Annotated in this window: 49 protein-coding genes and 2 pseudogenes; 27 read left to right on the forward strand and 24 right to left on the reverse strand. The window is 38.7% G+C overall.

Going from position 1 to position 57,671, the window contains the following annotated elements:
* The 6 genes from A9Y75_RS15360 to A9Y75_RS15385 all read right to left on the reverse strand — a co-directional run.
* On the reverse strand, window positions 1-681 hold a 681-nt coding region (locus A9Y75_RS15360; protein ID WP_143046437.1), incomplete at its 3' end, for an amidase.
* Between the two features lie 384 nt (window positions 682-1,065).
* Window positions 1,066-1,890 (reverse strand): type I methionyl aminopeptidase, encoded by an 825-nt coding sequence (map, locus tag A9Y75_RS15365; RefSeq protein ID WP_071190414.1) that lies wholly within the window; start codon window positions 1,888-1,890, stop codon window positions 1,066-1,068.
* Window positions 1,891-2,695: 805 nt separating this feature from the next.
* Window positions 2,696-3,175, reverse strand: coding sequence for a cupredoxin domain-containing protein (locus tag A9Y75_RS15370; protein WP_177176203.1), 480 nt, complete (start codon window positions 3,173-3,175; stop codon window positions 2,696-2,698).
* Window positions 3,176-3,327: 152 nt separating this feature from the next.
* A complete protein-coding gene (locus A9Y75_RS15375) occupies window positions 3,328-6,138 on the reverse strand; it encodes a pitrilysin family protein (RefSeq protein ID WP_071190415.1) in 2,811 nt (936 codons plus the stop codon).
* Between the two features lie 341 nt (window positions 6,139-6,479).
* Window positions 6,480-6,914 carry a VOC family protein gene (locus tag A9Y75_RS15380; protein WP_071190416.1) on the reverse strand — a complete coding sequence of 145 codons (435 nt, stop codon included), beginning with the start codon at window positions 6,912-6,914 and terminating at the stop codon, window positions 6,480-6,482.
* Between the two features lie 70 nt (window positions 6,915-6,984).
* Complete coding sequence (locus A9Y75_RS15385; RefSeq protein WP_071190417.1) at window positions 6,985-7,497, reverse strand: TIGR02652 family protein; 513 nt, start codon at window positions 7,495-7,497, stop codon at window positions 6,985-6,987.
* Window positions 7,498-7,840: 343 nt separating this feature from the next.
* On the opposite strand from A9Y75_RS15385, the gene A9Y75_RS15390 reads away from it, so the two are divergent.
* From A9Y75_RS15390 to A9Y75_RS15400, 3 genes are all read left to right on the forward strand, one after another.
* A complete protein-coding gene (locus A9Y75_RS15390; RefSeq protein WP_071190418.1) occupies window positions 7,841-8,362 on the forward strand; it encodes a gamma carbonic anhydrase family protein in 522 nt (173 codons plus the stop codon).
* A gap of 238 nt (window positions 8,363-8,600) precedes the next feature.
* Window positions 8,601-8,726 (forward strand): photosystem II protein Y, encoded by a 126-nt coding sequence (locus tag A9Y75_RS15395; RefSeq protein WP_016950225.1) that lies wholly within the window; start codon window positions 8,601-8,603, stop codon window positions 8,724-8,726.
* A gap of 229 nt (window positions 8,727-8,955) precedes the next feature.
* A complete protein-coding gene (locus A9Y75_RS15400) occupies window positions 8,956-10,254 on the forward strand; it encodes a folylpolyglutamate synthase/dihydrofolate synthase family protein (protein ID WP_071190419.1) in 1,299 nt (432 codons plus the stop codon).
* 367 nt (window positions 10,255-10,621) lie between these two features.
* On the opposite strand, the gene A9Y75_RS15405 is transcribed toward A9Y75_RS15400, so the two are convergent.
* Complete coding sequence (locus A9Y75_RS15405; protein ID WP_071190420.1) at window positions 10,622-11,920, reverse strand: sugar ABC transporter substrate-binding protein; 1,299 nt, start codon at window positions 11,918-11,920, stop codon at window positions 10,622-10,624.
* Between the two features lie 143 nt (window positions 11,921-12,063).
* Here A9Y75_RS15405 and A9Y75_RS15410 point away from each other — a divergent pair, with 143 nt between their 5' ends.
* From A9Y75_RS15410 to A9Y75_RS15435, 6 genes are all read left to right on the forward strand, one after another.
* Complete coding sequence (locus A9Y75_RS15410) at window positions 12,064-13,212, forward strand: type IV pilus biogenesis protein PilM (RefSeq protein WP_236721422.1); 1,149 nt, start codon at window positions 12,064-12,066, stop codon at window positions 13,210-13,212.
* Window positions 13,213-13,216: 4 nt separating this feature from the next.
* The gene (locus A9Y75_RS15415) at window positions 13,217-14,011 is read left to right on the forward strand and encodes a PilN domain-containing protein (protein WP_071190421.1); all 795 of its coding nucleotides are present in this window, start codon (window positions 13,217-13,219) and stop codon (window positions 14,009-14,011) included.
* Window positions 14,008-14,787, forward strand: coding sequence for a pilus assembly protein PilO (locus A9Y75_RS15420; RefSeq protein WP_071190422.1), 780 nt, complete (start codon window positions 14,008-14,010; stop codon window positions 14,785-14,787). The genes A9Y75_RS15415 and A9Y75_RS15420 overlap by 4 nt, the downstream gene beginning before the upstream one ends.
* 269 nt (window positions 14,788-15,056) lie before the next feature.
* A complete protein-coding gene (locus A9Y75_RS15425) occupies window positions 15,057-17,465 on the forward strand; it encodes a type IV pilus secretin family protein (protein WP_071190423.1) in 2,409 nt (802 codons plus the stop codon).
* A 95-nt stretch (window positions 17,466-17,560) separates the two neighbouring features.
* Window positions 17,561-17,914 (forward strand): BrnT family toxin, encoded by a 354-nt coding sequence (locus A9Y75_RS15430; protein WP_236721423.1) that lies wholly within the window; start codon window positions 17,561-17,563, stop codon window positions 17,912-17,914.
* Window positions 17,880-18,131: a CopG family antitoxin gene (locus A9Y75_RS15435; RefSeq protein ID WP_071190424.1), complete on the forward strand. Its 252-nt coding sequence runs from the start codon at window positions 17,880-17,882 to the stop codon at window positions 18,129-18,131. The genes A9Y75_RS15430 and A9Y75_RS15435 overlap by 35 nt, the downstream gene beginning before the upstream one ends.
* A 20-nt stretch (window positions 18,132-18,151) precedes the next feature.
* Here the strand turns inward: A9Y75_RS15435 and A9Y75_RS15440 are convergent, their stop codons facing one another.
* A complete protein-coding gene (locus tag A9Y75_RS15440) occupies window positions 18,152-18,484 on the reverse strand; it encodes a XisI protein (RefSeq protein WP_071190425.1) in 333 nt (110 codons plus the stop codon).
* The gene (locus A9Y75_RS15445) at window positions 18,475-18,882 is read right to left on the reverse strand and encodes a XisH family protein (RefSeq protein WP_071190426.1); all 408 of its coding nucleotides are present in this window, start codon (window positions 18,880-18,882) and stop codon (window positions 18,475-18,477) included. Before A9Y75_RS15445 ends, A9Y75_RS15440 begins: the two co-directional genes overlap by 10 nt.
* Window positions 18,883-19,253: 371 nt before the next feature.
* Between A9Y75_RS15445 and A9Y75_RS15450 the strand changes: the two genes are divergently transcribed.
* From A9Y75_RS15450 to A9Y75_RS15460, 3 genes are read left to right on the forward strand one after another with little or no spacing between them, the layout of a single operon-like run.
* Window positions 19,254-19,538 (forward strand): HU family DNA-binding protein, encoded by a 285-nt coding sequence (locus tag A9Y75_RS15450; protein WP_016950232.1) that lies wholly within the window; start codon window positions 19,254-19,256, stop codon window positions 19,536-19,538.
* A gap of 26 nt (window positions 19,539-19,564) precedes the next feature.
* The gene (locus A9Y75_RS15455) at window positions 19,565-20,812 is read left to right on the forward strand and encodes a threonine-phosphate decarboxylase (protein WP_071190427.1); all 1,248 of its coding nucleotides are present in this window, start codon (window positions 19,565-19,567) and stop codon (window positions 20,810-20,812) included.
* Between the two features lie 53 nt (window positions 20,813-20,865).
* Window positions 20,866-22,389, forward strand: a complete 1,524-nt coding sequence (locus tag A9Y75_RS15460) for an NAD(P)/FAD-dependent oxidoreductase (protein ID WP_071190428.1) — start codon at window positions 20,866-20,868, stop codon at window positions 22,387-22,389.
* 278 nt (window positions 22,390-22,667) lie between these two features.
* Here A9Y75_RS15460 and A9Y75_RS15465 read toward each other — a convergent pair whose 3' ends face one another.
* Together A9Y75_RS15465 and A9Y75_RS15470 are read right to left on the reverse strand one after the other, a co-directional pair.
* Window positions 22,668-24,398 carry a DUF3685 domain-containing protein gene (locus A9Y75_RS15465; RefSeq protein WP_071190429.1) on the reverse strand — a complete coding sequence of 577 codons (1,731 nt, stop codon included), beginning with the start codon at window positions 24,396-24,398 and terminating at the stop codon, window positions 22,668-22,670.
* Between the two features lie 120 nt (window positions 24,399-24,518).
* Window positions 24,519-24,977, reverse strand: a complete 459-nt coding sequence (locus A9Y75_RS15470) for a Fur family transcriptional regulator (protein ID WP_071190430.1) — start codon at window positions 24,975-24,977, stop codon at window positions 24,519-24,521.
* A 1,221-nt stretch (window positions 24,978-26,198) separates the two neighbouring features.
* On the opposite strand from A9Y75_RS15470, the gene A9Y75_RS15475 reads away from it, so the two are divergent.
* Window positions 26,199-26,606: a hypothetical protein gene (locus tag A9Y75_RS15475; protein ID WP_071190431.1), complete on the forward strand. Its 408-nt coding sequence runs from the start codon at window positions 26,199-26,201 to the stop codon at window positions 26,604-26,606.
* A gap of 42 nt (window positions 26,607-26,648) precedes the next feature.
* Here A9Y75_RS15475 and A9Y75_RS15480 read toward each other — a convergent pair whose 3' ends face one another.
* Window positions 26,649-27,617 carry a YegS/Rv2252/BmrU family lipid kinase gene (locus A9Y75_RS15480; protein ID WP_071190432.1) on the reverse strand — a complete coding sequence of 323 codons (969 nt, stop codon included), beginning with the start codon at window positions 27,615-27,617 and terminating at the stop codon, window positions 26,649-26,651.
* Between the two features lie 429 nt (window positions 27,618-28,046).
* Here A9Y75_RS15480 and A9Y75_RS15485 point away from each other — a divergent pair, with 429 nt between their 5' ends.
* Entirely contained in the window at window positions 28,047-28,790 is a 744-nt protein-coding gene (locus tag A9Y75_RS15485; protein WP_071190587.1) for a cyclase family protein, read from the forward strand.
* A 36-nt stretch (window positions 28,791-28,826) separates the two neighbouring features.
* Here A9Y75_RS15485 and A9Y75_RS15490 read toward each other — a convergent pair whose 3' ends face one another.
* From A9Y75_RS15490 to A9Y75_RS15500, 3 genes are all read right to left on the reverse strand, one after another.
* Entirely contained in the window at window positions 28,827-30,128 is a 1,302-nt protein-coding gene (locus A9Y75_RS15490; protein WP_071190433.1) for a hypothetical protein, read from the reverse strand.
* 322 nt (window positions 30,129-30,450) lie between these two features.
* Window positions 30,451-30,696 carry a hypothetical protein gene (locus A9Y75_RS15495; protein WP_071190434.1) on the reverse strand — a complete coding sequence of 82 codons (246 nt, stop codon included), beginning with the start codon at window positions 30,694-30,696 and terminating at the stop codon, window positions 30,451-30,453.
* A gap of 118 nt (window positions 30,697-30,814) precedes the next feature.
* Window positions 30,815-32,077, reverse strand: a complete 1,263-nt coding sequence (locus A9Y75_RS15500; RefSeq protein WP_071190435.1) for a proton extrusion protein PcxA — start codon at window positions 32,075-32,077, stop codon at window positions 30,815-30,817.
* Window positions 32,078-32,363: 286 nt separating this feature from the next.
* On the opposite strand from A9Y75_RS15500, the gene A9Y75_RS15505 reads away from it, so the two are divergent.
* Both A9Y75_RS15505 and A9Y75_RS15510 read left to right on the forward strand, forming a co-directional pair.
* The gene (locus A9Y75_RS15505; protein ID WP_071190436.1) at window positions 32,364-34,406 is read left to right on the forward strand and encodes a tetratricopeptide repeat protein; all 2,043 of its coding nucleotides are present in this window, start codon (window positions 32,364-32,366) and stop codon (window positions 34,404-34,406) included.
* A 365-nt stretch (window positions 34,407-34,771) separates the two neighbouring features.
* A pseudogene (locus A9Y75_RS15510) lies at window positions 34,772-35,209 on the forward strand (ferredoxin); the annotation flags it as partial.
* A 191-nt stretch (window positions 35,210-35,400) separates the two neighbouring features.
* On the opposite strand, the gene A9Y75_RS15515 reads toward A9Y75_RS15510, so the two are convergent.
* Complete coding sequence (locus A9Y75_RS15515; protein WP_071190437.1) at window positions 35,401-35,973, reverse strand: nucleotidyltransferase family protein; 573 nt, start codon at window positions 35,971-35,973, stop codon at window positions 35,401-35,403.
* Between the two features lie 167 nt (window positions 35,974-36,140).
* Here A9Y75_RS15515 and A9Y75_RS15520 point away from each other — a divergent pair, with 167 nt between their 5' ends.
* Entirely contained in the window at window positions 36,141-36,983 is an 843-nt protein-coding gene (locus tag A9Y75_RS15520; RefSeq protein WP_071190438.1) for a lysophospholipid acyltransferase family protein, read from the forward strand.
* A gap of 391 nt (window positions 36,984-37,374) precedes the next feature.
* On the opposite strand, the gene miaB is transcribed toward A9Y75_RS15520, so the two are convergent.
* Complete coding sequence (miaB, locus tag A9Y75_RS15525) at window positions 37,375-38,739, reverse strand: tRNA (N6-isopentenyl adenosine(37)-C2)-methylthiotransferase MiaB (protein ID WP_071190439.1); 1,365 nt, start codon at window positions 38,737-38,739, stop codon at window positions 37,375-37,377.
* 195 nt (window positions 38,740-38,934) lie between these two features.
* On the opposite strand from miaB, the gene A9Y75_RS15530 reads away from it, so the two are divergent.
* The 3 genes from A9Y75_RS15530 (at window position 38,935) to A9Y75_RS26610 (ending at window position 42,864) form a co-directional block, all read left to right on the forward strand.
* Complete coding sequence (locus A9Y75_RS15530) at window positions 38,935-39,537, forward strand: MBL fold metallo-hydrolase (RefSeq protein ID WP_071190440.1); 603 nt, start codon at window positions 38,935-38,937, stop codon at window positions 39,535-39,537.
* A gap of 67 nt (window positions 39,538-39,604) precedes the next feature.
* Window positions 39,605-42,559 (forward strand): hypothetical protein, encoded by a 2,955-nt coding sequence (locus A9Y75_RS15535; protein WP_177176204.1) that lies wholly within the window; start codon window positions 39,605-39,607, stop codon window positions 42,557-42,559.
* Window positions 42,560-42,702: 143 nt separating this feature from the next.
* Window positions 42,703-42,864 carry an element excision factor XisI family protein gene (locus A9Y75_RS26610; protein WP_083389627.1) on the forward strand — a complete coding sequence of 54 codons (162 nt, stop codon included), beginning with the start codon at window positions 42,703-42,705 and terminating at the stop codon, window positions 42,862-42,864.
* A 295-nt stretch (window positions 42,865-43,159) separates the two neighbouring features.
* Here A9Y75_RS26610 and A9Y75_RS15540 read toward each other — a convergent pair whose 3' ends face one another.
* Window positions 43,160-43,498 carry a hypothetical protein gene (locus tag A9Y75_RS15540; protein ID WP_071190442.1) on the reverse strand — a complete coding sequence of 113 codons (339 nt, stop codon included), beginning with the start codon at window positions 43,496-43,498 and terminating at the stop codon, window positions 43,160-43,162.
* Between the two features lie 182 nt (window positions 43,499-43,680).
* On the reverse strand, window positions 43,681-44,172 hold the full coding sequence (gene msrB, locus A9Y75_RS15545) for a peptide-methionine (R)-S-oxide reductase MsrB (protein WP_071190443.1): 492 nt from the start codon (window positions 44,170-44,172) through the stop codon (window positions 43,681-43,683).
* Between the two features lie 299 nt (window positions 44,173-44,471).
* On the opposite strand from msrB, the gene A9Y75_RS15550 reads away from it, so the two are divergent.
* Window positions 44,472-45,245 carry a class II glutamine amidotransferase gene (locus A9Y75_RS15550; protein ID WP_071190444.1) on the forward strand — a complete coding sequence of 258 codons (774 nt, stop codon included), beginning with the start codon at window positions 44,472-44,474 and terminating at the stop codon, window positions 45,243-45,245.
* Between the two features lie 126 nt (window positions 45,246-45,371).
* On the opposite strand, the gene A9Y75_RS15555 is transcribed toward A9Y75_RS15550, so the two are convergent.
* Window positions 45,372-46,550, reverse strand: a complete 1,179-nt coding sequence (locus tag A9Y75_RS15555; protein ID WP_071190445.1) for a response regulator — start codon at window positions 46,548-46,550, stop codon at window positions 45,372-45,374.
* A gap of 1,226 nt (window positions 46,551-47,776) precedes the next feature.
* On the opposite strand from A9Y75_RS15555, the gene A9Y75_RS15560 reads away from it, so the two are divergent.
* From A9Y75_RS15560 to cysW, 3 genes are read left to right on the forward strand one after another with little or no spacing between them, the layout of a single operon-like run.
* A complete protein-coding gene (locus tag A9Y75_RS15560; protein ID WP_071190446.1) occupies window positions 47,777-48,889 on the forward strand; it encodes a sulfate ABC transporter substrate-binding protein in 1,113 nt (370 codons plus the stop codon).
* A gap of 35 nt (window positions 48,890-48,924) precedes the next feature.
* Window positions 48,925-49,794 carry a sulfate ABC transporter permease subunit CysT gene (cysT, locus tag A9Y75_RS15565; RefSeq protein WP_071190447.1) on the forward strand — a complete coding sequence of 290 codons (870 nt, stop codon included), beginning with the start codon at window positions 48,925-48,927 and terminating at the stop codon, window positions 49,792-49,794.
* Window positions 49,781-50,620 (forward strand): sulfate ABC transporter permease subunit CysW, encoded by an 840-nt coding sequence (cysW, locus tag A9Y75_RS15570; protein WP_071190448.1) that lies wholly within the window; start codon window positions 49,781-49,783, stop codon window positions 50,618-50,620. Before cysT ends, cysW begins: the two co-directional genes overlap by 14 nt.
* Window positions 50,621-50,671: 51 nt before the next feature.
* Here the strand turns inward: cysW and A9Y75_RS15575 are convergent, their stop codons facing one another.
* Window positions 50,672-51,100 carry a hypothetical protein gene (locus A9Y75_RS15575; protein ID WP_071190449.1) on the reverse strand — a complete coding sequence of 143 codons (429 nt, stop codon included), beginning with the start codon at window positions 51,098-51,100 and terminating at the stop codon, window positions 50,672-50,674.
* A gap of 93 nt (window positions 51,101-51,193) precedes the next feature.
* A pseudogene (locus A9Y75_RS15580) lies at window positions 51,194-51,511 on the reverse strand (ATP-binding cassette domain-containing protein); the annotation flags it as partial.
* Between the two features lie 264 nt (window positions 51,512-51,775).
* Between A9Y75_RS15580 and A9Y75_RS15585 the strand changes: the two are divergent.
* From A9Y75_RS15585 to A9Y75_RS15595, 3 genes are all read left to right on the forward strand, one after another.
* The gene (locus A9Y75_RS15585; protein WP_071190451.1) at window positions 51,776-52,624 is read left to right on the forward strand and encodes a prohibitin family protein; all 849 of its coding nucleotides are present in this window, start codon (window positions 51,776-51,778) and stop codon (window positions 52,622-52,624) included.
* 80 nt (window positions 52,625-52,704) lie between these two features.
* Complete coding sequence (locus tag A9Y75_RS15590; RefSeq protein ID WP_071190452.1) at window positions 52,705-53,121, forward strand: DUF1824 family protein; 417 nt, start codon at window positions 52,705-52,707, stop codon at window positions 53,119-53,121.
* Between the two features lie 86 nt (window positions 53,122-53,207).
* Window positions 53,208-55,133 (forward strand): ABC-F family ATP-binding cassette domain-containing protein, encoded by a 1,926-nt coding sequence (locus tag A9Y75_RS15595; RefSeq protein WP_071190453.1) that lies wholly within the window; start codon window positions 53,208-53,210, stop codon window positions 55,131-55,133.
* Window positions 55,134-55,194: 61 nt separating this feature from the next.
* Here the strand turns inward: A9Y75_RS15595 and A9Y75_RS15600 are convergent, their stop codons facing one another.
* Window positions 55,195-55,734, reverse strand: coding sequence for a hypothetical protein (locus A9Y75_RS15600; RefSeq protein WP_236721424.1), 540 nt, complete (start codon window positions 55,732-55,734; stop codon window positions 55,195-55,197).
* The gene (locus tag A9Y75_RS15605) at window positions 55,676-57,496 is read right to left on the reverse strand and encodes a filamentous hemagglutinin N-terminal domain-containing protein (protein ID WP_071190455.1); all 1,821 of its coding nucleotides are present in this window, start codon (window positions 57,494-57,496) and stop codon (window positions 55,676-55,678) included. The genes A9Y75_RS15600 and A9Y75_RS15605 overlap by 59 nt, the downstream gene beginning before the upstream one ends.
* Window positions 57,497-57,671 lie beyond the last annotated feature (175 nt).

Here is a 57,671-nt window from a genome sequence, read left to right on the forward strand (position 1 = left end):
GGCTGCATCAGCCACTGTGCGGGCGATTGGACCATTAACAGCGATTCCCCCCAAGCGATCGCCTACAGGTGCTTTGGTGACTCTTCCCCGTGCTGGTTTGATGCCCACCACACCACAACAAGCCGCAGGGCCACGAATTGAACCACCACCATCGGAACCTTGAGCGATCGCACTTAATCCCGCTGCTACCGATGAGGCTGCACCACCACTAGAACCACCAGGAGTATATTCCAAATTCCAAGGGTTTCTGGCTGGGGGAAATCCCGTAGCTTCACTGTAGGGAAAAGAACCTAATTCGGAAGTTGCAGTTTTACCAAGAATCGTAAACCCAGCTTGTTTAATCCGCTTTACTACGCCATCATCGTAGTTAGGGATATTATTGACTAATGCCGGATTTCCGTAGGTACAAGTAACTCCTGCTACAGATGTAAGGTCTTTAATAGAAATTGGTACACCAAAAAATGGCGGTAATTCTGAGGTGGTTGTGAGTAATTCTGTTTTGGCTTTTGCATCAGCAACAGCTAAATCTGCCGTGACTGTAAAATAACTTCCCAGTTGGGGATTTAAGCGTTCAATCCGTTCTAAATATATTTCTACCAAATCCAGGGGTGACACTTCCCGACGACGGATTAATTGTGCTAACTCTAAAGCCGGGGTAAAAGCTAAATCAATTTCATTCATTGTTATTTTTTGCAACTTGCATTTTCATACATCTTTACTCGCTACTGGTCAAGACGAGGAACTAACGTTCAGGCATTTATTACCAAAACAGAACCCCTGGAAAATTTGTTACAAGCTATTCAAACACTGATTAACTGATAAAAATTGGGAAAATGGGAATAAATGCGATCGCATTCTTAATTTATTAGACATCTCCGTTAATTAAATGTGCATAACCTGAAACTCTTGTAGGAACCATTCATGAATTGTCCCTACAATAATTTTCACCAAATGTCTATTAAACTATAGCGGTATGCACTTGAATGAGATACATCATAGTCCCCTCATCGCTTGCGGGGAGGGGGTTGGGGGTGGGGTGTTTGTATCTCACTCAACCAAGAACCGCTATAATGTTCTATCCGTTAAAATCTCATAACCTGTATCTGTCACCAACACCGTATGCTCAAACTGAGCAGATATAGCATTATCAACAGTTACAGCCGTCCATCTATCAGATAAAATCCGCGTAAATCTAGAACCAGCATTTAAAATTGGCTCAATTGCTAAAGTCATCCCTGAACGCAATTTCACATTAGGGATATCACGAGTTCTGTAGTTAAATACCGCAGGTTCCTCGTGCAAATTCCGACCGACACCATGTCCAGTAAATTCTTCTACCACACAAAAATTATTAGCTTTTACATGGTCTTCAATTGCACCAGCAATCTCTTCTAGGTGTACACCAGCTTTTACCTGTTCAATACCTTTAAATAAAGCTTCTTCCGCGACGCGAATCAGTCTAGCAGCTTCTGGAGTTACATCACCCACAGCGATTGTAATACAAGAATCACCGTGAAAACCTTGATAATAAGCTCCTGTATCAACTTTTAATACATCTCCTGCTCGAATAACTTTTTTCGGACTAGGAATGCCATGTACAACTTCATTATTAATACTAGAACAAATCGAAGCCGGAAAACCGTGATAACCTTTAAAACTAGGTGTTGCACCCATTTCTCGGATGCGTTTTTCCGCATGAGCATCCAAATCAGCCGTAGTCATTCCTGGCTGGACTAGCTCAGAAATTTCCTTGAGAACGGTTGCCACAATCTTAGCTGATTGCCGCATAATTTCAATTTCACGGGGCGATTTAATTTCAATTCCTCGGCGTTGTCTTTTTTCGGGTTTTGGCTGGGCTGGTTTAGAAAGCAAGTTGCTGAAAATGTTCATGGGAAAATTAATAATTGCTGGTGCTTGACAGCCTAAGTGTCAATTTAGTTATCAAGCTTAGTTGAGAAAAATATCTACATTTAACTTAACTTATTTTGCGCCTCTGGAGAAACACAAGTGATTGGGAAGAGGAAACGGTTTTGATTCGGATTGGAGTACTTGAGATAAATAAGTTTTTTAAATAAGGATTTTATAAAAGTTGTGCAAGACCAGATTTTTAGCAATAACTTACCTCTATTCTCAATATTGTTGACAACAATATCAATAATTTGACGAGTTTAGGTTTTTTCAGCGATTGATATTGACCTATTGACTTTTTTTTGATAATCTTAAGTAAAATCCAAGGGAGTATTATAATAAATTTTGATATGGATGCTCTTCTTAATCAGGATTAACAAGATTGAACATAAAGAGAATTTTATTGAACATCCTGGTTATGTTCTCTATATAGGAATCCGGTTTGGTTTCTGTTCGCGGTAGCGTGCCGTAGGCATATTTACTCGTAGAGATAGGGAACAGGGAACAGAGAAGAAGGAATCAAGCTATACGGAGTTCTGTTCAAACTTCAAATAGGAGTCCTATATATTGCCAGATAGTTCTTCCTTATCAAAATTTATTATATCAGGTTTCTAGGTTGCCGTCAACCCTCTTACTTCATAAATTTGGCAACCATCAACAACAATTTTGTGATTCTGACTTGAGTGAAACGGAAAGAAGAAGCTCCATTTTCCTTTATGAGATGCTGAACACATTCAAAGTGATCACGAAAAGACTTTTATGGCTGACGCTACGCTATCAGCAAGCCCTATTTAATCACAATATCTCCAATCATTCCTGCTTCTGTGTGTCCAGCTATGGTACAGCGTAAACCATATTTTCCCGGTTTGAGTGGTACAAACACCCATTCAGCTTCCGCAGCAGGTTTTAGTTCTAGTTCGTGAATAGCACCTTTAATTTCGACATTACCTGCTTCAACTTTTTGTGTCCAAATGGCATCAGCAAAATCTTTACTCGTAAAATAATGTTTTACAGGGCTAGGATTATTCAGGTGGAGATTGTAGCGTTTACCAGCTTGTAATTCTAGATGATTTGGCTCAAATATAAGTTCACCAGCGGCATTACCCAAACTGACTTTAATTTCTGTCGCTGGTTGTTTCAGTATATCACCAGATAAATTTGCTGCTCTGGCGGGAGTTGCACCCATGAAGCTGAGACAAACTAGGAATGCCAATAAACAAAAGACTGAATATAGATGTTTGGAAATTTTTGTCAGCCAACTACTCATTTCTTGCCTTATCTATCAGTAACACCTATTACCATTATCCATGATTTGAGCATATTCTCAGTCCTCAGCGCTCAATCATATCAAGTTCGGCAATTACTTTTCCCAATTACCCATTACCAGTCCCAACAGATATGACAGTATTCAAATCAACATTATCTCTGCTCTGCCATAATTGCTGAACCTGCTGTTACTACGACGATTTTATCAGGGTGGATTAACTCACGGGCTGCTTGATTAACTTCAGTTTGGGTAACATTCTGGATTTTTTGGACAAAAGACTGCAATTCTACTGTATCTAGTCCATATACCTCGTTCATAACAATCTTATCTGTTAATTCTTCTGGTTTAGCGAGGGAAATATGATAGTTACTAATCAGGGTGCGTTGAGCATTTTCGACTTCTAGTTTAGTCACACCTTGCTGATGTAGTTGCTTGAGAAGTTTACGAGTACTAGCGATCGCTTTATTAGTATCTTCTGGATTGGTTTGCATTTCAATCAAAAACGTCCCCACGTTCTTTCCAGTTTGGAAGTTGCTGTAAATTCCGTAAGTCAAACCCAAGCGATCGCGCACTTCTGCTCCCAGTCTACTAGATAAAGTGTCACCTCCCAAAATTTGGTTCAACACTAAAGCTTGATAAAATCTAGCATCTTCCCGTTTTATACTTGTATAACCCATATAAGTCACTGCTTGGGCTTTACCAGGAAGAAAAGGATTAACACGCATTCCTTGATCCCGAATTACCACTTGGGGATATTGTAATATTGGTGGATTTCCGCTCACGTGCCAATCACCAAACTGAGTTTCGATGAGCGATCGCACTTTCTCGAAATCAAAATCTCCCACCAGTGCTAATATGGTCGTATCTGGGCGATAATGCCGAGACTTGAAAGCAATCACATCATCACGTTTAATTTTCTGTAGACTTTCTTTAGTAGCGAAACTATGTAAAGGATGATTAGGCGGATAAATAGATTGTATGAAAGTTCTGTTTGCGACTTCATCAGGATCATCCAATTCCACATCAACCTTACTTAAAGCTTGTTGACGAGTTAGTTCTAAATCCCCAGCATTAAATGTACTATTTTTCAGAACATCAGCCAAAGTCCCCAGCAAAATCGGGAAATCCTCAGCTAAACTCTTACCTCGAATTCGCACACCTTGACGCTGCGCTGTAAAATCCAGACTTGCACCCCGTGCTGCTAAAATTTTGGCAATATCTAAAGTATCTTTAGTTTTCGTGCCATTCATCAAGTTATCTGCTACCAAAGCCGCTAATCCAGCTTGATTATGTGGATCAAATTCTTTCCCAGCTTTGATATAGCCACTCAAAGTCACCGTCGGACTACTTTGATCTGGTAATAATAATACCTGCAAACCATTGACAAAAGTCAACTTCTGTGGTAATTGTTGATTCGATATAATCTGAGTCGCAGTATTTTCAGAAGGTAAATACTTCCTCACCTCAGAAGCAGTCAAAGAAACTCCAGAAGTCAAATTTTCCTGAGTTGGTGGGGAATCATTTTGATGATCAACTGCTTTTGGAGACTTTTGATCTGGCTCAAAAAATCCCACAGTTCCCATTTCTGACTTCAGATATTTATCACTCACAGCTATAATATCTGCCGCTTTTACCTTGCGAACATTTTCCAAATAGCGTTCTGTATAACGATAATCACCAGATGTTAGCTCATCATTAGCCAATTGCATCCCTTGACTAGTGATATCCCGACCATTTAAAATTACGGATGCAATTAATTGAGTTTTAGCGTCTTCAACTTGTTCTGGTGTCACCCCAGTTTTTGCGAAATGAGCAATTGCGCTTTTGATAACTTTATCAATTTTTGACAAATCCTGATTTGCAGCAGCAGTCACCAAAACATGATACCAACCAGATTGCCGCAAACTGACTACACGAGCCGAAACATCAGTAGCTAAACCCGATTCTACCAATACTTTATATAAATAAGAACTTTTTCCCCCAGTCAAAATATAGTCCATCACACCTAGCAGAGGTATATCCGGGTGAGTTAAATTAGGAACTGGATAAATCAATTGTAACAGTTTACCTGCGCCCGGTTCTCGCAAGACAATGGGAGATGAGGTAAAGCGGTGGGGAAGTGGAGAAGTAGAGAGGTGGGAAGACTTTTGACTTTTGGGAACTTTCCCAAAAACCTCTTTTACAGTTTCCAAAGTTGGTTGAGTTTGAAAATCTCCCACAATCGCTAACACCGCGTGATCAGGATTGTAGAATTTTTGGTAATATTCCCGCACCTGCTCAATAGTTAATTTTTCCACATCAGCTTGAGTACCACCAGTAGGGAAACCATAAGCATGATCAGGAAAAACAGACTGCATCACAGCACGTCTAATACGGTATGCTGGACTATTCTCATAACCTTGTAACTCAGAAATAACTACTCGCTTCTCATTCGCTAATTGCTGGTTATCAAGCAGCAAATTTTGCATTCTGTCAGCTTCCAGAACCAGTAGCGCGTTGAGTTTGTTTCGTTCCGCAGTATTGTAATATGCAGTTTGATCGTAGCTAGTAAAAGCGTTGGAGTCACTACCTAAAGCACTAAATAATTGTCCAAATTGAATAGGACGATTTTTCGTACCTTTAAACATCATGTGTTCCAATTGGTGAGCAACACCATTTACTCCCGGTTCTTCATTACCTGAACCAACTTTATACCACACTTGCACCGTTACAACTGGGGCATTATGTACTTCCTTTGTTAAGACAGTGAGACCATTTTCCAGCACTGTCTTCTGAATATTTTTTGCCAAGGTGAGATTATTTGTCTTTTTACCTACGAAAATTTGCTGAGAATGTTCCCCGTTGGATCTAACTAATTTTTGGCTAATTGAAAAAGTATGTTTCAACAAAACCGCTGCAATTATCGATAATATGAACAATAATAGGGGAACACGATATCTATGGAAGACCGAAATAACAAACATATAGTTTTTAGATATACGTAAATAAGACTACACCTTTTTTACCTATACATCTGTGGTTTAAACTTTCTGGAAAATTAGCGACTAAATTAATTCGTAATTCGTAATATTTCCTTCGGAAACGCTACGCGAACGCAATTCGTAATTCGTAATTAAGTTTTGCAAAGGGGATGTAGACCAAAACACGTTGTTTAAATTATGTCAACAGTAAAAATCTGTTAATATAAAGTTCGCATGAATACTTGTGATCAGGGCTGACACTGAGATGGGGAGACGCGGAGACACGGAGATGTGAGGAAAATTAAGAATTCCCTGTTCCCTGTTTCCTGTTCCCTGTTCCCTGTTTACGAATTACCCAGCTTCGACAAAAAGCGGATCAACTCCAAAGGTAAACCATCAGCGTCAGCGATAAAAGCGACTTCCAAAATGCGATCGCCTATTTGCTGCTGTGTTGGTTCTAAAAGGATTTTCAAAGGCTGTAAATCACTGACTATAGCTATTCGCGCCTTTAAACTTTCCAACCAACCATGCAAATCTGGCGTAACCTCAGTTAAATCAAAGGAAAGATGATAATAGCCCACATAATGCTCATCTGCAAAAGCATCAGGGGCTGGTTTTGGCTGGGGAATTTGGATTAATTCAATGCGGCTATCCAAACCTTCCATCCAACAAGCTAAAGTATAACCGGTAGTGAAGCGATCGCAAACCGTAAATCCTAACTGCTCATAAAAAGCGATCGCATGGTGAATATTCGCAGTCCGAATAGAAACGTGGTGCATGGAATTGTAGATTTTAGATTTAGGATTGAGGATAAATTTACAACCTTAAATCTAAAATCGCCATACCTATCTATTCAAACAGCCGGAAATAAGGGTAACGTACCGGCACGCCAAGCTCCTTGTCCAAATCAAAATTAATCACTTCCCAGCAAGGTTCCTGAGCAGCATCTGGACCAAACTCCACTGGTAAGCCATATAAACGAGCAGAAGCTCCTTCTGGTTGTCCAGCACGCCAAGGACTACTGCGTTCTAGATAGCCACTCATCAATTCCTCATAGCGTCGGGCAATAATCACCCTTGTAGCACGATAGCCTTGGGTATATAGCTTATCTAACGCTTCGTGAATTTCAAACCGAATGCCATCAGGATGAGTATGTTGTCGATACCATTCTCCATCCCATCTGCGCCAATGACGACCAGACTGGAGATGTACCAACTCCCCAGTTTTCGGATCTGCTTCAAAAGCACCATGACGCGTACAAAGATAGGTATCGGTCAGTGTCAGCGCGGGAATAGTCTGGCGACAGTGGGGACACTGTATTTCAGGGCCAAATATTGGGTACTGCAAGGCTGGATTCATCATGAAGTGCGTACAAACATAGTTTTCTCTTCACCAGCACCATTGGGGTTAATTTTACACTCCGGCTCCGCCACTGTTAGTTACTTGCTCACTGTTCCAGACAATCATGGGTTACTGCCTGAGCAAACTAGTAAAACGCGCCGAAAATAAAGCTACCATTAAAAATTATTAAAAAGCTTGTGTAATCTGCTTTTTTAATTTTTAATTGTTAATTTTTAATTTCGTGTAGCGGTACTAGTAACTTCCTGAGCGTAGAGGCCAAACGGCTGTGATATCCTGGTTGTGCAACCAGCCTCAAAAGTTGGAGTTTTTCCAGTGTTCCTGGGTACCATATCAATATTCTATCGTGTCTACTGTTTCCTACTGGACATCTCCCGATTTTTCTCAAGCCGCCTTTATTGCCACCAACGCCGTTGTTGTCGGCTCAGTCAGCATTGCAGCCAAAGTAAGCATTTGGTATGGAGCCGTTGTTAGAGGGGATGTAGAACGCATTGAAATTGGCGAATGCACAAACATTCAAGATGGAGCCATTTTACATGGTGATCCTGGTTGTCCCACAATCTTAGAAGATCATGTCACTATTGGACATCGTGCTGTGGTACATTCTGCCCATATCGAATCGGGGAGTTTAATTGGCATAGGGGCAATAATTTTAGGTGGAGTCAAAGTTGGTACAGGTAGCATCATTGGTGCTGGTGCAGTCGTTACCAAAGATATACCACCCTTTTCCTTAGTCGTAGGCATCCCCGCTAAAATCGTCCGTCAACTCACAGAAACCGAAGCCGTAGAACTGATCGAACACGCTGAAAAATACCATAAATTAGCCCTAGTTCACGCCGGTAAAGGGACTGATATTGGTTTTAGTTAGGTGACGCGGAGAGCGGGAGACGCGGTGACGCGGGGAGGGAGACGCGGTGACAATTAAGAATAATTTAATTACCTTTTCCCCAATGACCAATGACCAATGACCAATGACCAATGACCAATGACCAATGACTTAACTATTCTTTACACTTAAGGTTGGAAAAATACCCCACTTAAGCTAAAAATAAAAATTGAGAACTGTTGACAAAACTTTAAATTCTAATTAACAGAGGGCTTCTAATATGGACATCGATACCCGTGTAGTAATTGTTTTAGCACCAGTAGTGATTGCTGCTAGTTGGGCTGTGTTTAATATCGGTGCTGCGGCTTTAAGACAAGTGCAAAACTTTTTGAACAAAGAAGCCTAATTAGCTAATCGGTAATGAAGGGAATAGGTGAGTCCAGCGCCTTGGGCGGGTTTCTCGACTTGTGGCGACTGGCGAACCCGAAGGGGAACAGAAAAAAATATATACTTTGAAGAAGACACGGGGACACGGAGAAAGAGGGACACGGGGACATGGGGATAATCTCTCCGCGTCACCGCGTCTTCCCCTCACCGCGTCCTCTTCGGTCACCTATTCCCAATTCCCAATCTCCGTGAATCCTGACTCTTTACTTCAACCCTTTCAACACTTTGGTGTCAATCTGGGACTATCCCGCATTGTCGAATTATTGGCAAATCTCGGAAATCCTCATCACCAAGTTCCTGTCATTCATGTTGCTGGCACTAACGGCAAAGGTTCGGTTTGTGCTTATCTTTCCTCAGTACTTACTGAAGCTGGTTATCGCACAGGACGCTACACTTCCCCCCATTTGGTAGATTGGACAGAACGTATTTGTATTAACGAGCAGCCTATCGACTCAGGTGAATTATGCGAATTAATACTGAAAATTAAAGCTGCTATTGACTCCCATCAAGAATCACCTACTCAGTTTGAAGTAATTACCGCAGCAGCTTGGTTATATTTTGCACAAAAAAAAGTTGATATAGCGGTGATGGAAGTCGGATTAGGTGGGCGTTTGGATGCAACGAATGTCTGTTCTCAGCCTTTGGTAACGGTAATTACTTCCATCAGTCGGGAACACTGGCAGCAATTAGGCCCCACTGTTAGCGATATTGCCAGAGAAAAAGCTGGTATTATCAAACCTGGATGTCCTGTAGTAGTAGGTCAATTGCCAGCAGAAGCGGAAGCAGTGGTGCGAACTGCTTGCAGCAGCGCTACGCTATCGCTTAGTCTAGAATTACAATGCCCTATTTTTACCCCTCAACCTGCTGAGAATATTAACCCAGGATGGGCAGAATATCAAAGATTGACAGATGTAGAAAAAATAGAAAACTCTCCATCTAAAATTAAATATCCATTACCGTTAAAGGGACAAATTCAATTACATAATTCAGCTTTGGCTTTAGCAGCTTTGGAAATATTGCAACAACAAGGTTGGGAAATTTCTGAAACAGCCATTATTAATGGTATGGGAAAAACTAAATGGCCAGGCCGAATGCAATGGATTACTTGGAAAGATCATAAACTATTAATTGATGGCGCACACAATCCAGCCGCAGCAGAAGTTTTACGTCATTATGTAGATAGTCTCAATACTCAAAATATAACTTGGGTAATGGGAATGCTGGCTACTAAAGATCATGCTGATATTTTTCAAGCACTACTCAAAAGAGGAGATAAATTATATTTAGTACCAGTTCCCGATAGTAATTCCGCAAATCTTGATCACTTAACAAAATTAGCCCTAGAAACTTGCCCAGATGTAGGTTTTTGCAGCACCTATCCAGATGTATTCTCAGCTTTAGATGCTGCATTTACCTCTACAGATAACTTAGTAGTTTTATCCGGTTCTCTCTATTTAATCGGTCATTTTTTAGGGAATAGGGAATAGGGAATAGGGAATAGGGAATAGGGAATAGGGAATAGGGAATAGGGAATAGGGAATAGGGAATAGGGAATAGGGAATAGGGAATAGGGAATAGGGAATAGGGAATAGGGAATAGGGAATAGGGAATAGGGAATAGGGAATAGGGAATAGGGAATAGGGAATAGGGAATAGGGAATAGGGAATAGGGAATAGGGAATAGGGAATAGGGAATAGGGAATAGGGAATAGGGAATAGGGAATAGGGAATAGGGAATAGGGAATAGGGAATAGGGAATAGGGAATAGGGAATAGGGAATAGGGAACAGGGAACAGTTAGTAATTACGAATTACGAATTACGTTCGCGTAGCGTTTCCGAAGGAAATATTACGAATTACCGATTATCCCATTGTTGTGCTGCATCTTCTACAGCTTTATCCACCGTTTTTTCACCTAACATTGCAGCTTGGAGATTTTCATAAATTGCCTTTTGCAAGACTTTGAAATCTTTGATTTTGGGGGTTAAAACCTCTGCTTGTTGCATCTGTTGGGCGCTGATAATACGCCCCTTTTCCACAGTTGAGGCATTATTGGGAACTTCTTTAAAATAGCTGTCAGCAAGTGATTTGATGGTTGAAGGTAAAACATTAGCCGCTTTAGCAAAAGCTAGTTGATTTTCGTCATTAGTAACGAATAAAGCAAATTTAACCGCTGCGTCAGGATTTTTAGTGGCGCGGGGAATGACTATATTCATAACAGCGACGTTTTTCTTACCTGTATCACCAGTAATTTGGGGTGCGATAGCTGAAGCTTGAGCAATTTTTGGCGCATTATTAGATATCGTCTTGAGAAATTCAGGGCCAGAAGCTAAAAACGCAGTTTCCCCAGATTGGTATAAATCAATTGCATGACGGTGGCCTTGTGTCAATGATTCTTTAGGTAGTAATTTTTTCTGATACAAATCTACCCAATATTGAAAAGCAGCTTTTCCCTGTGGTGAATTAAAACCGGCTTTTCCCTCAGCATTGATTAACGTGACTCCCATTTGCACAAAAGATTCCAATACTTCACCAGAATCTTGAGGGACAAAAGTGGCAAAAAATGCGTATTTACCTGTTTTATCTTTGATTTGTTGTGCTGCTTGCGCTATTTCTGCATAAGTTGCAGGTGGTTTCTTGATACCTGCTTGTTTTAATAAATCAGTGTTATAAATAGTTAACCTCGTGGTGAGATACCAAGGAATCCCAAAAGTCTTACCATTAAGGCTACTAGATTGCCAAATATTCGGCAAATAGGAGGAACGAACTTCTTTTGGGACTTTTGCATCCAAATCTAACCAAGCATTTCGTCCTGCAAGTTGGGAGGCAAAATCTGGATTAAGGTTGACAACATCTGGTGGCGTTTTTGCGGAGACAGCTGTTAAAATCTTGTTCTCCATCGCCGACCAAGGCACATCAACCCATTTGACTTTGATACTGGGGTTTTGCGATTCAAAAGTCGTAATTAGGCTTTGGAAGTAGTTGGTAAATTGAGGTTGGAGTTGCATAGTCCAAAACTCAATAGTTGCTGCTTCAGAAGCAGCAGGTTTTGTAGCTGTATTCACATTACTTGTGCTACAACTTACTACCCAACTGCTCAGTAAGCCAATTAATGCCCAAACAGTCATTTGTTGGAATTTTCGTAATTGAATCATCGTGTTAATATTTTTACGATTGAAAAGGGTGAAAAGCTTATGCAGAAATGTCGAGATTATAGGCTATATAGATTACTTGGTACTAAATTAGTTTTCAACAGGATTTAAATTTTTCATTTAGCAATGTAGCAGGTAAGACTGTCGTGAAAGCCCTTAATAGTCTCAGTAGTGTCAGTAATATCCTTAACTTTGGTAATATTGGTAATCTGTTTGGGAAATCTAATAGAGGCATTGGTATTGAGCTTGCACCCGAACGAATGAACATAGTTCAGCTACGCAAGCAACGTCAAGGCTTAAAAATAGAGTCGTTAATAACAGTACCAGTCCCAGAGGGAATAATTACCGACGGTCAAATTAACGATTCTCCCAGGATGGCCGAACTCATCCAGCAAACAATGGCTGAGAGTAAAATCAAAGCTTCTCGCGTTGCTACTTGTGTTCCAGGGCGAGATGCAATTGTACGTGTTATCCCTGTGCCAGCAGAATTGGATAACAAAGAGTTACGGGAGATGGTACTCAACCATGAAGCAGCTTTGTATTTGCCTTATCCACGAGAAGAAGCTGATGTAGATTACCAGAAACTTGGGTACTTTGTAGATGAGGATGGAATTGAAAAAGTACAGGTGCTTTTGGTTGCCACTCGTAAGGAGGTGACTAATACCTATATTAATACGTTTGCAGAAGCAGGATTAAAAATCGATGTTTTAGAAATTAACAGTTTTGCGCTCATTCGCACTATTCGTGATCAGTTGAGACTATTTGGTCCTCAAGAAGCAGCAGTGTTAGTTGATATTGAGTTTGACAGTACGGAAATCGCCATCATTATTAATGGTGTACCGCAATTTTCGCGCACCGTGCCTATTGGCACATATCAACTACAATCGGCTCTATCCAGAGCAATGAATTTACCCACATCACGAGATATGGATATGTTGATGGGAATGACTATTCCGGCAACTTCTAATGATGCTTTAAAAAGCGGAACTACTGGGATTAATCCGGGAATGGCTCCGATGCTGAAAGTGCTGGGGGAATTATCAGACGAACTGCGCCGTTCTGTCGATTTTTACATCAATCAAAGTGAAGGTTTAGAAGTAGCGCAGATTTTACTAGCTGGAACAGGGGGAGGACTCCAACAGCTAGATGAGTTCTTTACCCAACGATTAGGTTTCCCTACCACCCAAATAGATCCAATCAGGGATTTGTCTTTGGAAGTAGAAGCCGAAAAATACCCATCAGTGAAACGCCCTGGTTTGGGAATAGTACTTGGTCTAGGAATGCGGGAGGTTTAACAAAGTGTATAGTCTGGATATTAACTTTCTCAAAGACCGCTTACCTGTTGAGATCAACTCAGAAAAAACTGTCAAACCACCAATTCAACTGGGAAATTTAAGACCAGTATATTTGGGACTGGGAGTGGGTGTGGGTTTACCTGCGTTGGCATTCTGTAGCTTATGGTTTTTGCAAATGAAAACCGCTGAGTTAGAGCAACTCATCGGAAAACTGGATCAAGAAAATAAGCAGTTAGATGGAAAAATAGCCAATATTAACAAAATCAAGACAGAAACAACAGGGATTAAAGTGCAAACACAAGCTTTAGTAACTGTGTTTGATCAGATTCGTCCTTGGTCAGCCATGTTACAAGATTTGCGCGATCGCATTCCCAAAAATGTCCAAATTGAAAATATCAAGCAAATCGCCCCTGTTCTTCAAACCCAAGCCACCCCAGGAACAGCCCCTAGCAATCCCGCTGGTGGCATAGAAATTAATGGCTTTGCTCGCTCTTTTAGGGATGTTAACGACTTTGTACTGAGTTTAGGTCAGTCTAAGTTTGTAAATGCCTCAGAAAGTAAAATTAGCACAGCAGAATTAATCGATGCACCTCCAGAAACAGGTGCTATTCCACCTGATGATCAATCTAATGAAAGTAATGTGAAAATTAAACCACCTCAAGTGGTTAAATACACAATTAAGGCTGGTCTAAGTACCACACCAGCATCTGAATTAATTCGTGAGTTAGAACAAAAAGGCACAGTCGGATTAGTGACTAGGCTTCGTAGTATCCAAAAAACAGGAGTCATTTCCAAATGACGCTAAGTGATGATTTAAGTTTTTCACAACACGCCACCGGCTTCGATGATGCCCCATCATCCAACCCCGTTGTTTTTGGTGTGACTTTAACAACACCAATCATTGGCGCTTTAGTCGGATTCATGGGTGTTCTGGCAGCTGGTTACATGATACTTAACATTGTCATGCCTGCTTGGGATACCTATCAGCAGCAACAAGCAAAAAGTCAGGAACTTCAAGGACAAGTTGACCAAAAGACAGCCCAAGCCAAACAAATTGACAATGTACTGGCAGAATTAGCCCAAGCCAAGCAGCAACAAGTTCAAGTTTTAGCTTTATTTGCTAACGAAAAAAGTTTGGCAACCTTGCTAATGGATACCAGCCGCTTGGTAGATTCTAGCAATGGTCAATTTACGGCCAATTCCGTCAGAGCCACACTGAGAAAATTTGTACCATCAGGAGATAAACCAGAAATAATTACTGATGATAGCTTAGGAGCCGAAGTCAACAATAAGCTCAAACGCAGCAATATCAAGGTAGAAATTGAAGGCACTTTTGAACAAACGCAGTCAATTATGCGTAATATTGAGCGTTTACAGCCTTTGTTGTTAGTCAAAAACTATGACTCAAAATTAGTTCCTCCAGAAATACAAAACTCAGAGGAAAACAAGAAAGTAGTGCAGATTGGCCCAGGAAAACTGGCAACTTCTTTTGATTTAGAGGCATTAATGCCATTGACTCCAGAGGAAGCAGCAGAAGTAGCTGCCGCTTCAGCACCACCACCAGCCCAGAAGTAACAATTACCAAGTTCTGAGTGCTGATTTGTAACTTAAATGCAAATTTAATGTCCGACAAGTTTAATTACAGATGGTTGCTTAAGTAACTGTCATCAACTGCGTACATCAGTACGGATGAAAACGAGATTAGAGGCTAGTGCCGCCGTGAATTCAAAATTCAAAAAGCTTATGTTATGAGCTTTTCACGGATTTTGAAGAGTAGTTTTATTTCCGTCACGCTGCACTAGTGGACATACAAACAAGGTTTTATTTAATGTGAGGAATGAACTGTGAAACAGGTTCATAGTAATGTTTTAATATCAAGTGTGGCTGCTTACGTACTTTTGGCAACACAACCAGTATTGGCACAAACGAGTCAAATTACTGACGTGCAACTAAATCCCGCTGATGGGGGAATTAGTGTAATGTTAAAAACTTCTTCTGGTAACAGTCCCCAGGTTTTCACCACCAAAAGAGACAAAAGTTTAGTTGCAGATGTAATTAATACGCAACTGCGTTTACCCCAAGGTAAGAGTTTCCGCCAAGAAAATCCTGCACCGGGAATTGCATCCGTAGAAGTTAATCAGTTAGATGCCAATAGTGTGCGGGTGACAGTAACTGGTAGCGATAATATCCCCACTAGTAAGCCTGTAGTCCGAAAAGATAACAGTCTTACTCTCGGCTTTACTCCATCCACAAACACTACCGCATCAGCACCCACAACACCTAGTACAAACACCACCGCATCAGCACCCACAACACAGGCTAATATTCCTGTCGAGCCTGGTAAAAAGCCAGATGTGTTAGTGCCTAACCCAGAAATCACAATTGACGGCAAACCGGCAAAAGCAGCTGGCCCTAATCAACCTTACAACCAAGCTCCTCCGTTCTTACCGAGAGCCGTTGCTCCACCAGTGGGAGATATTACCCAAGCTAGTATCGATACTTCTCCTACCACTATTGATTTAGGCACTCAAGAACGAGTTCCGCGTTTAGTGCTGCGAGAAGCACCAGTCAGGGAAGTTTTGTCACTTCTGGCTCGTGCAGCTGGTCTGAACTTAGCTTATGTTGGCACAGACGGAGATGATAAGAAACCTGCGGGAGGTCAGCCTGGTGCAGCTGGTAATGAAAAGACAATTTCCCTAGATATAGAAAACGAGCCAGTGCAAGATGTATTTAATTACGTTTTGCGCTTGAGTGGTTTAGAAGCGAACCGCAGTGGCAGGACGATTTTTGTCGGCACTAAACTGCCTAATTCCACCCGTGATAATGTGATGCGTAGCCTGCGATTGAATCAGGTGACGGTGGGAGTCGCTTTAAACTTTTTGGTGGCTTTAGGTGCAGAAAGTGCTGTTAGCCGTGAACGACTGGTAACAAGTGTTAACGCTGTACCTGTAGGGGGTGCTGCTAATGCCGCAGTTACTCAAACTCAGACAACTACAGAAACAAAAATTGAAACTCAACGGGTCGAATATAAAGATTCAATCCCTTTACTCAGAGGTTTACAGGCATCTGGAGACGAGCGCACAAATTCTGTTACCTTGATTGGTTCTCCTAAGCTGGTTGAGATGGCAACGACTCAATTAACTCAGCTAGATATCCGCCGTCGTCAAGTTGTGGTGAATGTCAAAATTATTGATGTGAACCTTTTAGGGATTCAAGACTCTAACGCCAGTTTTTCCTTTGGAATTGGTAATAACTACTTCTCTAGTGATGGTGGTGCTGCGACGTTTAATTTTGGTGGTTCTAGACCTGCTACACGTAATGAAGTGGCAAACAGTGTGACTGATACACCTGTGATCACAAATCCTTTGACGGGAGATCCATTTTTGGGTGATAATTTCTTCAACACAACAGGTAGACCATCAGCTGATCCACCATTAGACCCAAAGGGGAATCCCCTACAACCTGGGATTACAGACTTTACTCCGGGAACACCGGCAACAACTACATTTGAAATTGTCCCAACAGGTGTTAATCCTACTACTGGTGAACCGACTGGCTTTATTTTGCAACCCAGAACTACCGCTGCAACTGCAAGCACATATACATACCAATTACCAAGTTTGTATCAGTTTCCTAAACGATTCCTTGCTAGTTTGCAGGCTCAGGTACAAAGTGGCAATGCTAAGGTTTTGACAGACCCAACTCTAATTGTCCAAGAAGGACAGAATGCTGTAGTCAAGTTAACTTCAGAAGTATACGGAGGCGTTGAACAAATATTAATCAATGGTAACTTGACGAGAAGACCTATCATCAAGGAAGCAGGGTTAACTCTGTCCGTGAGAGTTGACAGGATTGATGATAACGGTTTTGTTTCCTTATCTGTTGCACCTACTGTATCTGCGCTTGGTGGTACGACAGCAACCTCTGATGGGGATATTGGACTGTTGGCAGCTAGAAGTCTTCAATCTGGTGTACTGCGGTTGCGAGATGGTCAAACATTAATTTTGAGTGGTATTATTCAAGACCAAGACCGGACATCTATTTCTAAGCTTCCCATATTGGGTGATATTCCATTGCTAGGTTCCCTGTTTAGAAGATCAAACAGAACCAATGAACGCAGAGAGGTGATTGTATTGCTCACACCCCAGGTGATGGATGACTCGGAGCGTTCCAGCTATGGTTATAACTATAATCCTAGTCCACAGGTGCGGCAAATCCTTGAGCGTCGTGGTTTGAACGTTCAGCCCCGGTAGTTGGTTATTGGTCATTGTTTTTGACATACCCGATTTATGGGAAAAGTCGGGTATTGAGGGTATAGCAGTTGCCATAGCTTGTGATAGATTAAATGATGTTCACATTTGTATATACAAACGTCATTTTTATTGCTATGCTAGAAACTGTAAATGGGTTTGATTGGGATGAAGGAAACTCCAAAAAATGCTGGAATCGTGTTTCTCAAGAAGAAATCGAATATTTATTTCATCAGAAGGATGTTTTGATTACCCCAGACATTAAGCATTCTGAAGATGAAGATAGATATCTTGCTGTAGGAGTTTCCTGTAAAGGAAGGCACATTTTTGTAGCTTTTACTTTTCGCAATCGGCAAGCGGATATATTGATTAGACCAATCAGTGCGAGATATATGCACGATAAAGAGGTATTTTCCTATGAAGAAAACTTTCCCAAGAGTCAAAACGGATGAAGAAATAGAAGCACTTTTAGAAGATGACTTATCAGAATATCTTCATCCTGGAAATTTTCAACCTGTAACCTTTGAATTTAAGCCTAAAGACAAAAGTGTCAATATCAGAATGTCTGAAGAAATGTTAGAAGCTGTGAAGAAGGTTTCACAAAAAGAAGGTATCCCCTATCAACGCTATATTAGACAGGCAATAGAAAGATCATTGAGTGTTGAATAATTTGTGTATTCCATACAGCATCAATGTGTGGCAAATTCTGTAAATTCGCGCATATCAGGAGAATGAAATGCTAAGACTATATCTTCTTTTGGTACACCTTGTTCAAGCAGTAATGTAGCAATTCCAACTTCAGTGCCATCATGCTGTATCCAGATTTTGCCATCTTTAATATCAATGTGCATACTACATCCATGAGTGCGATTATTCCCGCGCCAACCAGTATGTAGTAGAAGATAGTGGTCATGTTGAGTATCTATAACTGCTTGTGCTTCAATTTCTTCTGGCGAAAATCGTCTTTCCGCTCTTTCTAAAATTAAATTCTGAATAATTTGACGATACTCTTCTACTGCCATTGTACAATTATCTCCTGTTTTGGCTCATAAACGAGTAGGTTAATTTGAGTTCTGGCAATTACTGTCCGTGTAAAACGACGCTGAAAGAATGATTTATAAACTGATTCGGGTATTGCCAGATATAGTTTTCGTTGCGGATCAAACTCTTCAAGAGCAAATTGGTAGTTAAGAAATTGCCCAAGAGCGGTATGAAACTCGGAAACATTTGAACCACCAATAAAGCTTTTGATTTCGACAGCAATCTTTTTATCTGCTCTTTGGGCTGCTAACATCTGTGCTGCTAGGTCAATTTCAAAGTCTACATCCCCAACGCTTACCTGATAAGGGTCAGCAGTGATTATCCATCCTTCTTTCTCCAAAGCAGTTCTCACTGCATTGTGAAAACGATCCTTCGCCATGCAACATTTCCTGACTCTTAACCTCAAAACATTAGTACCATTTTAATTCTAAGGACAAAAATAACTTTTATCTCCAGTCCCCAGTCCCCAGTAAGTATTTATTCCTAAAAATAGGCTGTTTCCAGGGCAACAATGAGGCAAAAAACACAAAAAATCCTGAAATCTATATAAATTAATGCTTTCATCTGTTCACTTCTGGCTACAACGCCTTAGAATGATTCATTGAAAAGTCGCGCCAATCAGATTTACAGAGATTTTGAGTGTAAAGACTCTTAAGGAACGATTTTTGTAATTCTGCAAACAGAGATTTCCGTAAAGATGCGACAAAGTGCATCCTTAAAGAATCTCCAGTAAACCTCAAGGAGTTTGATATGAACAAGGGCGAATTAGTTGATGCAGTGGCAGAAAAGGCTAGTGTCACCAAAAAACAAGCTGATGCTGTTTTAAGTGCTGCCATAGAAACAATCATTGAAGCGGTTTCCTCTGGTGATAAAGTCACCTTGGTAGGATTTGGCTCTTTTGAATCACGGGAACGCAAAGCTCGTGAAGGCCGTAACCCCAAAACCAATGAAAAAATGGAAATCCCAGCTACTAAGGTTCCCGCCTTCTCTGCTGGGAAACTATTTAGAGAAAGAGTAGCACCCCCAAAAGAGTAACTTCTGTTCTAGGAAATCTTTTTTTGATGCAACAACAAGCACACGGGGGGAATTTAGCTTGGGCAGCAGCACTGGCTGGCTGTCCCCCTGATGCTATTGTGGATTTTTCTGCCAGTATCAGCCCGTTGGGACCACCAAACAGCGTTATTGCTGCGATTGTGTCCCAATTTGGTAATCTTAGGCACTATCCAGACCCAGATTATAGAGAACTAAAACTAGCTCTGGGTCATTTCCATCAAATAGCTTCTGAGTGGATTCTGCCGGGCAATGGTTCCGCAGAATTACTCACTTTATTAGGTAGGGAATTAGCGCAATTATCCGCCACAATGTTAATTACTCCAGCCTTTGGCGACTATTACCGCACCCTAGCGGCTTACAACGCTAAAGTCCTGGAGTTTCCGGTTGATTTGAAAACAGAGAACAGGGAGACACGGGGACGCGGGGACGCGGGGAAAGAGGGACACGGAGACGCGGGGACAAAAGGACACGGGGAAAGAGGGACACGGGGACAATCTCTCTTTCTCACCCTTCAGGTTCGGAAGTTCGGACTCGACGGGAACCGCCAAGACTCCGACTTTCTCACCGCGTCTCCCCATCACCGCGTCACCGCGTCCTCTTCTTCCCCACCACCCAATTGCGGTTTACTGCTAAATAACCCGCACAACCCGACGGGAAAGTTATTTACACGGGATTCTATTTTGCCTTATCTGGAAGAGTTTGCTTTGGTGGTGGTGGATGAAGCGTTTATGGATTTTCTGCCCCCAGATGAAGAACAAAGCCTGATTGGATTGGTGCAGGAATATGAGAATTTAGTCATATTGCGATCGCTCACCAAATTTTACAGTCTCCCTGGGTTAAGGTTAGGATATGCGATCGCTCACCCTCACCGTCTCGCTAAATGGCAATCATGGCGAGATCCCTGGCCTGTCAACACCCTCGCCGCAGCCGCCGCAATTGCCGCCCTCCAAGATACAGACTTTCAAGAACACACCTGGAAATGGCTACCAACCGCCCGAAATCAACTATTTCAAGGTCTAGCCTCAATAACCGGATTACGACCCCTAGAAGGCGCTGCTAACTACTTGCTGGTAGAGTCCCAACAGTCTACTTCCCAGTTACAATCACAATTACTCCAGCAGTACCAGATTTTAATTCGAGATTGTCTGAGTTTTAAAGAATTGGGCGATCGCTTTTTCCGAGTTGCTGTCCGTTCTGAATCAGATAACCAACGCTTACTAACAGCCCTTAAATCAGTGCTGAGTGCTGAGTTTTGAGTGCTGAGTGCTGAGTTCTCCCCCTGTCCCCTGCACCCTGCCCCCTGTTCCCGATGAAGATTGATTACGATATCGTCATAATTGGCGGTAGTCTTGCCGGATACCAAGCCGCTTTAGCTGCAATTCAATTACACGCCACAGTGGCCTTAGTACAGCCTCAAGTTAACGATGAGTTGAATTATCACCATGCACTCAGCGAACTTGCTAAAAAGGCGCAGCAATCGCTTGATTTAGTAAATCTGGGGATTTTTGCCCCGCCGGTGAATTCGGCATCAGATATTTATTTCCACGGACAAAATCATCCTACAGCAGGATTACCAGCCAAATCACCACCAGCAATGTCTAATTTCGGTTCTGCCAAAGCCGTGCAAGAGGCAATGTTATATGCTCGTGGTGTAGCTGCAAATCTGTCCCACATTAATTCTCTCGCTAATTTAGCAGCCCAAGGAGTAGATATTATTTTTGACAATGGTCAATTTCAATCTTCTCCCAAATTAGGTTTTGCGGTTAAAGACCGAATTTTACGCGGACGGACATATTTGCTTGCTTGTGGTTCACGTCCAGCAATTCCAGAAATTGAAGGACTACAAGCCACTGGCTACCTAACCCTAGCTAATATTTGGCAATCTTTAGATCAATCAAACCCCCCCAAAAATTGGGTAATTATTGGTGGTTTACCTCAAAGCATTGAAATTGCCCAAACTTTAGCAAGATTGGGTGGCAACGTCATTTTAATAGTTAAACATCGCTCTATTCTTTCTCATCTTGATCCAGAAATAGCCCAATTACTACTCGCACAATTAGAAGTTGATGGTGTGCGTGTGATCACCCAAACAGTAGTAACTCAAGTACTGAAAATTGGAGATAAAAAATGGGTTCAAGCTGGAGATATAGCTATTGAAACTGATGAAATTTTAGTCGCAACAGGGCAACAGCCAAATCTAGAATCTCTCAATTTAGCAGCAGCAGGTGTGAAATTTTATCCCCACCGCTTGGTAGTCAATGAAAAACTACAAACCACCAATCACAGAATTTACGCTTGTGGTGATGCTATTGGTGGTTATGATATTGCCAATCTTGCTAATTATGAAGCTAATATTGCTTTGAAAAATGCGCTATTTTTTCCTAAATTTACTGTTAATTATCGGTCTCTTCCCTGGGGAATATCTTCTCAACCGATGGTAACACAAGTTGGTTTAACAGAAAACCAAGCTAAACGCCAATATGGTAAAAATGAAGTTTTTGTTTTAAAACAATATTTTAAAACATTAGCAGCAGCCCAAATAAAAGGCGAAATTACTGGTATTTGTAAATTAATTGTCCGTGAAAATGGGGAAATTTTAGGATGTTCTATATTAGGAGAGGAAGCAGCCGAGTTAATTAATCTAATTGCGCTGGCTATATCACAAAATATTCAAGTTAAGCATTTAGCAAATTTGGCTCCTGTATATCCCTGTTTCACGGAAATCTTGGTAGAAACTGCAAGGGAATGGGGTAAGCAAAGACTGGATAAAAATTACGCTTTACAAGAGTTTTTGCAAAGCTTTTTCTATTTTCGCCGCAATTGGAATTTATAGTGTTTTTTAACGCAGAGGAACGCAAAGTACGCGCGGAGGTACGCGGAGGGTTTTTTGTTCAGAGGGAACAGGGAACGGGCAACAGGGAATAGAAAAAACTCATGTTTAAAAACATGAGATTGAAATAATGACCGGAGGCGGAGCGGCTCCGGCTCCGCACTGTTTTTTTCGTTGCTCGTCATCTCAAAAAACATCTTTTTTTTGACTGAGCTTTAAACTCAGAACTAAAGTTTCTTATCTGTTCCCTGTTCCCTGTTCCCTGTTCCCTTTTTTTGTAGTTATTTAGTTCGTTCTTTATTGCGATTCTGGGTTTTTTCTATTAAGGAAACACTACCCATACCTTGGAGAATTCCCCGCCCTATTAAACCTAATCCTCGTCCAATTACTTGGGTAAGAATGAAGACAAATCCACTACCTAAAAAGGATAAGATTGATTGTATGCGGGGTGCAATCGCATCACGAAATTCTAGCACTAATGTCACTACTAAGGGAATACCAGAAAGTTTTGTTAACTCTTGGCTGCGAGGTGCATAAATTGATATTTTGGCAATACCACGAGGTGCAAATACAAATAATTCATAGCGGCTTTCAAAAATTTCTTGGGCTTCAGTTACATAATTACGCAATCGGTATTTCCACGATAAGTTATTTCTAAATCGTTCAATTTCTCTGGTGGAAATCATGTGCCGATCATAATAACCTTGTTTAATGGTTTCTATATCTGCTAAAAAATTTAGTAATGGCTGTACTACAGCATTGGCTACCTGAATCAACAAATTCTCTAAAATTATTGATGCTTGCGAATTTGCTTGTTCACTACCTGCTCGATAGGATATATTATCAATATACAAATCTGTTTGTAAAACTAAATAAGAAAACAACTCCACAGTTAAGGGAATTTTATTCAGAATTTGTGTTTCTACATTAGCTGCGTTATCGAGCATAAAACTGGCTATTTCTATTTTGTTATCGCCTATATATATACAGGAAAATTTCCCAAAAAAATCTCTAATTGCTTCTTGCCACAAATCAATTAATATTTTATTTTTGAAATTTTGTATTAAGTTTAATTTGACTTCATTATTGCGTAAATCATCCAATTGTTGAGACAATTTTTGCAGAATAATATAAAGTAATTCTCGTTTTTTTTCTTCCCGAAATATGTCGATTTCTAAGGGTATATCTGTGAGATTCTGTAGAGGAAACTGGAGTTTATTAACGCAGGATGTAAATACTGTAGATTGCAGCACTCTTGGACTCAGTAAGGGTGGCAAAAAAGTTGGCATCTGCTGGGAGTTTAATGGACTAATAGCGTTAGTAGGATAATTAGGTGAAGGTAGTTGTTGAGCAGGCTGTATTGGTTGTTCTTCCTTTGGTGCAGCTAATAAATGATTAACTAACCAACGAGCGGCTAACAGTTCACGTCTTTGTCCTGCGAGTATAGCTTTATCTAGTAGTGGTAGTCCAGGGATTTTTAATTGTCCTGTGACTGCGGTGAGAGTAGAGTTAATGTAGTTAATTCCTGACAAACGGACATTATTCCGCAGACTACTCAAAGGCAAAGAGGATGACAAAGACGTGACTATATACCAGTAGTAACCACCATTTGCTACTTCTTGTATAATGGGGACTAATTCAGAAATTGATATACCTTTAGGACAATAGCCATTGACACCAGTAGACTTGGCTGCTAACAGCAGTTCTTGTGTGGAGATAACACTCAGTAGTAATACAGGTATCTGGGGGTATAATGCCTTGAGTTGTTTACAGAATTGCAAACCTAGTTGCTGAGATTCCCTAGAATAACCATTACCTAACTCTAAAACTATCAAATTCACTTGGTTAGGGTCTTGAGCTATAATTTGGGCTAAAATTTGCAAGGCGGCGATATCTGTTGGGACATCAGCTACTACTTGTATATCGGATATGCTTTCCAACGCTACCCTTAACCCTAGACGAAAGATGGGATCTGGGTCGATTAGCAATAATGTCAAAGGGCGATCGTGCATATTATACTCATATACAAATACTCTTTTTTTCCCAACTAGGAATCCGATTTGAGACTTAGCTGATTAAACCTGATTGTGATCTATTAGTCATGCCTATGTCTTATGCCCAATAAGTCATAATTAATGACTATCTTCACCTGATGGTGAGTTACGATAGCCATAAAAGTTAATGGTGTAGCCAGTAATCTTCACTCCTGTTTTTACCTCAACTTGGTGGAGAAACTCTTCTGAGAGTTCCACATGAACATCGAGAATTTGATTTGTATCTATACAGTTGACGTGGCTATGGGCATCACTAATATTACCGTATAAACGTCCATCGCAATGTTCAATACACTCAATGATACCCTGACTGGATAGGGCTTCTAAATTTTGATAAACAGACGTATGTCCGATATCTTTGCCTTGTTGGTTTAAACGATCATAAATCTCTCTGGCAGAAAGATGTTCATTTGCCTGCCAAAGTAGTTCCAGAATAAAGCGCCGCTGGCGGCTGACGCGCATACCCAGAACTTGACACTGATCTATAGCATCTTCTAAGGAACGAATTGGCTGTTTAGAAATAGCTGGTTTTTGCATATTTCAATTTCTTAACTACTGGGATATTTTTCCCGTTCAATGTTGAGTGTTGATTTATTGATGTCAGGATATGAGACACGGTTTTTTTTGCTTCTACCTATCTTATTAGTATTAAGCATTGTAGTTATAACAGACTGTAGCAACTCTTTTGCTTATTTACTGTTGCATTTTTACATCCTAGCTTTAAAACAAACTCATAACAACTTTAGCTTAAAATCTTTGTTAATGTCCACCTTAGGATAGTTGTATATTATTTACTAGTAGATGTGGTGGATATCTCCGAAAACGGTCAAAGCTATTTCTAGACTGGTTTTCAGCAGACAACAGCATGATAAAGAACCGCTCTGATTTGTGAACAAGAGTCAGATCTTGGATTTCTCAGAGAAGTCGGGGATATTGTTGTATGGCATATGCCAAGCTGCGCTATCACGACTAATATAGAACTGCTATAGTAAAAAATTTTTCATTTTTATGAGCGGTATTTACTCTAGTAATATAATTATACCATCAATTCACAACTCAAAGAGGATTGCTATATAACCATTTTTATTACTATCAAAAAACAAAAATAATGAAATAAATAAAAGTAGAAAATAAATCAATAAAGACTACAGGAACGACTTACAGTAATAACTAGAAAATCAAATAAAATTTCGTTAATTATTATCTAATTTATTAATTTTAAAGAAATTGGTTTACTTGGTTCTGAAGAGATATGTTTTTCTGACTAAAGTTATACATCTTTAGTTAGATAAACCTGCTGTGTGAAACCGTTATAATTAAAGTGCAGCACCTGGCTATTATTAGTCCCGTAAGGGATACGCGGTTCATTTAATCTATATTCTTCTGGTGGGAAGGGAGTAGCTTTGACCTTTTTTTAATTAATTTTGGGTGCAAGCCCCCACTGATTGCAATTTTTAATTAATAATTTTTAATTTTTAATTGGAGCGTTCGCGCAGCGTCTCGTAGAGAAGCGACTTGACCTTTTAAAATATCCTCTTAATTTTTGTTAATTAAACTGAAGACAATTATTACTTCACATTATTAATAATCAATACAAAAAGCAGTTATTTAGTTGTTTTTTTGGATGATGAATAAATCTTCCGATAGAGAATATTAGTTAATATTTTATATTTACTTACTTCTTCAGATAGTAGATTTATATTTTCCATAACTATAATCTAGTCTCGAAGTGATGAAAACATAATGAGGACAAAATTGATGGTTAAGAAAGCAGGGAATAAAAATATTGATTCTGCTCATCGTGTTGATTCAGATTCATATGATCGGGGCATAATTCCAGCAGAAACAGCGGCGCGTATAGCCAGAGAAGGAGAAAATTATAAACAAGTTCCCACAGAAGAAAAACTCTCAAGTGCGCCTACCGATGACCAAACTAATAATGAAAGCATCCGCACCACTGATGGTTACACTATTGATCAAGAAGGGTTAGTGAATAATTATCCAGTTGAACCAGAAATGTATTATGAAGTTCCAGGGGATGCGCGCAAAGAAATAGTTAGAGATGCCGCAGAACGCGTTGAGGAACTAAGAGAAGTGAATGAAGATAAAGCCGGTGAATTAACAGAAAAAGGCGATAAACGTGGTAAAGGAACCGGCATGATTTAGTGAATATGCTCTGTTCTGGGTGCAATTACTTGATTGCACCCGTTATTCATCTGAGTGTTTTATTTCCACATTCAAATTAGGCAGTCCTTCTAATTTTTCAATGAGTATTTCTTCTTCTACTGATGGTACAAAAATCTTCAAGCCACCTGGTATGCAGTTAATTTCTACAGGAGTTGTACCAACTATTTCTCCATCTATGACTATCTTTTGCGGTGGGTCAGTTGTGATTTTAAACTGTTTACTTCGCAGATAGCCAATATCATCTCGTTCCGCTGCGGTACCGGTGGAAGCGCTTTGAAATAAATGGAACGTGGCTGCGATCGCACCAGCTTTATTATCTGGAGCTACAATGGTTAAATCTAGTAATCCATCATCAAAAATAATACCTGCTGGCCCCTGAGCTAAAACTGATGTGGGAGGTGCAGCATTTGCCACTGTCACCGCTGACGCAATAGTGCTAATTATCTTGTCTTCTGTTTCAATTTCGACAGCGAATTTCTGTAAATTTTGCAGTTGTTGGATGCCTGCTAAAATGTAGGCTATCATTCCAAAACGATTTTTGGCTTCCCTGTCTGCTTTTTCGACCGCTCCCGCTTCAAAGCCAATACCTACCAATAAAACCATCGGTCTATCATTGCAATAAGCTATATCTACTGTGCGAGTTTTACCTTCTAAAATTGTTTCACAAGCGGCGATGATTGTATTGGGAATATTTAAAGCTGCGGCAAAAGCGTTTGCTGTTCCCCTGGAAATAATGCCAAAGGGAATATCTGTATTAATTATCGCTGTTGCTGCTGCTGATAAAGTTCCATCTCCCCCGGAAACAATAATCTCCTCTACTCCCCTTTCTACCGCTGCTTGCGCTAGTTCATCAGCATCTATCTCTTCAGTTGTGAAATAAATATCTAGATCAATTGCTGGCTCTAATAATGCCCTAATTTGAGCTAATTCTAATTCTGGATTACCCTGACCCGCAACCGGATTAAATATTAGGCAGGCTGAACGATTCATAGGGCTAAAAAATAGGTTTACTCATATAGTAGTATATTGCAGGTAATGTAGTCTCCACTTCTACCTATTTATTAGACATCTCTAGAAATTAAATATTCCTTGATTGATTGCTAAATATGCGGATATTTTTCCCTAATTTTAACCTTATTTTCTCTAAATTTTACCTAAAGCTTAACCTTTTGCTTGTTCACTAATATTAAATTCACTTTTTGCTGCAACATTTAAAACCCCCATATACCTGATATTTGCAGGTATTGGGGGATTATTTATCAGATTTTGACTGAGCTTTAAACTCAGAACTAAAGTTTCTTATCTATTCCCTATTCCCTATTCCCTGTTCCCTGTTCCCTTTTTTTGTAACTGTTTTGAATTTTGACTTTTGAATTGTTTAAGATAATACCAACAACTGAATCAGAGAGGAACGCTATTATACACATCAATAAGCAAAATAGTATCGCCTATTCCTGTGTCATCCACCTGAGTCATGTTATTGACACGGGTATTCCTCAATGGCCAGGCGATCCTCCTGTCACATTTACTACTATTGCCGAATTGCAAGATGATGGTTATTATCTCCGACGTTTTTCTTTAGGGGAACATAGCGCTACTCATATTAATGCCCCTAATAGTTTTTACACGAATGGTATAAGTATTGATGAATACCCCGCCCCATCTTTGGTAGTACCTGCGGTAGTTATAGATATCTGCAAACAAGCAGCAGTGAATGCTGATTATCTCCTCACTATTGCGGATATTCAGATTTGGGAAGCAGAATTTGGGACTATTCCTACTGGTTGCACAGTGCTGCTTTATACGGGATGGCAAGCTAAATGGCTAGATAAAAACGCCTTTTTGAATCAGGACGAACATGGAAATATGCATTTTCCAGGCTTTGGGAGTGATGCAACCCAGTTTTTAATTACTGAACGCAAAATTGCTGGAGTTGGAATTGATACTCATGGTGTAGATTCAGGGCAAGATGTTAATTTTACTACTAATCGGTTGTTGTTAGAGCGATCGCACGAAGGACAGTCCCCAAGCCCATCGCTCATTGTATTAGAAAACCTGACCAATTTAGATCAACTGCCACCCCAAGGCGCTACTCTGGTGATTGGTATTCTCCGATTGCGGGGTGGTTCTGGTTCTCCTGCTGCGGTAATGGCGTTATTTTGATTTCAGCCACCACCAAGGCTTAAAACCAGAAATTTGTTACTTTTTCACCAAAATATATGCAGTAGCATATTCTGGTAATTGCTGAATATGCTGCCTAAATTCTCTTTGATTCTTAAAAATACCCGCCAAAAAATCGAGTTGAGCAAGATTGGGCAAAAACGCGCCACCTGTATCTGCAATTACTCCCATTTGTAAGCGTTTTTTTCCAGCTTGATTATACTCCATAATCACTACCCTTCCTAACCCCATATTTAATACATCCCCAGCAAAAGTTACGCCTGGTTTGATAGAGATTTTGGCATCGATTTTGTGTCCATAACCTTTAATTTGATCAACTTTTCTAAAATACCAATAACGTTTTTGTGATGTGGCTTTTAAGCCTTTAACATAAGATATGCCATTGTTTCTATCCACATTAAAAAATGCTTTAGAACCATCTGTAAAATTAATCAAGATTGTTCCCTGCATTAAGGCTTCTTCTAAACCTTCACGAGTTAAATATGCCAAAGGCTCAACTTTACCAAATTCTTTACCACCAGGTTCATAAATACCTGACAAAACATCCTGCTTCGTATATTTCATGTAAAATTTATCAGCATCTGAATTTTCTTTTAAACTATAAATTGGTATATTATATTTAGAAGTTTTGCTGCGAGAACCAGGATGGGTGAAAACAGCATATTTTGTAATTCGCAATTGCTTCTGTTTTGGCTTTTCCGGGTTATAAGCAGACCATTTAATTACTCGAAAATTAGCGTTAATAAAATTAGGATCTTGTAACCGAGTAGTGCGATTATTACTAATATCCTCCTGTAAAACTGTAATCATAAACTCTAAAGTTTTAAGTATATCTTCTAGAGTAACTCCTTGGCTTAATAACAGTCCATTTCGAGAAATATCTGGGTCTGTTTGGGCATGATCTTGGAAATATTTTCTAGTATTTGTTAGCACCGTTAATAAATCAGCTTGATTAAAACTAACTTTGGTAGTTGGCAATTTTACTGGTTTTAAAATATGATTGCCGTTCACACTATATTGATATTTTTTCCACTCATCAATAACCGAATAGAATACAGATGGATTTTTAGACTTCTGGCTGATATTTAGATCAGATATTTGCTGATTAATAAAATTACTAATTGGCGCTTCAGTCAGAGAAGTTTGAGTTTTAGCAGTATTTGACGGTTGAATAAAAGCTAAATTTGGTGTAACTTGTTGTTGCTGAATTAGCCGCTTATTCACAGACTGTGGAGTTAGATAGTTATTAGCTAAATTAGCAAGTATTAACGTGGCAACACCGGCTGTGATTTGAAATTTTTGATTGAAGAAGATACTCATAAGCCTAAATCAGGAAATTAATTTCTAAATTCGTTGGTATGGGAGAGGGAAAAGAGCTTAATAAGCTATTATACCTCAATATTATGAATTACTTTTGTCTGCTACAAAAAAGCAATTATCAACCTTTATTAGTAACAGATCAACTTAGATTTTACACTAAAACTTTCTAGAAATTCATAAACACTTATTGATATCTTGACAAATTTAATAAATGGTTAATTGACACTTATTAATCTAAAATCAAGCTGTAAAATCTTGGATGTATTTTTCTGTTAATTGGTATTTTTGTTACTAAGTTTTTAAATATTTTATGCTATGGGAATTATGGCATTGCTGATTTGATGTATGAAAATGATTTTTGATGATATCCAAACTCTTGTAGAGACGTGTTCCCTGTTCCCTGTTCCCTGTTCCCTGTTCCCTGTTCCCTGTTCCCTGTTCCCTGTTCCCTGTTCCCTGTTCCCTGTTCCCTGTTCCCTGTTCCCTGTTCCCTGTTCCCTGTTCCCTGTTCCCTGTTCCCTGTTCCCTGTTCCCTGTTCCCTGTTCCCTGTCCGTAATTATACAGCACTTCCCGATGTTATGAGGTACAGAATCAAAATTGAAACCTAGACACATTCGCTAGTTTTACTCCTGACTCCTGAATTCTGCTGTATATGCTAATTTTCCATCTTCTGAAAATTGCTCATCTACTCATCCATTTCTTTCAAAGTTGCTAATGCTGAAGGAGATAAACGGCTAAGATAGCGGAAAATCCAGTATTTAAATATCGTGTTTAGAATCACAGGAAATGTAGCGATAAATAGAAATATTCCGCTTCTACTTGCTGGTAAACCCAAATGTTCGGCTAATCCTTCTAAAAGAATTTCCCACCCATGCGGAGAGTGGAAGCCAACAAAAATATCTGTAAATAAAATAATTAAAAATGCCTTAGCACTATCACTTAAACCATAAATAATTTCATCGATAAAATATTTGACAAAGATAATATCTTTTTTGCTAAAAGCAATAACCATAGCAAAAGCAACCAGTGAAATTAAATCTGCAAATACATTACTGATAGCGCTGCTACTTTTATAATTAAATTCTGCGGCTATTTCTATAACTTTCTCCTTAAGCTTCGCTTCAAATTTTTCTGGTGAAAGTTTAGGTGCTTGACGTAGAAGACTCTCAAATTTTAATTCTCTTTCAAAAAATTTTAATTCTGTCAAAGCTTCTTCTTCCATTTCTGAATTTAGAAAAATTTGTGTTTTATTTTCAACTCTAAAATGTTCTACTATAGGCTTTACTAACAAAAGCTTGGAAAAATGCTGAGTTAATATTGGTAAAATAATCAGCAGCAATAAAAATTTGATTGCCCTTCTTGTCCTATTTCTAGAAATTCGATATTTTTTCACAAACTCTGCTTCTGCATTAGGGGCAAAATCTTGGGTAATTTTATTAATTGTGATGCCAATTGATCTAGGAATTGCCCCAGTTTTTTTAGTTGGATGTGCAGAATCTACAATATTTTTAGTTGGTGAATTTGCTGGGTTTTGAACTGCATTAGGATTAATGGGTAAAGGTTCAAAAATTGATTCATCTGGTGGAGTATACCTAGCTGTTACTTCATCAATAAATTTGAGCTTTTCTAATATACTGGAATCTGAAGTATTGATAAATGTACTGCCTAAATTAAATTCGGCTAATCTCACTTTGATAATAGTTAAATGTCTATTGAGATTTCCCTGCCAATAAGACATGACATTTTCTGTATAATTGGCTAATTCAGGAGAAATTTTTTGCCCATCAAATTGTTCTATTTCTATCTTGTGGATAGCTTGAGCCGATTCATAAGCATCTAAAATAGCTCTTTCTGGAGTATTTACATACCATTGATTAAATAAGTGCCAGTATTCTTTCACTTTTTGGCGAATCAATTTGGTTTTTTGCCCGAAAAAGGATAATTTCATGACAGCTACTTTGAAGGGTAAATTGTATTTAACGTAATATCAAAAATGAAGGGTAGAAAATTCCCAGATTAGGAAATAATCATGGTTATAGACTTGGATTTCGGCAATAATGATGATGGTACAAGATATGATTTAGGACTTTTTGCTCAAGCCGCGTGGCGTAATATAAAATTAAGATTTAGGTAGACAGACTAATAGAGTCCGGTAATCTCACACCAATCATCTATTATAGATGGCATATAGGCGCGCCGCTTCCAAAACTAATTAACGGATAGGGAAGGTTGTCATGAAGAGCAAAAACCCAATAATCTTAGCTTTAGCTTTGAAAAGCGCGATTTTATTTTCACCCTTGCTGCTTTCTACTGGTTTTATCAGTGGACAACCTGCGCTATCTGCACCATCTTCTCTGGTATTATCAAATCAGGAACGGGAAGAATTAACGCGACTGCGTGCAGAAAACAGAATTCAAAAGCAAGTACAGTCTAATTTTGAGCGTGCTTTTACCCGTACAAATACTCTATTGAATGTCTGGTTAACTATCTTAAGTTTATTTCCTGTAGCTTTGATTGCGGTATTGTGGCTGTTACGCCGAGCAGCAATTCGGGAAATTGTTGACAAAGCAATGCAACAAATACAGGGAATGGAAAAGTTACAAATTCAGCTAACTACTGTCAAGCAAGAAGCAGAAAATATTATTCAAGAAGCTAATATTATAACTCAGGAATTAGCACAAGAAGTGAACTCTCTGAAAGCAAAAATTCAAGCTGAGGAAGAAAATTTATCTATCTTATTATCTGATTTACCTCAATCAAAACAAGAATTTTTGTCAGCACTAGAAAGTGAAGTAAATAATGCTCAAGAAAATATCCAGCTTTTACAAGCAACATTAAATATTCAACTGGATAAATTTAATTCATTTGCTCAACTCCAACGAGATATAACATCTAAAAATTTACGGGAATTAGAATCTGATTTGGCTGATAAATTAGGGGAATTCCAACTTAGTGCTAAACAAGAAAAAGATTTAGCTATTAGGAATATAGAAACATCTAGTGCTGATTGTATATCTCAAGTGCAAGTTTTACATTTGGAAACAGAACAGCAAAAAGATAAGACTCTGGAAAGTTTAGCAAACTTACATTCAGATTTTGCGGTTCAATTATCTCAATTTCAGTTAGATGCTCAAACCCAAAGAGATAGGATAATAGAGGATATAGGAAAATTAAATAATTTATTGAAATCTGAAATTTCCGAATTACAAAGTAATGCTCAAACTCAAAAAGATACAATGTTGGAGAGTTTAGCTAAATTAAATATTGAATTTACTAACCAACTTTCAGAATTACAGGTAGACGCTCAACAATACCAACAGTTAGTAATTGCTAATTTAGAAAAATCAGGTGGTGAACTGACTTCTGAATTTTCAAAATTACAAAATAATGTGCAACAACAAAAAAATCGGGTTTTGAAGAAGTTAGAAAAATTAGAAACAGAATTTGTTCATCAACTTTCAGAATTACAATTAGATGCTCAACAGCAGCAAAATTCTCAGGTACAAGAATTAATAAAAATCACGCCTACAGCTATTCCCGAATCAGAACAAATACCAGAACCACCTCAAACAACACTTTCTGCTGATGATTATATCAAAGAAGGAGATATTCTGTTTTCAGAAAAACGTTATGCAGATGCATTTGCAGTTTATGAACAAGCTGTAAAAATTCAACCTGATGATGCTGAAATTTGGCTAAAACGTGGTATAATTCTCAGCAGATTAAAACGTTATAAAGAAGCAATTGCTTCCTACAATCAAGCCATTAAAATCAAGCCTGACTATCATCAAGCCTGGTGTGATATTGGTGTGGCTTGTGGAAATTTAAACAAACATCAAGAAGCGTTTAACTGTTTTGATAAAGCTATCCAAATTAAGCCTGATGATGGAGTTGCTTGGTTAAACCGTGGTTTATCTTTGGTAGAATTAGAACGTTATGAAGATGCGATCGCTTCTTTTGATGAAGCATTGCAATTTCAACCTAATTCCCCTAAAATCTGGGATAAACGAGGTTACACTTTGGTGATGTTGGGAGAGGATGAGGAAGCAATTACCAACTTTGATAAAGCGCTAGAAATAAAATCTGACTATGCTAGTGCTTTTTACAATAAAGCAGCTTGTTATGCACTACAAAGAGAAATTGAATTAGCTTTAGAAAATCTCCAAAAAGCGATTCAACTTAATTCTCGATATAGGGAAGATGCTGTGATTGATATAGATTTTGATGATATTAAAAAAGAGCCAAAATTTCAAGAATTAATTAGAGAGTTAATTTGAATAAAAAAGTAAGTAAGCTGACGAAAATCAATCCAACTCTGTTAAGTAATATAAAATTATTATAAGTAGTAAGACTGAATAAAAGAAAAGTTAGTAGTAAGGGCTTTAGCCCTATCAAACCTAGCAAGAGAGCGATAAATCGCTCACTACGACAAAAATTTTATCTGACATTTAATTCTGTCTACCTGACTTGAAAATAAAACCCCACCCCTAACCCCTCCCCGCTGTTTCGAGGAGGGGAATAAGAAGTTTTTTTCATGTGTTCTGTCTGGTGTACGCAGTTCATGATGGCTACTTCATCAAATTAATAGTTAAACTTTGCTAAATTAGAGATATAAAACTTCTCTCTCAGCAGAGGTTTGAATATGGCTCATTTAAACCAACGTCGTCCCCAAAATATTAACGGCGATTTTTACGTCGATAGTACCTGCATTGATTGTGATACCTGTCGTTGGATGACTCCCGAAATATTTCATCGTGTAGATGAACAATCAGCAGTTTACCATCAACCAACAAACGAAACCGAAAGATTAGCCGCACTTCAAGCATTGTTAGCTTGTCCTACCAGTTCCATTGGTACAGTTGAAAAACCCAAAGATATCAAACTTGCTCAACAAAGTTTCCCCATTTTAGTTGCTGAAAATATTTACCATTGCGGCTATCATTCAGAAAACTCCTATGGTGCTGCTAGTTATTTAATTCAACTTCCTGAAGGTAACATTTTAGTAGATTCTCCTCGCTTCACCCCACCTTTAGTTAAGCGTCTTGAAGAGTTCGGTAAGATTAGTTATATGTACCTGACATAAGAAGTTTTTTTATGTGTCTTGGTGTACGCAGTTGATGATGGCTACTTAATTCAATTCCTAGTCAGGGCTTTAGCCCTTATTTGTATCGCCAAAAGCGAGGCTTTGCTGTCCTTGTAGCGTTTCGTTAGCGCAGCGTCGATGATAGGAGATACAGAGGACTAAAGTCCTCACTAAAAACCTTTAATTATTTACACGCTCTCTTGATTATTCACCACTCTTGAATGAGATATGAACCGCAGACAGGAACACTTTTCCAGAAATCCAGATGCTTTTTTATCCGCATTTGGGTTGTGAGTATGGGCTGGAGTCGGTCGAATAATACCAGCAAACAGGTCATCTAATCCATAGGGAGTGAAAAATTGCCATTCACCTTGTGTATCTATCTTTACGCCTACAGCAGTAGCGGTGTGTAGCCAATCTTTAATGCCATCCTCTACACTAGAATAAGTTCTACGACCATCACGCCAACGAGCAAAACTGCACTGATTTTTAATATCAAACACATAATCAGGAAATTTGGCTGTGAGAGTAGCCTTTGCTGCTAGTTCTTGGGAACGGTTCCCCCCGTCATCAAAGAATGCAATATCAAAGTCGTTAATGACTAACCCACATTCTGTCCCAAACATGGAACACCAAACTGTATTTCGCACTGCACCTCCAGCTAACCACCAATTAGGCAAGTCCAGTAAGGCTATTTCTGGTAATACCGTGCCAATAATTGAATCGGCTAGAATGATTTTTAGGCTTGTGTGAATATTCATAATCTAGTAAATGGGATTTTTAAACTGAAGAATCAACATTTTTTCTGATGCTGAAATTAGCCCTTGATCAGAAAGCTATGGCTATAGTCGGTTTTTACTTCTGATATTATTATCCAACCACGACAGACCAGATTGTTGCTCTTTTATAATCTTGATAAAATGTTTAGATGTTAAAAACAAAACATCCCCAAAAAACAAAACCCGGTTGGTCTTTGGATAAGCGAGATCCAAAGTTCATCGAATCAATCATGCCCCTCTTGGGCTTTTTGTATAACTACTATTTTCGAGTCCAAACTAGTGGTTGGGAAAATGTCCCAGATGAAAAAATCCTCATTGTCGGCTCCCATAATGGGGGACTCGCTTCTCCCGACACGTCCATGATGATGTACGACTGGATACGCCGCTTTGGGGCTGAAAAACCAATTTACGGTTTAATGCATCCCAAAGCTTGGGAAGTTTTCCCAGCTTTAGCAGAAATAGCGATGAAAGGTGGGGCTATTATCGCTCATCCGCAAATTGCTTATCAGGCTTTACGCTCTGGAGCTAGTGTTTTAGTTTATCCTGGTGGTGCAGAAGATGTGTTCCGTCCCCATGAAATGCGGGACAAAATTTACTTTGCTGAACGACGTGGATTTATCAAGCTGGCGTTACGGGAAAATGTGCCAATTGTGCCGGCGATTTCTTGGGGGGCGCATGATACCCTATTTATTTTGGCGGATTTGTACAAAGTTGTTGAGCAATTCCACAAGTGGGGGATGCCGTGGCTGTTTGGGGTTGATCCACTAGTTTTTCCTATTTATCTGGGACTACCTTGGGGTTTAGCCCTTGGACCTCTGCCTAATATTCCCTTGCCTGTGCCTATCCACACTAGAGTATGTCCACCAATTGTGTTTGAACGCTATGGAAAAGAAGCCGCAAGCGATCGCACTTATGTTAATGAATGCTATGAATTAGTCAAAAGTCAGATGCAGCAGGAATTGGATAATTTAATCCAACAAGCTGGTAATTAATATATTGGGGCGGATTTTCGCCCCTAGAAGCAGGTGACACCGTTTCACTTTAAGATTGATACAAATGGACTGACGCGGGGACGAGGGGACGCGGGGACGCGGAGATTCATTTGTAGCTTTACTTAAGTGAATTGATATAACCTCTTTGTCCGTTGCTATAATTACGAATTATAGCCGTGGACAGGGTGGTTAGGACATCAATTGATAATGAAACTCTCACTACAAGAGGGTTTTACTCCTGACTCCTGTACGGGCGTATTGCAATACGCCCCTTCTAACTCCTGCTATACCTCATGTTCACTTCATTACTTATCAAAAAAGACTCACCGCGTCACCGCGTCAGCCCATCTCCGCGTCAGCCCTAATGATAAGTCTTTAACCGAACACAATATTACACCGTTACAACTTGCCGTACTTCCACTGGTTCTCCAGTCAAGCTAAAGGGGCGAACTTCGGTAATTTTCACTTTTACTATTTGCCCTTTGAGTTGATTGATATCGCCGGTGAAGAAAGTCAGACGATTACCGCGAGTGCGTCCCATTACTTGGGTTTTATCTTTGGTATTTTGGTCTTCAACTAGTATTTCTTCAATTCTGCCAAAATAACGTTGCGATCGCTCGGCGGCTTTGACATTGACGAGATGATTTAATCTTTGTAAGCGATCGCTTTTGACTTCTTCACTCAATTGATTATCCCACAAGGCCGCAGGTGTTCCTGGACGGGGTGAATAAGCAGCAGTATTCAACAAATCAAAACCAATATCATCCACCAATTTCAGAGTATTTTCAAACTGGGCTTCTGTCTCTCCCGGAAAACCCACAATTGCATCTCCACTAATAGAGGCATCGGGCATATAGCGGCGGATAGTATCAATAATCCGGCGATATTTTTCTTGGGTATAACCTCGTGACATCGCCTTTAATAGCTCGTTATCACCAGACTGAAAAGGAATATGAAAATGTTCGCACACCTTTGGCAACTCTGCACAAGCCTTAATTAGCCGTTCTGTAAAATAACGGGGATGACTTGTAGCAAAACGTAGTCGTTCAATTCCTGGCACATCATGTACATAATACAGTAAATCTGTCAATGTGTGCAGGTGACGACCTTCAGGAGTTGCACCTGGTAAATCTCTGCCGTAAGCATCAATATTTTGACCGAGTAGGGTAATTTCTTTATAACCTTGTTTACCTAATTCTGTGATTTCCGCCCGAATAGCTTCCGGTGTCCGCGACTGTTCCACGCCTCGCACGTTAGGAACCACGCAATAAGTACAACGTTCGTTACAGCCATAAATCACATTTACCCAAGCTGTCACTTGACTATCTCGACGTGGTTGGGTGATATCTTCCATGATATGCACCTCTTCTGTAGCGACTACCTGATTGCCTTCAAAAACTGACTCTAGCAAATCTTTGAGACGATTAGCGTGTTGGGGTCCCATCACCAAATCTAATTCTGGTACACGTCGCAATAAAGCTTCTCCTTCTTGCTGGGCAACGCAACCAGCTACAATTAAAGTTAAATCTGGCTGTTCATGTTTGCGCTTTGCTTGTCTACCAAGATAAGAATAAACTTTCTGCTCGGCATTATCCCGAATTGTACAGGTATTATAAAGAATTACATTTGCATGATTTGGGTCTTCTGACCACTCAAAGCCCATGTCTTCTAAGATGCCTGCCATGCGCTCTGAGTCGGCTTTATTCATTTGGCAACCAAAGGTAGTAATGTGGTAGCGGCGGGATGAAGTGGTCATGGGGAATTACGCTTAGTCAGTTATTGTATTTTACGTCCATTTACCATTCTATCGAAAGCTCTAGGTTACAGTGTAGATGGTTCACATCCGATTTTGACTTTGAGGAATATAAGTTTTGAACTTAATAGATTGATTCTTGATACAGTATTGATGCTGACCTATGGGAACTATTGAAGGTTCTGAACCCAAATCACCATGAAATCTCTGCACCGTCCTGATTTATACAGCTGGTCTTGTTTCAATCCTGCAAGAAATATTGATTTCAATGGCTTTGCCTGGATTCGTCCAGAGGGTAATATTTTGATTGACCCAGTAGCTTTATCAAATCATGATTGGAATCACTTGGAATCTCTCGGTGGTGTGGTTTGGATTATTTTGACGAATTCGGATCATTTGAGGTCAGCAAAGGAAATTGCTAGTCAAACCTATGCCAAGATTGCTGGCCCGGCTGGGGAAAAGGAGTATTTTCCGATTTTATGCGATCGCTGGTTGATTGATGGTGAAGAGTTTGTCCCCGGACTGAAGGTGATAGAAATGCAAGGTTCCAAAACTCCCGGTGAGTTGGCCTTGTTGTTGGAGGAAAAGACCTTGATTACTGGGGATTTAGTGCGATCGCACAAAGCCGGTACCTTAACTATGTTATCAGATGAAAAGCTGATGAATCGAGAACAAGCTGTGGCTTCTGTTCGCAGGTTGGCTGGTTTGGAGAAGGTGGAAGCGGTGCTAGTGGGCGATGGTTGGTCTATTTTTCGAGATGGGAGCGATCGTTTGCAGGAGTTGGTGGAGAGTTTGGGGTAAAGACTATTCTGCTAAAAACTGCTTTATTTCATCTTTCTAATTTCAGTTGATGAGAATACATATGATTGTGAAAAAACTCAAAACCTATTGGTCAAGTACTTTGAAACACCTGCAAGTTTTTCAGGCTTGGAATCTGGGGAATTTAGCGAACCAAAAAATCATTTTGTATGGAGCCTACTTTTTAATTGGGATGAGTTTAGGATCACTTTTGGGATTATTTAAATATCCAACAATTATTAATATTTTAGCTATATTTTCCTGGATTGAATCTTGTTTAAATTGGATAATTTCTATATCACCTAACACTGGCTTTCTCTCAGACATAGTAGCTTTTCAAGCGGCAATAATCGCTATTGCTATACCTCTCAGCTTGGAAATTATTTCTCGAATATCTGAGCGATATCAATCAGGAGTTATTACAAAGAAATTTAGCCAAGAGTCGGAAATTAAGCTGCTGCCAATATTGTTAACTATAGATATAGTAGCTGCTATTATCCTAAAATTTTTCATTCCGGCTGATTCAATTTCTGGGTATGGAAAAATTCTTGCCTGGATTACTTTTATCATTTTTATATTTACGATTTATATACTCTATAAATTTTTTGCTACCCTTCGACGTTATATCACCGATACTAATTTTTTATTAGATGAGCTTTTCAATGATATGGGAGAATTACTTACTCCCCAAACCCAAAATAAGAAAGTAGATAATGAAGGTTTGAAATTAAAACAAAAACAATTTGTTGAAGCTCTGGAAGCTATTGGTGATATTTTAGTATTTGAAACAAAGAATAAGAAAGGAGAAGAAAACATCAAAACAGGACTAAATAGAATTAGAGAGAAAATCGGACAATTTCTGGAGATACAAAAAAGTAGACCTGAAGAATTTGAGCGATTACTTTTATCTCAAGATTTCTTTGATATATATGATCAGGATCGAACTAATGCTCAACTACTATTGAAATTAGATACTAAAAAACATCTTGTTTCATTTACAGCAGCAGTAAATCAACTTTTGAGAATACGCGAAGCAGCTTTAGAAGTAAACAATGCTGAAATTGAGTGGTTTGTAACTGCTGATATTATTTCGTTACTTAGAGATATATCCCAGATTCCTAATAATAATTTGCTTGTAGAACAATTGCTTAAAAATCTTGCTGAACTCAGAAGAAATACTAATCAAAATCAAAGCGGTTCAGCACATCTGGTTTCAATAAGCTGGTACATTACTATAGTATTTAATGATTTATTTGATCTTTCATATTTGGATTTATTTGATAGATACTTTTTTTACGGAATTCAAGATATTATATCTAATAATAAAACTTCCCTATTTAAAAGTTTGGTATCTAATTTAATAAACTCTATAACACTACACGATTCAAGTTATGAAAATATTGATAATTATATATCATTTGTTAGAGGGTGCAATTATCAAAAATACAAAGAAATAGATGAAACATATCACATAAGGAGTAAAATAAATAATTTAAAGCAGCAAATTCAACATATTCGTACAAGAGATCAGCTAATTAGCTGTCTAAAAATTGTTAATGAAGTAGTAGAATTATTACAACCTTGCTTTAATGACGTTCAAAAAGAGGAAGCTCAACAAAAAGAAGATAAACTTCGAGAGGATATTACTTCTAATTTCAAGTTTAATAACCTTATAGATATTATTTTTGGTGCTGGAGCATATTGTATTTTTAAACAAAGATATGACTATATTAAATATCTATGGAATTTCAAGCAACCACATGATTCGGAAGCAACTTGGGTAGGGCATGATATTCTTCCTACTTCGATTGGAAACTTAATCAACTTTTATTTTGAAATAAATCGTATTCAAAGAGATTTTTGCCTTTTTTGGGAAGATCGTCACGGAAGTGAACTCTACTATAAACAATATTTTTTGCTGCTATCGCTTAGAGAATTTCAAAAAAATAATCGGACAGAAATAATTAATCAATTTAGATTATCAGACACTTTGGATTCCCGCGAATTAAATAATATAATTTACTCAGTAGATAGCTTTATTAAACTTGCTAATAAACTCAAAGAAGATACTGAAAATTTAAGAATACTTGGACTGAACATTAATAATATTGAATCTGTATTAATTCCATTTTTACAGACTTTGAAACCAAAAGCTGAAGAACGGATAAAAAGTTTACTAAGAACTAAAAATATCAGTTCTAAGAAAGTCGCTGAATTTAAAAGAAATTTTACTGAGAGCTTTAATAAATCAACAATAATTAGAAATATTCTCAGTTATCATGGATTGTGTGAAGATAGAATTCATGCAGGTTTAGAAATTGGAATTAACCCATTTGGTATAATAGAGATTTCAGAAAAAGCTGCTTTTTTTGAAGAATGGTATTTGCGATATTCTGATATGGGTATTACCTATGGTAGAGACTTAGCAATATGGGAAAATTTAAGAATTATAGAAGAAATAGAAAATTTGTGCCAAGAGATTGATATCAGTCAGTTTGACGCAGCAATTGATGTATTTAAAGAAAATCTAGATAATATAATTATCCTAACTATAAATTTGGATATGAATAGTCTTCTTCCAAATAGAGCCAACTTCAAATCCAAGCAGCAAAATGATTGTCCAAAAATAGAATTGAAAGGTTTTCAGGGATGCTATAAAATCGAAAATTTTGATATTCCAATCTTTACTGTGTATGACTATACTGGTAATCAAAGAATTTTAATCCTTGATAAGTCTAAACTTGGTAAACTAGTTCAGTATTCACCCAGCAATGGGAGCGAGAAAGAAGAATTGACAGGTATATTTCATATTAGTATCCAGTCTTTTTCAGAAAATCAAGAACTAATGAATGATTTCCTACAAAATCCGCAACCCTGGTTAACAGATTTGGGTAATCAAATCCAACAAAAAGAATATCTGGAAGAAAAAGTTAAAATCGAAATTTATGAAAAATTCCAATTTGAGCAACATCACAACTTTCAGGGGTATTTAATAAAATTACCTTATCAAGATTCCTATAATTGAAATAACTTTATCTCATAACAATAAGTAGGTGAATAGAAAAATTTAAAGGTATGTGAAGAAAAGTAAAATCGCTCAAAACTCTCTTCCTGTTCCCTGTTCCCTTACCCCAACGACAATTTTTAACGCCCACCTACTTATGTTCTATGACAAAGTTAGAAGATTATCGCCAATATATTCAGCAAATCCTGACGAAGTACCCCAGTTATAAACCTGCTTATAGAGAAATTAAAGTAGAGACAATCTTCCATACACAAAGGGATCATGATCAGATTGTCCATATTATATCAAGTCCGGCTAATTGCTGATCAAAAAAACTCTCCGCGTAAGAGCGTCCCTGTGTAAAAGCGCGGTTCCCTAATGATAAATCTTTAACCGGACATGATATGATTGGCTGGGAAAATCAATGTCGAGTATATAGCTGTTCTCTGCACCTCGACATTAAAAATGAAAAAAAATTGGATTTAATGGAATGGAAAATAAGTTGATATTGCTGAAGAATTAGTTCAACTCGGTATTCCCAAAATAAAACATTGTCATCGGGTTTCATTCCCCTTTTATGCGAACATTCACAGAATATGCAATAGGTTAAACTAGAAACATTTACAATTCAATTAACTTAAAGCCCCAAATTTTCAAAACAGTAGTTGCTATTTCTGGATCTACACCATCATAAGCCTCCCATTCCGAGTTCTGATCTTTAGGATGTCCATCACCTACATGACCTGCAACTTTTATCACCGGAACACCCACCATGTAATCACGTTCCATTCCTTTGGGGAGAGCTAGTTGAATTCTGCGGCCTACGAACTTTGATGTACTAGTTTTAGCCACAGATTCACGAACTAAACAAATATCACCAGCAGTCCCCCAAGTAGTTTGGTAGATGTGGAGGAACGATATATAACTTTCTGGTTTGATGGCTCTTTTGAGAACTTGCATTATCTAATCCTTACTTATCGTTTTTGGTTCAACAATTTCATTAAAACCTCATCAGAAACAACTACAAGTTTCAATACTAGACACGGTTTCCATGACAATTTCCTCCCTATAATAAAATAAAACAAGGAGTTTAACCCCCTTGTTAAAATTTAAAAGTTTAAAAGTTGAGGCGTATTAGTAATTTACGCAGGTGTAAACTGCAATGATACACCGTTCATACAGTAACGCAGACCTGTTGGTTTAGGTCCATCATTGAACACGTGGCCTAAATGTCCACCACAATTACTGCAATGTACTTCAACTCTAGTCATGAAAAATGAGCGATCCGTAGTGGTCGCGATCGCACCCTCAATCGGTTTAAAAAAGCTCGGCCAGCCAGTACCACTGTCAAACTTGCCTTCTGAGGTAAACAAAGCTTGTCCACATCCAGCACAAACATAAGTACCTGGAGCGTAATTTTTGTCCAGGGGGCTAGTGTGAGGGCGTTCTGTCCCATGTTTCCGCAACACGTGAAACTGTTCCGGCGTTAAAATCGATTTCCACTCGGTTTCTGATTTCGTCACTGCAAACTCAGTCTGAGATGCCATACTTTCTGAACTCCAATTGATATAACGTGAAAAAAAGGCCGTACCCACTAGAACGGCACTAATTTGCAAAAAATGGCGTTTGTCCATATATCTATTATTTGCTATTTTTCTCTTCTAGAGCCAACCTACTTCAGCCAGAGATTCACCGAAGAGGATGCGGAGACGCGGGGACACGGGGACGCGGAGAGTTCCCTTGACTCACCGATAAGTTCTCAACTCCAATAGGATGGCTATAGAATTGGGATAAAACTCTTTTCCCCTGCTCCCTGCCTTATAATTGCTAAGTGTGAAATATTTAAAGTAAAGCGATCGCATCAACATAGATCAGTTATTCTGAAGTATCTTTGTCCACAGTTATTAATTTAAACATCAGAACTGCAACACTAATGTGCCAACTGCTGGGAATGAACTGCAATGTGCCAACGGATATTTGCTTTTCCTTTGAAGGGTTTTCTGCACGAGGAGGCAAAACCGATGAACATAGTGATGGTTGGGGCATTGCTTTTTTTGAAGGTAAAGGATGCCGGATTTTTCTCGATGCCAAACCCTCTATAGATTCTCCTCTAGCAGAGTTAGTAAGGCGCTATCCCATCCACTCTACCCATGTGATTGCCCATATCCGCAAAGCTACCCAAGGTGAAGTCATCCTAGAAAACTGTCATCCTTTCCGTCGGGAACTGTGGGGAAGATATTGGGTATTTGCCCATAATGGTAACTTGCCAGATTTTCAAGTTGAAAGTAACGGTATTTTTCAACCTGTAGGTGACACAGATAGCGAACAAGCATTTTGCTTGATACTCAACACTTTACGAGAAAATTTTCCTCAAGGACAACCTCCTTTAGAAGAACTTTATCAAATACTGCGTAAAATTACGGTACAAATAGCATCGATAGGCGTTTTTAACTATCTACTATCAGATGGAGAACATTTCTTTACTCATTGCTCAACCAAACTCTGCTACATTATCCGACAAGCGCCTTTTGCAGCTGCTCACTTAATTGATGAAGATATGACTGTCGATTTTAGTGAATTGACAACAAAGCGCGATCGCGTTGCTATCATTGCCACTACACCCCTTACTGATAACGAAGTTTGGACACCAATCCAACCAGGAGAACTATTAATATTTCAGGACGGTTTACCACTCAAATTTAAGTAATTCGTTCAGGAGAATACAGCAGAATTCAGGAGTCAGTAGAGGCGTTTCGCCGAAACGTCTCTACTGGCTTGCTGTCTAGGTTTCAATTTTGATTCTGTACCTCATTGATCTGCAATCTGCTATATCTTAATCATATAATACCAACTCAGGTATATTTATATCTGATGGTTTAGTCTGTAAATACTGATGTAATATCTGCGTTAAGTCGTCATTATATATAGGTTTGTTAATAAAACCATTAGCCCCAAATACCTTAGCCCTGAATCTATCAAAAACACCTTCACTACCTGTTAATATGATAATTGGTGTATGGGCAAAATAAGAACAGCGTCGTAATTGTTCGCACATTTGGTAACCACTAATAACTGGCATGATCAAATCTAAAAATATCAGGTCTGGACGATTTTGAATTAGCATCGGTAGAGCTTGTAACGGATCTTGAATGCCAATAAATCTCATCCCGTTAGATGTAATAATACTCTCTAATATTTTACAAACTTGAAGACAATCATCAACACAGGCAATCAGAGGAGAATTTTTATGATTTAGTTGTTGATAATTACCACTTTTTTTGATTTTTATTATTGATGATGGCAAATCAGGTATTTCTATAAGTTCAACACTTCCTTTATCAATAAACGGTCGCAATGAATTAGTCACAGCTAACACACTTTGCTTCATTTTGGCAGATAAGTCCCATAGAGTATATTGACCATTTATCAATCTCTCAAAGTTTTTGTAGAAACTTTTACTTACTTGCTGTCTCAGTTTTTCCGGCTTGCGTATAACTGGTGATAAATTAGGAGAAATCCTTCTTAAACCAGCTTGTGACCAGTCATACCAGGAATCTTGCATTTCCTTGATAAACATATTTGTACTGGTGGAAATCATCAGTGCTTTTAAAATTGTGTCTTGGTTGATTTCGCAACTTAAGTCAGCAATATTTACCTGTTGAGCTAAATCAAATAAAATTTCCCCGATAGTATTGATAACAAAATCATTAAATTGTTGCTGGTTGATCTGACCTGTATGATATGAGTTTTCTAGCAGTAAATAATCCCAATACTCAATTAAGATATTCTCATCCCGTAGCTCAATTTTATCAATATCAATTTCTGGACAAATTAAAGTCATATTTCTCAGCCAACGTCTACGAGGATGAACTCCTCCTGTTGCCCAAACTATCTGACCTAGTTGATAATAGAAAGCCCATTTGTTTCCCTGTACATCCTGAATACTTAGCTGTCCATTGTATTGCAATAGACTACATTTTTTGAATTCTTGCAATAATGTATCCAAGTTCATGACTTTTTACTTACTTACTACATATTTTTTTGTATCATTTCGTTAATCAAATCAAGTATTAGCGAAATTAAATTTTGTTTAAAACTAAGTTATTTCAGTGTTGATGCGGTTAATCATCTATTACTCTCAATGATACACTCACCAAACACATAAGGTAAATTGGTAGTTAATTGATAAGCAAGAGAAAATAGCGGTGTATGGATTTTTTAAGCGCACACTACTTTAGCTCTAGCTTGGGTGGCATTAGCCAGACGCACCAATAAAAGATAAAAAAAGCAAATCTAGTAATAATGTATATTAAAATCTATACAAATAATAGCATACAGAATAGTATTATTAACCAAAGCCGTATAAACACTGAATTCATAGATATGTGTTCACACATTGCTCCTGTAGTAAGAATTTTACCGTCTTTTCTTAGTTCCACAATACGCTGGCTGTTAGAGCCAAAAATATTAAATTGTGTAGCGATCGCTTGACAATCAAGACAGTCGCTACAATTATTCTTAACTGAACTGTATGGACTCAGTTCTATAGTAGATAGATTTAACGCCGTCCACCTTGGATTTTGTCAAAGATAGCACCATCATCAAAGAACTTCCTCTGGACAGCATCCCAACCACCAAGATTTCCCACAGTGTAAAGTCGAGTAATTTTGGGATGTTGTTTCCAGGAATTTGGCAGTTTTTGAGAAATTATATGTCATGGGATGGCCTTGGATGAGGATGAATAAAATCAACTGTTTTTTGATCGAATTACCGTATCTAATGTCTAAAAAAAGAGCGTATCAGATGCGACATGGAAAATCAATAGTTTTTACACCTAAAAACAACTATTTCTCAATCGGATATTGTATGTATTTTTTATTACTAAAATAAGTTGGCTGTTTTAGATACGCTAATTATTTATAAATGATGTATTGCTAGGAATTGGGGAAATAAAATCTGGAATCTATTGTGAGATTTATACCGGAGATTAAGTATAAATAAATACTTGATAACTAGCATTAACTGTATAATTTAACTAAATAATTATAACCATAAATTGATACTAGCTAATTCATGGTATTGTATTTTTTTGTGAAACTGCTAGAATCTCCATATTCCCTATCGCTAATGTGAGGTTTTACATATATTTCATCACCAGATACCTGCGATCGCGTATTACCATAAAGTATATATACTTTATTTCTATCAACTAACTGTAGTTTAACAGGAGGAGAAAAAATGAATTTATGGCAGCGCTTCGGGCAACAATCGCAACTTAGGTTAAGGCTAAATTCGCTCAAAGGCTTTGTAGCACTGTTTTTAGTCGGGGGAATTCTGAGTGTAGCACTTACCTCTTGCTCTGGTGGGAATAACACTACTACTACCACTGGAACTGCTACAGCCGAAAAGAAGCAGAATGTAGAACTAACTCTTGTCTCCTTTGCTGTCACCAAAGCTGCTCACCAAGCCATTATTCCTAAATTTGTGGAAAAATGGCAAAAAGAACATAACCAAACTGTCATCTTTAAACAAAGTTATGGTGGTTCCGGTTCCCAAACTCGCGCTGTCATTGATGGTTTAGAAGCAGATGTTGTTCACTTAGCACTAGCTGGGGATACGTCAAAAATTGAAAAAGCGGGATTAATTCAGCCAGGATGGGAAAAAGAAAGTCCCAACAATGCTATTGTTTCTAAGTCTGTAGCAGCTTTAGTCACTCGTGAAGGCAACCCGAAAGGTATCAAAAGTTGGGCAGATTTAGCAAAAGATGATGTTAAAGTGATTACCGCTGATCCCAAAACTTCAGGAGTTGCGCGTTGGAATTTTCTCGCACTGTGGAACTCAGTAATTAAAACTGGTGGAGATGAAGCCAAAGCCACTGAATTTGTGACTAAAGTTTACAACAATGTTCCAATTTTGACAAAAGATGCCCGTGAAGCTACAGATGCATTTTTCAAACAAGGTCAGGGTGATGCTCTGATAAACTATGAAAATGAAATTGTGTTGGCAGAACAAAAGGGTGAAAAAGTGACTGCGATTATCCCTGATGTGAATATTTCCATTGATAATCCTATTGCTATAGTGGACAAGAATGTTGATAAACACGGTAATCGTGAAGTAGCAGAAGGTTTCGTCAAATTCCTATTTACCCCAGAAGCACAACAGGAGTTTGCGAAGGTGGGATTTCGTCCTGTAGATGAGACAGTAGCTAAAACTAAGGAATTTGCCGATAAATATCCTCCAGTAAAAACTTTGGGTACAGTTCAGGACTTCGGTGGTTGGGATGCAGTTCAGAATAAGTTTTTTGCTGACGGCACAGTTTTTGACAAAATTCAAGCCACAAAGAAGCGGTAATTGGTGAAAAATAACTATTGACTAAATTTTGAATTATGACTGCATCTTCTCCTGTGCAAGCTAACATTAAGCCTTCTGTTTGGAAGGTATTCTTAGATAATGTGATTCACCTTCCTTGGACTTGGCGAATTACCATCGGATACCTATTTGTGATGTTGTTTGTTCCCATAACGGCGATGTTCCTCAAAGCCAGTACGGAACCTCCCGCTAAGTTTTGGGAAATCGCTACCAGTGAGTTAGCATTGTCCACTTACAACGTCACTTTTGTAACTTCACTGTTTGCGGCGCTACTCAATGGCGTTTTTGGAACTTTGATTGCTTGGGTATTAGTACGTTATGATTTTCCTTGCAAACGGATAATTGATGCCACGGTAGATTTACCTTTTGCTTTACCAACATCCGTTGCGGGTTTAACTTTAGCAACTGTTTACAGCGATAATGGTTGGATTGGTTCACTGTTAGCACCACTGGGAATTAAGGTATCTTTTACCCGGTTGGGAGTTGGGGTAGCAATGATATTTATATCTCTGCCTTTTATTGTGCGAACTGTGCAACCTGTGCTTCAGGAAATGGAACAGGAAATTGAAGAAGCGGCTTGGTGTCTGGGTGCGACTCAATGGCAAACTTTCTGGAAAGTAATTTTACCGCCGTTATTTCCCACAATTTTGACTGGTGTCGCTTTGGGTTTTTCCCGTGCAGTCGGGGAGTATGGTTCAACGGTAATTATTTCTTCCAATACATCGTTTCAAGATTTGATAGCACCTGTGCTAATTTTCCAGCGCTTAGAACAGTATGACTATTCTGGTGCAACTGTCATTGGTGTGGTTTTACTATTAATTTCTTTGGTAATGTTACTGGCAATTAATTTCTTACAAGCTTGGGCGAGAAGATATGACAACAGATAAGAGGAATAGTACTAAACAGCAAAGTTGGGTTCCAGGTGTTTTGATTGCGATCGCGATCGCTTATTTATTCCTAGTCCAATATATCCCAACTATCAACCTTTTTTTTGCAGCGTTCAAAACAGGATTCACCCCATTTCTATCTAACCTCACCAAACCTGACTTTCTCCATGCAGCTTGGCTAACTTTGTTACTGGCTTTAATTTCCTTGCCTGTAAATACAGTATTTGGTTTATGTGCGGCTTGGGCGATCGCTCGCCATAAATTTCCAGGACGCGCTATAGTTCTCAGTATAATAGACCTCCCCTTTTCTATTTCCCCAGTCGTAGCTGGCTTAATGATTGTGCTACTTTATGGAAGACAGGGCTGGTTTGGCCCTTGGCTTCAGGCGCATGATATCCAGATTATCTTTGCATTTCCCGGCATGGTACTAGCTACCGCTTTTGTAAGTATGCCCTTTGTGGCCAGAGAAGTAATTCCCATCCTCGAAGAATATGGCAAAGATCAAGAAGAAGCAGCTAGAACCTTAGGTGCAAATGATTGGCAGACATTTTGGCGTGTCACCTTACCCAGTATCCGTTGGGGCTTACTCTATGGCTTAATTTTAACCAATGCCAGAGCAATGGGTGAATTTGGAGCAGTTTCCGTCGTATCTGGTAACATTGCCAGCACAACTCAAAGCCTGCCATTATTTGTTGAAGACGCTTATAAACAGTATGAATCTGAAGCTGCTTTTTCTGCGGCTGTAATTTTGGCACTTTTAGCAGTAGTAACTTTAGTGCTGAAGGAGATTCTGGAACGGAAAACCAAAATTAAAGAAGTTGAATAACTCTCATCAATCCTCAGCGAACCTCCGCGCTAACCTCAGCGTACCTCTGCGTTAAAAAACAATCTGCTTAATCATCCTCTCCTCCAACAATTCTAATAACCCATCCACATCCTTACCAACTTGCTCAAAACAAACGGCCGGTTTGGGTTCAGGTGCAAATTGAATTAACTTAATTTCCCCTTTCCCAATCCCAATCATCACAACTTCAGTTTCTGGTTTATTATTCTCAATAATTCCTAAAAGTTCTTGCAGCCGATTTTCAACCCTATCATTGAGTTTTTCCACTTCAGCTTGGGGACAATAAACAAAATGCGGTTGTGGTTGTAAATCAATACCAATGGTACCTTGACTGTCACCATTTTCTAATCGCAGTCCCCAAAATAAAGCTGCTAATTCTTGCTGATTTGCTTTGACAAATCTATCCAATTGTCGCCGCCATTTGTTATCTTCTGTTTCCGGTTGAGTAGTACCAAACATCATAGGTAATTCGTAATTCGTAATTCGTAATTCGTAATTTCTAATTTTAAATTCTCCCCTCTTTGCTTGCCAAGAGGGGTTGGGGGTGAGATTCTTCTATCTCAAACCTGATTGTACAAGCCAGAGACTTGTATAAATGCCATCTTTCTCTAAAAGTTGTTCATGGGTTCCTGACTCTACTAATTATCCGTGTTCCATGACATAAATGCAATCAGCATTGCGGATAGTAGAAAGACGATGAGCAATGGCTATTGTAGTCCGATTGACGGTAATCCGTTCTAGAGAACGCTGAATAGAGCCTTCTGTCTCATTATGCACTGCTGAGGTCGCTTCGTCTAAAATTAAAATTGGCGGATCTTTTAACCCTGCGCGAGCAATGGCAATCCGTTGTCTTTGTCCACCAGATAACTTTTGCCGTTGGAGAAGATGTACGGAATGTCTACGCCTTCTGGATTCCCAGCTATAGTTGAATCTTATAGCCACATATGTCTACAATTGCTTGCAGATAAATATTATCACACAATCAAGTTTATCAGTCTTGAGTAAGTAGCTAGGTACAATAACTTGGGAGCGTGGCTGTAAAAACTGAGTTTAACGCCGCCAACTCTCAAGGTATTTAAGTCAAATGTATTATCTTACTCAAAAATCAGGACTCAAAACTAACCAGGAGATAAAAAGTTGAACACGAAACAACTAGGGAATTGGCAAACTACCGTTGCCGGAATTGTATTAGCAACATTAGTACTTTTCGGACTCAATTCTTTTGTAATTATTACCCCAGGACAAGCGGGAGTAATCAGCATTTTAGGTAAAGCTACAGATGGGGCATTGTTAGAAGGTATTCACATCAAACCACCATTTATTTCCGTGATAGATGTGTATGATTTGACGGTACAAAAATTTGAAGTTCCAGCGGAAAGTTCTACCAAAGACTTGCAAAATTTATCAGCAAGATTTGCTATTAACTTTCGGCTTGATCCTAGCCAAGTAGTGCAGGTAAGAAGGAAACAAGGTACTTTAGAAAATATCGTTTCTAAAATTATTGCTCCCCAAACACAAGAGGCATTTAAAATCGCAGCAGCGAGAAGAACAGTAGAAGAAGCAATTACGAAAAGAAGTGAATTAAAAGAAGATTTTGATACTGCCTTAGGCAATCGCTTAGAGAAATATGGAATAATTGTCTTAGATACAAGTGTAGTAGATTTGGCTTTTTCTCCAGAATTTGCCAGAGCAGTTGAAGAAAAACAAATTGCGGAACAGCGAGCGCAAAGAGCCGTCTATATAGCACGAGAAGCTGAACAAGAAGCCCAGGCTGATATTAATCGCGCCAAAGGTAGAGCCGAAGCTCAAAGACTCTTAGCAGAAACTCTCAAAGCTCAAGGAGGACAATTGGTTTTGCAAAAAGAAGCAATTGAAGCTTGGAAGAGTGGAGGCGCACAAATGCCAAATGTACTAGTTATGGGTGAAGGTTCCCAAGGTAGCATTCCCTTCATTTTCAACTTAGGAAAGTTATCAAATCAATCTTGATTTGGGTTACAAATACTAGTAAGGTGGGCAAATCCCATCTTCAAAACCACATCAACACCAGCAACATCATAGACGAACATATGCCTACTCCTAAAGATCATAATCTCACAGTTGAAGAAGCCAAAAAAATCCTCAACAAATTTAACTGTCTAGATATTGCCCCTGTTCTCAAACCTTCGGAAAAAGTTTTAACTCGTCAGGCATTAATTTTCATGGCCAGCCTTTCAGATTACCAAATTTTAGGAATTTGTGCTGATACAGCAGAGGAAGGAATTTTGGCTATGAAAACTTATTCTCATGCTTTTCATTATGAAGCACCAAGTGATTTGCAAACACCTGATGGACCAGTTTATATCAAATTAAATGGTAAAAATGGACTGTGCTATCTTGACTCCTATTTTGGGCATCATCGGGGAGTATTAGTTTCTTGTCAATCTTATGAAGAAGCAGGAATCAACGAGATGTATGGACATTTACCGATTGATTTATTTGTATAGCATTGATCATCAATCAAATGCTTCACATAGTGGGCAATGCCCACCCAATAACTAACAACTAATTACTTAAAATCCCAATTTTTTTTATGAGCATTATTACATTACAGTCAGTTAAGAAAGATTTTGGAATTAAAGAAATCTTAAAAGATGCTAATTTTAGCCTTGATATCTCTGATAAAGTGGGATTAATTGGTACTAACGGTTCTGGTAAATCAACATTATTAAAAATGATTGCTGGGCTAGAATCAATTGATAGTGGTCAAATTTTAGTTAACTCCGGTTCTAAAATTATCTACTTACCCCAACAGCCAGATGTAGATGAAAACCGCACAGTTTTAGAGCAAATATTTGCTGACAGTGGTGAACATATGGCTTGGGTACGGGAGTATGAAGAACTTTCTGATAAATTAGCTCATTATCCCGAAGATAATCTACTCATGTCTCGTCTTTCTGCGGTAATGCAAAAAATGGATGAAACTGGTGCATGGGAACTAGAAACCAATGCCAAAATCATTCTCACTAAATTAGGAATTGCTGACTTTGATGTCAAGGTTGGTACTTTATCTGGAGGTTATCGCAAGCGCATTGCACTAGCAACCGCGTTATTAGCAGAACCAGATGTATTGCTGATGGATGAACCCACAAACCATCTTGATGCACTGTCGGTAGAATGGTTACAAACTTATTTAAGTCGCTATCGTGGCGCGCTTTTCTTAATTACCCACGACCGTTATTTTCTAGATAAAGTTACTAACAAAATCATTGAAATTGATAGAGGTGATATTTACACTTATACAGGTAACTATTCCTATTATCTAGAAAAGAAAGCTTTAGCTGAAGAATCTGCTATCAGCAGTCAACGGAAACATCAAGGTGTATTACGGCGCGAATTAGAATGGCTCAAACGCGGGCCAAAAGCGAGAAGTACAAAACAAAAAGCCAGAATTGATCGCGCTCATGCATTGCGTGATACCGAGTTTAAACAAGCTCAAGGTAAAGTTGATATTTCTACAGTTAGTCGTCGGATTGGTAAAAAAGTTATTGAACTCAATAACATTAGTAAATCTTACGATGACCGAATTTTGATTAAGAATTTTACCTATGAATTTAGTCCAGAAGACCGTATTGGGATTATCGGTGCTAATGGTGCTGGTAAATCTACTTTAATGAATATTATCACCGGAAGGATTCAGCCTGATTCTGGAACTGTGGAAATTGGTAGTACAATTCACATTGCTTATTTTGACCAACATTCTGAAGAATTACTCACAGAGATAAATGAAAATCAACGGGTAATTGATTACATCAAAGAAGAAGGTGAATTTATTCAAATCGCTGACGGTACGAAAATTACTGCTTCCCAAATGTTAGAGCGGTTTTTGTTTCCTGGAAGTCAGCAATATGCGCCAATTAATAAACTTTCTGGGGGGGAGAAACGGCGGTTATTTCTGTTACGCTTACTTATTAGTGCGCCTAATGTTTTGATTTTAGATGAACCAACTAATGATTTAGATGTGCAAACATTAGCAGTACTAGAAGATTATTTAGAAGATTTTTCTGGATGTGTAATTGCAGTTTCCCATGACCGCTACTTTTTAGACCGTACTATAGACACTGTATTTTCTCTTGAAGACGGTGGAAATTTAAAGCAATATCCCGGTAACTATTCAGTTTATTTAGATTACAAAAAAGCTGAAGAAGCAGCACAACAAGACACTGCTAATACTAAAGATAAATCCAAAAACAGCACTGAAAAAAAAGCTACATCTTCAGAAACTGAAACTAAAAAGCGGGGGAGATTAACTAATTGGGAAAAGCGAGAATTTGAACAGTTAGAAGGTAAAATTTCCCAATTAGAAGATGAAAAGACAGCCGCAGAAAAAGCACTAGTAACTGTTTCTCCTGGAAATTATACTCAAGTGCAAAAGCTTTATGAACAGGTAGAAACACTAAAAAAAGCGATTGATGTAGCGACAGAACGCTGGTTAGAATTAGCGGAGATGGATGTTTAACAATCCAAAATTCAACATTATTCGCGTAAGCGTTAAGTAGTAAATAGAGTTTCAGCAATTCCTAAATATGACAATTAGGATGAGTTATACTTGAACTTTGCGGTGTAACTTTTGGAGCATCTGCTGTCAAAATAACTCGACCATCAGCAGAAATTATCCATCCTTGTGCTTGCTGAATTACCTGATTGTTAATATTTTTTTCCTTCTTATGAGTATTAACAATGATGTTTCCGGCTTTTCCTGCACCACTGGTTTCGACAGAGAGGATAGGAGAAGAATCTTGAACACCGATACCGAGATTAACAGCTTTCTCTGCATTGATGATAATTGTACCGCCATCACCTTTGCCTGTGGTTGTGGCGAAGATTTCAGCGCCATTGGCTACTGTTAAAGTGGGAGTATTGAGGGTGATATCTCCAGCTTTTCCTTTTGCTGTGGTGGAAGCGGAGATTTCTGAAGCATCTGTGAGGGTTAATTTTTTGGCATCAATTTGAATATTACCCGCATCTCCTGTACTGTTTGTGTTACTGGCAATTTTACTATTATTGAAGGTGACAGTACCTGGACTGGTGATATTTACGTTTCCTGTTACCGCCAGCAAAAAGGAAAATTGCACCACCATTTCCTTTTCCGCCAAATAAAAATGACTCTGAGGAGGAGTTTAGATTTTGTGTAGTAATATTACCATCAGCAGTGAGAGAAATCGCACCGCCATTTCCTGCTTTGTCTGAATTTGAATTTGAAGAGGAGTTGATATTGTTCGTAGTAATATCATGGATAGCATTTAGAGTGATCAATCCAGCATTAACGCTACTAGATGAATTGATGTCACTTGTGGAAATTTTACCTCCAGCCTTGAGGTTAACATTTCCTCCAGCACCAAGACTGCCAGAGGTTGTGATGATTAACTGTGTACCAGTTGCTATTCCCCAAGGGGCTGTGTCTCCGGCTTTATACACAGTTGTTGTAGTATTAGCCTGGTTATTATCTTCATCGTTAAATATACTTAAATACCAAGTGCCGTTGGGGTTGAGCCGATTCAGGTGAGTCAATGGCTCACTAGGTTGGAATGTCCCATTAAAGGGAGTAGAACCTGATGAAATGGGAGTAGAAGCACTATCAGCGAGTAGGGTATCTTGAAAATTGGCTAGATTATTTCCCGTTGAATCAATCAAATATATAAATCCTCTGGGTGAGGATAAAGTAACCTCTGAATTACTGAGAACATTACTAGCTGAAAGTCTCACTTTAACTTCTGTTATGGGGTCGGTAAGATTACTATTAAAGGTAAAATAGCCAGCGTATATGAATTCATCAGGATTAATTGTAAACGTCCCACCGTGATCAATATCTATTGTGGTGGTTGTAGAAGTAACATCAGGAGTAGTATCTAGCTTCCCTGTAATAATATCTCCACCCTCACTGGTGATATTAATATCTCCACCTTTGGTACTAATATCTTTAATATTAATATTGTCTTTGGCTTGCAAATTTACTAACAATTCCGGTGCTGTAGTCGTAATATTTCCTGTACCTGTAATCAGGTTTCCTGCTGTTAATGATAAACTGGGATGAACTGAAGAAACTGCTGTATTTTCATCAGCCACAATTGCAATCTTTCCATAGTTAAGATTTTGATTAGCTGTTACTATAGCGGACTGTGCAGTTAACTCCTGAATTTGTACATCTCCTGTTATCGCTGTTAGTTTTATGTAACCATGAGGTGCAGATAAAATTCCTGTGCTGTTAATATTTCCGCCCAAAAATGTTAAATCTTTACCTGTTGTCAAATTACCTTCATTCTTAATTGACCCTTGTTGATTTCTCAAAGCATTACTAAATAACGCACTTGGTTGAATTGTCAATAAATTACTTGTTGCTGGTGCAGTCGCACTAAATAAACCATTTTCACCCAACTTAATACCATCCACAGTTGTCGCAGTAAATGAACCGCGAATATCTAAACTGGCATTTTGTCCAAAGATAATCCCGTTGGGATTGATTAAAAATAAATTTGCTGTTCCTTCTACTCCTAACTTTCCAAATATATTGGAAACGTTACCACCAGTGACACGAGTTAATATATTTTCAATATTTACAGGATTAGCAAAATACACACTTCTATTTTCACCAACATTGAATTTTTCAAAGCTGTGAAATAAATTTGTACCTCTAGCAGCACCACCATTAATCAGGTCTTTGAATTCGTTAACTTTATTAACAACTGAATTTTCTGAACCTAGTGTATTATCTGGTTTTAGTTGTGCTAATACTCTTGAATTTGTAGAGGTGAATATTCCTGCTATTATCAATAAAGTTGTTGTGACTAATCGATCAACTTTTTGTTGTTTTTGATGTTTCATTTTATCAATTCGTTTGTACTTGTTTATAAACTGATTTTTGGATCTAAGTTAAGTAGGCGAAAGAAATTAAACTATATTAAGTAAGGTAAATTTTTTGAACTTGTTTTGTAGTGAGAACTTTAGACTTTAAAGTACGGACGAAGCCCTGACTACAAACCTTGAATTATTTACGTTA

Source organism: Trichormus sp. NMC-1 (genome assembly GCF_001858025.1).
Classification (GTDB): domain Bacteria; phylum Cyanobacteriota; class Cyanobacteriia; order Cyanobacteriales; family Nostocaceae; genus Anabaena.

What these genes read in the sequence shown, in the direction of transcription:
- A9Y75_RS15520 (WP_071190438.1), top strand. Translation starts at nt 36,141, where the DNA reads ATGTTAAAAACAAAACATCCCCAAAAAACAAAACCCGGTTGGTCTTTG.
- A9Y75_RS15470 (WP_071190430.1), bottom strand. Translation starts at nt 24,977, where the DNA reads ATGCAAAAACCAGCTATTTCTAAACAGCCAATTCGTTCCTTAGAAGAT.
- A9Y75_RS15575 (WP_071190449.1), bottom strand. Translation starts at nt 51,100, where the DNA reads ATGATGTTTGGTACTACTCAACCGGAAACAGAAGATAACAAATGGCGG.
- A9Y75_RS15505 (WP_071190436.1), top strand. Translation starts at nt 32,364, where the DNA reads ATGAAGAGCAAAAACCCAATAATCTTAGCTTTAGCTTTGAAAAGCGCG.
- A9Y75_RS15380 (WP_071190416.1), bottom strand. Translation starts at nt 6,914, where the DNA reads ATGCACCACGTTTCTATTCGGACTGCGAATATTCACCATGCGATCGCT.
- A9Y75_RS15595 (WP_071190453.1), top strand. Translation starts at nt 53,208, where the DNA reads ATGAGCATTATTACATTACAGTCAGTTAAGAAAGATTTTGGAATTAAA.
- A9Y75_RS15440 (WP_071190425.1), bottom strand. Translation starts at nt 18,484, where the DNA reads ATGGCAGTAGAAGAGTATCGTCAAATTATTCAGAATTTAATTTTAGAA.
- miaB (WP_071190439.1), bottom strand. Translation starts at nt 38,739, where the DNA reads ATGACCACTTCATCCCGCCGCTACCACATTACTACCTTTGGTTGCCAA.
- A9Y75_RS15435 (WP_071190424.1), top strand. Translation starts at nt 17,880, where the DNA reads ATGAAGAAAACTTTCCCAAGAGTCAAAACGGATGAAGAAATAGAAGCA.
- A9Y75_RS15465 (WP_071190429.1), bottom strand. Translation starts at nt 24,398, where the DNA reads ATGCACGATCGCCCTTTGACATTATTGCTAATCGACCCAGATCCCATC.
- A9Y75_RS15475 (WP_071190431.1), top strand. Translation starts at nt 26,199, where the DNA reads ATGGTTAAGAAAGCAGGGAATAAAAATATTGATTCTGCTCATCGTGTT.
- A9Y75_RS15590 (WP_071190452.1), top strand. Translation starts at nt 52,705, where the DNA reads ATGCCTACTCCTAAAGATCATAATCTCACAGTTGAAGAAGCCAAAAAA.
- A9Y75_RS15375 (WP_071190415.1), bottom strand. Translation starts at nt 6,138, where the DNA reads ATGTTTGTTATTTCGGTCTTCCATAGATATCGTGTTCCCCTATTATTG.
- A9Y75_RS15445 (WP_071190426.1), bottom strand. Translation starts at nt 18,882, where the DNA reads ATGGCGAAGGATCGTTTTCACAATGCAGTGAGAACTGCTTTGGAGAAA.
- A9Y75_RS15515 (WP_071190437.1), bottom strand. Translation starts at nt 35,973, where the DNA reads ATGAATATTCACACAAGCCTAAAAATCATTCTAGCCGATTCAATTATT.
- map (WP_071190414.1), bottom strand. Translation starts at nt 1,890, where the DNA reads ATGAACATTTTCAGCAACTTGCTTTCTAAACCAGCCCAGCCAAAACCC.
- A9Y75_RS15490 (WP_071190433.1), bottom strand. Translation starts at nt 30,128, where the DNA reads ATGAGTATCTTCTTCAATCAAAAATTTCAAATCACAGCCGGTGTTGCC.
- msrB (WP_071190443.1), bottom strand. Translation starts at nt 44,172, where the DNA reads ATGGACAAACGCCATTTTTTGCAAATTAGTGCCGTTCTAGTGGGTACG.
- A9Y75_RS15450 (WP_016950232.1), top strand. Translation starts at nt 19,254, where the DNA reads ATGAACAAGGGCGAATTAGTTGATGCAGTGGCAGAAAAGGCTAGTGTC.
- A9Y75_RS15540 (WP_071190442.1), bottom strand. Translation starts at nt 43,498, where the DNA reads ATGCAAGTTCTCAAAAGAGCCATCAAACCAGAAAGTTATATATCGTTC.
- A9Y75_RS15405 (WP_071190420.1), bottom strand. Translation starts at nt 11,920, where the DNA reads ATGATTCAATTACGAAAATTCCAACAAATGACTGTTTGGGCATTAATT.
- A9Y75_RS15420 (WP_071190422.1), top strand. Translation starts at nt 14,008, where the DNA reads ATGACGCTAAGTGATGATTTAAGTTTTTCACAACACGCCACCGGCTTC.
- A9Y75_RS15480 (WP_071190432.1), bottom strand. Translation starts at nt 27,617, where the DNA reads ATGAATCGTTCAGCCTGCCTAATATTTAATCCGGTTGCGGGTCAGGGT.
- A9Y75_RS15560 (WP_071190446.1), top strand. Translation starts at nt 47,777, where the DNA reads ATGAATTTATGGCAGCGCTTCGGGCAACAATCGCAACTTAGGTTAAGG.
- A9Y75_RS15500 (WP_071190435.1), bottom strand. Translation starts at nt 32,077, where the DNA reads ATGAAATTATCCTTTTTCGGGCAAAAAACCAAATTGATTCGCCAAAAA.
- A9Y75_RS15605 (WP_071190455.1), bottom strand. Translation starts at nt 57,496, where the DNA reads ATGAAACATCAAAAACAACAAAAAGTTGATCGATTAGTCACAACAACT.
- A9Y75_RS15385 (WP_071190417.1), bottom strand. Translation starts at nt 7,497, where the DNA reads ATGATGAATCCAGCCTTGCAGTACCCAATATTTGGCCCTGAAATACAG.
- A9Y75_RS15395 (WP_016950225.1), top strand. Translation starts at nt 8,601, where the DNA reads ATGGACATCGATACCCGTGTAGTAATTGTTTTAGCACCAGTAGTGATT.
- A9Y75_RS15530 (WP_071190440.1), top strand. Translation starts at nt 38,935, where the DNA reads ATGAAATCTCTGCACCGTCCTGATTTATACAGCTGGTCTTGTTTCAAT.
- A9Y75_RS15370 (WP_177176203.1), bottom strand. Translation starts at nt 3,175, where the DNA reads ATGAGTAGTTGGCTGACAAAAATTTCCAAACATCTATATTCAGTCTTT.
- A9Y75_RS15550 (WP_071190444.1), top strand. Translation starts at nt 44,472, where the DNA reads ATGTGCCAACTGCTGGGAATGAACTGCAATGTGCCAACGGATATTTGC.
- A9Y75_RS15430 (WP_236721423.1), top strand. Translation starts at nt 17,561, where the DNA reads ATGTTCACATTTGTATATACAAACGTCATTTTTATTGCTATGCTAGAA.
- cysW (WP_071190448.1), top strand. Translation starts at nt 49,781, where the DNA reads ATGACAACAGATAAGAGGAATAGTACTAAACAGCAAAGTTGGGTTCCA.
- A9Y75_RS15455 (WP_071190427.1), top strand. Translation starts at nt 19,565, where the DNA reads ATGCAACAACAAGCACACGGGGGGAATTTAGCTTGGGCAGCAGCACTG.
- cysT (WP_071190447.1), top strand. Translation starts at nt 48,925, where the DNA reads ATGACTGCATCTTCTCCTGTGCAAGCTAACATTAAGCCTTCTGTTTGG.
- A9Y75_RS15555 (WP_071190445.1), bottom strand. Translation starts at nt 46,550, where the DNA reads ATGAACTTGGATACATTATTGCAAGAATTCAAAAAATGTAGTCTATTG.
- A9Y75_RS26610 (WP_083389627.1), top strand. Translation starts at nt 42,703, where the DNA reads ATGACAAAGTTAGAAGATTATCGCCAATATATTCAGCAAATCCTGACG.
- A9Y75_RS15460 (WP_071190428.1), top strand. Translation starts at nt 20,866, where the DNA reads ATGAAGATTGATTACGATATCGTCATAATTGGCGGTAGTCTTGCCGGA.